Origin of the sequence: Pseudomonas sp. B7(2017) (assembly GCF_002112745.1) — a bacterium.
In the GTDB taxonomy this organism is placed as follows: domain Bacteria; phylum Pseudomonadota; class Gammaproteobacteria; order Pseudomonadales; family Pseudomonadaceae; genus Aquipseudomonas; species Aquipseudomonas ekonensis.
Genome location: NZ_NEIP01000006.1, coordinates 113,795 through 169,878 on the forward strand (window position 1 = coordinate 113,795; position 56,084 = coordinate 169,878).

Annotated in this window: 51 protein-coding genes (2 of these 51 running past the window's edge); 23 read left to right on the top strand and 28 right to left on the bottom strand. The window is 64.8% G+C overall.

Translation table 11 applies throughout. From position 1 onward, the window contains the following. Positions 1 to 1,499 carry the 5' portion of a catalase KatB gene (gene katB / locus CAG29_RS13890; RefSeq protein WP_085694656.1) on the bottom strand. Its footprint begins 43 nt before the window's first position, so 1,499 of the gene's 1,542 nt are visible here — the first part of the coding sequence; its start codon is at positions 1,497 to 1,499; its stop codon lies off the left edge, out of view. Between the two features lie 287 nt (positions 1,500 to 1,786). Between katB and mscL the strand changes: the two genes are divergently transcribed. Next, entirely contained in the window at positions 1,787 to 2,200 is a 414-nt protein-coding gene (gene mscL, locus CAG29_RS13895) for a large-conductance mechanosensitive channel protein MscL (protein WP_085694657.1), read from the top strand. Between the two features lie 48 nt (positions 2,201 to 2,248). Here mscL and CAG29_RS13900 read toward each other — a convergent pair whose 3' ends face one another. Continuing rightward, complete coding sequence (locus CAG29_RS13900; protein WP_085584111.1) at positions 2,249 to 3,025, bottom strand: ferredoxin--NADP reductase; 777 nt, start codon at positions 3,023 to 3,025, stop codon at positions 2,249 to 2,251. A gap of 310 nt (positions 3,026 to 3,335) precedes the next feature. Between CAG29_RS13900 and CAG29_RS13905 the strand changes: the two genes are divergently transcribed. Continuing rightward, positions 3,336 to 4,049 (top strand): autoinducer binding domain-containing protein, encoded by a 714-nt coding sequence (locus CAG29_RS13905; RefSeq protein ID WP_085694658.1) that lies wholly within the window; start codon positions 3,336 to 3,338, stop codon positions 4,047 to 4,049. 176 nt (positions 4,050 to 4,225) lie between these two features. Further along, positions 4,226 to 5,350 (top strand): class I SAM-dependent methyltransferase, encoded by a 1,125-nt coding sequence (locus CAG29_RS13910; protein WP_085584107.1) that lies wholly within the window; start codon positions 4,226 to 4,228, stop codon positions 5,348 to 5,350. A gap of 69 nt (positions 5,351 to 5,419) precedes the next feature. On the opposite strand, the gene CAG29_RS13915 is transcribed toward CAG29_RS13910, so the two are convergent. From CAG29_RS13915 to CAG29_RS13925, 3 genes are all read right to left on the bottom strand, one after another. Then, a complete protein-coding gene (locus tag CAG29_RS13915) occupies positions 5,420 to 5,587 on the bottom strand; it encodes a DUF2474 domain-containing protein (RefSeq protein ID WP_085584104.1) in 168 nt (55 codons plus the stop codon). A 72-nt stretch (positions 5,588 to 5,659) separates the two neighbouring features. Then, positions 5,660 to 6,667: a cytochrome d ubiquinol oxidase subunit II gene (gene cydB, locus CAG29_RS13920; protein ID WP_085584102.1), complete on the bottom strand. Its 1,008-nt coding sequence runs from the start codon at positions 6,665 to 6,667 to the stop codon at positions 5,660 to 5,662. 3 nt (positions 6,668 to 6,670) lie between these two features. Then, complete coding sequence (locus tag CAG29_RS13925) at positions 6,671 to 8,107, bottom strand: cytochrome ubiquinol oxidase subunit I (protein ID WP_085584100.1); 1,437 nt, start codon at positions 8,105 to 8,107, stop codon at positions 6,671 to 6,673. Between the two features lie 407 nt (positions 8,108 to 8,514). On the opposite strand from CAG29_RS13925, the gene CAG29_RS13930 reads away from it, so the two are divergent. After that, positions 8,515 to 9,753, top strand: a complete 1,239-nt coding sequence (locus CAG29_RS13930) for an MFS transporter (RefSeq protein ID WP_085694659.1) — start codon at positions 8,515 to 8,517, stop codon at positions 9,751 to 9,753. A gap of 29 nt (positions 9,754 to 9,782) precedes the next feature. Here the strand turns inward: CAG29_RS13930 and CAG29_RS13935 are convergent, their stop codons facing one another. After that, entirely contained in the window at positions 9,783 to 10,232 is a 450-nt protein-coding gene (locus CAG29_RS13935) for a DUF4879 domain-containing protein (RefSeq protein ID WP_085694660.1), read from the bottom strand. Between the two features lie 220 nt (positions 10,233 to 10,452). Here CAG29_RS13935 and CAG29_RS13940 point away from each other — a divergent pair, with 220 nt between their 5' ends. The 5 genes from CAG29_RS13940 to CAG29_RS13960 all read left to right on the top strand — a co-directional run bounded on the left by CAG29_RS13940 (position 10,453) and on the right by CAG29_RS13960 (position 15,357). Then, a complete protein-coding gene (locus CAG29_RS13940) occupies positions 10,453 to 11,748 on the top strand; it encodes an NCS2 family permease (protein WP_085584094.1) in 1,296 nt (431 codons plus the stop codon). Continuing rightward, complete coding sequence (gene trmA, locus CAG29_RS13945; RefSeq protein ID WP_085584092.1) at positions 11,745 to 12,824, top strand: tRNA (uridine(54)-C5)-methyltransferase TrmA; 1,080 nt, start codon at positions 11,745 to 11,747, stop codon at positions 12,822 to 12,824. The genes CAG29_RS13940 and trmA overlap by 4 nt, the downstream gene beginning before the upstream one ends. Before the next feature lie 182 nt (positions 12,825 to 13,006). Then, a complete protein-coding gene (locus CAG29_RS13950; protein ID WP_085584090.1) occupies positions 13,007 to 13,918 on the top strand; it encodes a LysR family transcriptional regulator in 912 nt (303 codons plus the stop codon). Between the two features lie 138 nt (positions 13,919 to 14,056). Next, the gene (aroQ, locus tag CAG29_RS13955; protein WP_085584088.1) at positions 14,057 to 14,506 is read left to right on the top strand and encodes a type II 3-dehydroquinate dehydratase; all 450 of its coding nucleotides are present in this window, start codon (positions 14,057 to 14,059) and stop codon (positions 14,504 to 14,506) included. Further along, positions 14,503 to 15,357: a shikimate dehydrogenase gene (locus CAG29_RS13960; RefSeq protein ID WP_085584086.1), complete on the top strand. Its 855-nt coding sequence runs from the start codon at positions 14,503 to 14,505 to the stop codon at positions 15,355 to 15,357. Before aroQ ends, CAG29_RS13960 begins: the two co-directional genes overlap by 4 nt. 30 nt (positions 15,358 to 15,387) lie before the next feature. Here CAG29_RS13960 and CAG29_RS13965 read toward each other — a convergent pair whose 3' ends face one another. Beyond that, positions 15,388 to 16,062, bottom strand: coding sequence for a TetR/AcrR family transcriptional regulator (locus CAG29_RS13965; protein WP_085584085.1), 675 nt, complete (start codon positions 16,060 to 16,062; stop codon positions 15,388 to 15,390). Between the two features lie 102 nt (positions 16,063 to 16,164). Then, the gene (gene quiC, locus CAG29_RS13970; protein ID WP_085694661.1) at positions 16,165 to 18,066 is read right to left on the bottom strand and encodes a 3-dehydroshikimate dehydratase QuiC; all 1,902 of its coding nucleotides are present in this window, start codon (positions 18,064 to 18,066) and stop codon (positions 16,165 to 16,167) included. Between the two features lie 271 nt (positions 18,067 to 18,337). Here quiC and CAG29_RS13975 point away from each other — a divergent pair, with 271 nt between their 5' ends. Then, positions 18,338 to 19,678: an MFS transporter gene (locus CAG29_RS13975; protein ID WP_085694662.1), complete on the top strand. Its 1,341-nt coding sequence runs from the start codon at positions 18,338 to 18,340 to the stop codon at positions 19,676 to 19,678. A gap of 55 nt (positions 19,679 to 19,733) precedes the next feature. On the opposite strand, the gene CAG29_RS13980 is transcribed toward CAG29_RS13975, so the two are convergent. Continuing rightward, positions 19,734 to 20,612, bottom strand: coding sequence for a DMT family transporter (locus CAG29_RS13980; RefSeq protein WP_085584079.1), 879 nt, complete (start codon positions 20,610 to 20,612; stop codon positions 19,734 to 19,736). 187 nt (positions 20,613 to 20,799) lie between these two features. Continuing rightward, entirely contained in the window at positions 20,800 to 21,576 is a 777-nt protein-coding gene (locus CAG29_RS13985; protein WP_085584077.1) for an IclR family transcriptional regulator, read from the bottom strand. 289 nt (positions 21,577 to 21,865) lie between these two features. On the opposite strand from CAG29_RS13985, the gene CAG29_RS13990 reads away from it, so the two are divergent. Beyond that, positions 21,866 to 22,756, top strand: coding sequence for a neutral zinc metallopeptidase (locus CAG29_RS13990; RefSeq protein ID WP_085584075.1), 891 nt, complete (start codon positions 21,866 to 21,868; stop codon positions 22,754 to 22,756). After that, positions 22,757 to 23,710: a hypothetical protein gene (locus CAG29_RS13995; RefSeq protein ID WP_085694663.1), complete on the top strand. Its 954-nt coding sequence runs from the start codon at positions 22,757 to 22,759 to the stop codon at positions 23,708 to 23,710. Between the two features lie 10 nt (positions 23,711 to 23,720). Here the strand turns inward: CAG29_RS13995 and CAG29_RS14000 are convergent, their stop codons facing one another. The 3 genes from CAG29_RS14000 to CAG29_RS14010 all read right to left on the bottom strand — a co-directional run bounded on the left by CAG29_RS14000 (position 23,721) and on the right by CAG29_RS14010 (position 25,859). Next, positions 23,721 to 24,314, bottom strand: a complete 594-nt coding sequence (locus CAG29_RS14000) for an HAD family hydrolase (protein WP_085584071.1) — start codon at positions 24,312 to 24,314, stop codon at positions 23,721 to 23,723. Next, the gene (tesB, locus tag CAG29_RS14005) at positions 24,311 to 25,180 is read right to left on the bottom strand and encodes an acyl-CoA thioesterase II (RefSeq protein ID WP_085584069.1); all 870 of its coding nucleotides are present in this window, start codon (positions 25,178 to 25,180) and stop codon (positions 24,311 to 24,313) included. The genes CAG29_RS14000 and tesB overlap by 4 nt, the downstream gene beginning before the upstream one ends. A gap of 109 nt (positions 25,181 to 25,289) precedes the next feature. Further along, on the bottom strand, positions 25,290 to 25,859 hold the full coding sequence (locus CAG29_RS14010; protein ID WP_085584067.1) for a GNAT family N-acetyltransferase: 570 nt from the start codon (positions 25,857 to 25,859) through the stop codon (positions 25,290 to 25,292). Between the two features lie 82 nt (positions 25,860 to 25,941). Between CAG29_RS14010 and CAG29_RS14015 the strand changes: the two genes are divergently transcribed. Both CAG29_RS14015 and CAG29_RS14020 read left to right on the top strand, forming a co-directional pair. Further along, entirely contained in the window at positions 25,942 to 26,862 is a 921-nt protein-coding gene (locus CAG29_RS14015; RefSeq protein ID WP_085584065.1) for a histone deacetylase, read from the top strand. A gap of 270 nt (positions 26,863 to 27,132) precedes the next feature. Further along, the gene (locus CAG29_RS14020) at positions 27,133 to 28,410 is read left to right on the top strand and encodes a TIGR03862 family flavoprotein (RefSeq protein ID WP_371857680.1); all 1,278 of its coding nucleotides are present in this window, start codon (positions 27,133 to 27,135) and stop codon (positions 28,408 to 28,410) included. A 165-nt stretch (positions 28,411 to 28,575) separates the two neighbouring features. On the opposite strand, the gene CAG29_RS14025 is transcribed toward CAG29_RS14020, so the two are convergent. Together CAG29_RS14025 and yedA are read right to left on the bottom strand one after the other, a co-directional pair. Further along, on the bottom strand, positions 28,576 to 29,907 hold the full coding sequence (locus CAG29_RS14025; protein WP_085584061.1) for a DEAD/DEAH box helicase: 1,332 nt from the start codon (positions 29,905 to 29,907) through the stop codon (positions 28,576 to 28,578). A 63-nt stretch (positions 29,908 to 29,970) separates the two neighbouring features. Further along, entirely contained in the window at positions 29,971 to 30,900 is a 930-nt protein-coding gene (gene yedA / locus CAG29_RS14030; RefSeq protein ID WP_085656249.1) for a drug/metabolite exporter YedA, read from the bottom strand. 164 nt (positions 30,901 to 31,064) lie between these two features. On the opposite strand from yedA, the gene CAG29_RS14035 reads away from it, so the two are divergent. Continuing rightward, positions 31,065 to 31,529: an Lrp/AsnC family transcriptional regulator gene (locus CAG29_RS14035; protein WP_085632334.1), complete on the top strand. Its 465-nt coding sequence runs from the start codon at positions 31,065 to 31,067 to the stop codon at positions 31,527 to 31,529. 121 nt (positions 31,530 to 31,650) lie between these two features. Next, a complete protein-coding gene (locus CAG29_RS14040; RefSeq protein WP_085694664.1) occupies positions 31,651 to 34,581 on the top strand; it encodes a P-loop NTPase fold protein in 2,931 nt (976 codons plus the stop codon). Between the two features lie 21 nt (positions 34,582 to 34,602). Here CAG29_RS14040 and CAG29_RS14045 read toward each other — a convergent pair whose 3' ends face one another. The 3 genes from CAG29_RS14045 to CAG29_RS14055 all read right to left on the bottom strand — a co-directional run bounded on the left by CAG29_RS14045 (position 34,603) and on the right by CAG29_RS14055 (position 36,664). Next, positions 34,603 to 35,214, bottom strand: a complete 612-nt coding sequence (locus CAG29_RS14045) for a PolC-type DNA polymerase III (RefSeq protein ID WP_085694665.1) — start codon at positions 35,212 to 35,214, stop codon at positions 34,603 to 34,605. 21 nt (positions 35,215 to 35,235) lie between these two features. Further along, positions 35,236 to 35,715 carry an NYN domain-containing protein gene (locus CAG29_RS14050; RefSeq protein ID WP_085584050.1) on the bottom strand — a complete coding sequence of 160 codons (480 nt, stop codon included), beginning with the start codon at positions 35,713 to 35,715 and terminating at the stop codon, positions 35,236 to 35,238. A gap of 205 nt (positions 35,716 to 35,920) precedes the next feature. Beyond that, complete coding sequence (locus CAG29_RS14055; protein WP_085584048.1) at positions 35,921 to 36,664, bottom strand: DUF2076 domain-containing protein; 744 nt, start codon at positions 36,662 to 36,664, stop codon at positions 35,921 to 35,923. Between the two features lie 178 nt (positions 36,665 to 36,842). On the opposite strand from CAG29_RS14055, the gene CAG29_RS14060 reads away from it, so the two are divergent. Both CAG29_RS14060 and CAG29_RS14065 read left to right on the top strand, forming a co-directional pair. After that, positions 36,843 to 37,517, top strand: coding sequence for a YciC family protein (locus tag CAG29_RS14060; protein WP_085694666.1), 675 nt, complete (start codon positions 36,843 to 36,845; stop codon positions 37,515 to 37,517). Between the two features lie 75 nt (positions 37,518 to 37,592). Continuing rightward, positions 37,593 to 38,684 carry an endonuclease/exonuclease/phosphatase family protein gene (locus tag CAG29_RS14065; RefSeq protein ID WP_085694667.1) on the top strand — a complete coding sequence of 364 codons (1,092 nt, stop codon included), beginning with the start codon at positions 37,593 to 37,595 and terminating at the stop codon, positions 38,682 to 38,684. Between the two features lie 55 nt (positions 38,685 to 38,739). Here the strand turns inward: CAG29_RS14065 and CAG29_RS14070 are convergent, their stop codons facing one another. The 5 genes from CAG29_RS14070 to CAG29_RS14090 form a co-directional block, all read right to left on the bottom strand. After that, positions 38,740 to 39,576, bottom strand: a complete 837-nt coding sequence (locus tag CAG29_RS14070; protein ID WP_085584042.1) for an ABC transporter ATP-binding protein — start codon at positions 39,574 to 39,576, stop codon at positions 38,740 to 38,742. Then, complete coding sequence (locus tag CAG29_RS14075; RefSeq protein ID WP_085584040.1) at positions 39,564 to 40,367, bottom strand: ABC transporter permease; 804 nt, start codon at positions 40,365 to 40,367, stop codon at positions 39,564 to 39,566. Before CAG29_RS14075 ends, CAG29_RS14070 begins: the two co-directional genes overlap by 13 nt. A 10-nt stretch (positions 40,368 to 40,377) precedes the next feature. Then, positions 40,378 to 41,364 (bottom strand): ABC transporter substrate-binding protein, encoded by a 987-nt coding sequence (locus tag CAG29_RS14080; RefSeq protein WP_085584038.1) that lies wholly within the window; start codon positions 41,362 to 41,364, stop codon positions 40,378 to 40,380. 460 nt (positions 41,365 to 41,824) lie between these two features. Beyond that, on the bottom strand, positions 41,825 to 43,195 hold the full coding sequence (locus tag CAG29_RS14085; protein WP_085584036.1) for an aspartate aminotransferase family protein: 1,371 nt from the start codon (positions 43,193 to 43,195) through the stop codon (positions 41,825 to 41,827). Between the two features lie 31 nt (positions 43,196 to 43,226). Then, entirely contained in the window at positions 43,227 to 44,720 is a 1,494-nt protein-coding gene (locus CAG29_RS14090; RefSeq protein WP_085694668.1) for an aldehyde dehydrogenase, read from the bottom strand. 240 nt (positions 44,721 to 44,960) lie between these two features. Between CAG29_RS14090 and CAG29_RS14095 the strand changes: the two genes are divergently transcribed. After that, complete coding sequence (locus CAG29_RS14095) at positions 44,961 to 45,875, top strand: LysR family transcriptional regulator (protein WP_085584032.1); 915 nt, start codon at positions 44,961 to 44,963, stop codon at positions 45,873 to 45,875. 59 nt (positions 45,876 to 45,934) lie between these two features. Here CAG29_RS14095 and hrpB read toward each other — a convergent pair whose 3' ends face one another. Continuing rightward, a complete protein-coding gene (gene hrpB, locus CAG29_RS14100; RefSeq protein ID WP_085632355.1) occupies positions 45,935 to 48,454 on the bottom strand; it encodes an ATP-dependent helicase HrpB in 2,520 nt (839 codons plus the stop codon). 110 nt (positions 48,455 to 48,564) lie between these two features. On the opposite strand from hrpB, the gene CAG29_RS14105 reads away from it, so the two are divergent. Continuing rightward, positions 48,565 to 48,984 (top strand): polyribonucleotide nucleotidyltransferase, encoded by a 420-nt coding sequence (locus CAG29_RS14105; protein WP_085584028.1) that lies wholly within the window; start codon positions 48,565 to 48,567, stop codon positions 48,982 to 48,984. A 19-nt stretch (positions 48,985 to 49,003) separates the two neighbouring features. Beyond that, positions 49,004 to 49,915, top strand: coding sequence for a cation diffusion facilitator family transporter (locus CAG29_RS14110; RefSeq protein WP_085584026.1), 912 nt, complete (start codon positions 49,004 to 49,006; stop codon positions 49,913 to 49,915). On the opposite strand, the gene CAG29_RS14115 is transcribed toward CAG29_RS14110, so the two are convergent. Beyond that, positions 49,905 to 50,999, bottom strand: a complete 1,095-nt coding sequence (locus CAG29_RS14115) for a DUF6515 family protein (protein ID WP_085584024.1) — start codon at positions 50,997 to 50,999, stop codon at positions 49,905 to 49,907. The genes CAG29_RS14110 and CAG29_RS14115 overlap by 11 nt on opposite strands. Positions 51,000 to 51,451: 452 nt before the next feature. On the opposite strand from CAG29_RS14115, the gene CAG29_RS14120 reads away from it, so the two are divergent. Further along, entirely contained in the window at positions 51,452 to 51,931 is a 480-nt protein-coding gene (locus CAG29_RS14120) for an Lrp/AsnC family transcriptional regulator (protein ID WP_007909658.1), read from the top strand. Between the two features lie 269 nt (positions 51,932 to 52,200). Then, a complete protein-coding gene (locus CAG29_RS14125) occupies positions 52,201 to 52,410 on the top strand; it encodes a DUF2788 domain-containing protein (protein WP_016773053.1) in 210 nt (69 codons plus the stop codon). Here CAG29_RS14125 and CAG29_RS14130 read toward each other — a convergent pair. From CAG29_RS14130 to CAG29_RS14140, 3 genes are all read right to left on the bottom strand, one after another. Next, positions 52,405 to 53,040: a pseudouridine synthase gene (locus CAG29_RS14130; RefSeq protein ID WP_085584021.1), complete on the bottom strand. Its 636-nt coding sequence runs from the start codon at positions 53,038 to 53,040 to the stop codon at positions 52,405 to 52,407. The two genes, CAG29_RS14125 and CAG29_RS14130, sit on opposite strands and share 6 nt — an antisense overlap. A gap of 72 nt (positions 53,041 to 53,112) precedes the next feature. Next, on the bottom strand, positions 53,113 to 54,612 hold the full coding sequence (amn, locus tag CAG29_RS14135; protein ID WP_170930374.1) for an AMP nucleosidase: 1,500 nt from the start codon (positions 54,610 to 54,612) through the stop codon (positions 53,113 to 53,115). A 190-nt stretch (positions 54,613 to 54,802) separates the two neighbouring features. Next, on the bottom strand, positions 54,803 to 56,084 hold the 3' portion of the coding sequence (locus CAG29_RS14140) for an acyl-CoA dehydrogenase family protein (protein WP_085694669.1). 368 nt of this gene lie beyond the right edge of the window; 1,282 of the gene's 1,650 nt are visible here — the last part of the coding sequence; its start codon lies off the right edge, out of view; it ends in the stop codon at positions 54,803 to 54,805.

A 56,084-nucleotide genomic window follows, 5' to 3' on the forward strand; every position in this document is an offset into this window, starting at 1 on the left:
TCGCCCTTGGCCACTTTCGCCACCCCGGCGCCGTACTCAGGGTCGGCCTTGTACAGGAAAGACAGGATGATGTGCTTGCTCTCATCATCCGCCCCCGCCAGCGAAGCGCCGAAGCTGGCGATCAGATCCTTGCGCTCCTGGCGGCTGTACGAGCGGTACAGATCCCCAGCCTGCCGGAAGTTCTGCTCACGCTGGATCTTCGCCTGCTGGGTGCGGCCTTCCAGGGCCGTCTGGCTGTAGCGCGCCTGCGGCGTCTCTTCCCGCGGCTGCAGACGGCTCGGCTGAAAGTTCACACCGGAACGGCTGGCGCCGGCATTCATCGCGCCGTCCTGATTGCCGTTGTTCACGGCGACCTTAGGTGCGTTGATCGGCAACTGCATGGCGTTGGTGCCGATACGGTGAAGTTGCGTATCCGCATAAGCGAATACCCGGCCCTGCAACAAACGGTCTTCGGAAGGTTCGATGCCGGGAACCAGATTACTCGGCGCCATGGCAACTTGTTCGGTTTCCTGGAAGACGTTCGACGGATTGCGGTTCAACACCATTTGTCCAACTTTTCGCTCAGGAACACCGGGCCAGATCTTGGTTGCGTCCAATGGATCGAAATCAAACTTGGACAGATCTTCTGGTTTTAGCACTTGGATGTACAAGTCCCACTTTGGAAAGTTGCCCTTCCCGATATTGGCCACCAAGTCATGGGTCATATGACTGTAGTCCTGCCCTTGAACTTTCACGACTTGTTCTGGCGTCAAATTCTTGATGCCCTGCAAACTTTTCCAGTGAAACTTCACATAGTGAATTTCGCCCTTCGCGTTGACCAACTTATAGGCATGCACACTGTTACCGTCCATCTCCCGGTAACTGGCCGGCGTGCCAGAGTTGGAATACAGCTCCGTCAGGGTGCGTGTGGCTTCCGGAACATGGGAGAAGAAGTCGAAGCGCCGCGAGTCGTCGTCCAGGTTGGTGCGCGGATCCGGCTTGAACGCGTGCACCATGTCCGGGAACTTGATCGCATCGCGGATGAAGAAGGTCGGGAAATTGTTGCCGACCAGGTCCCAGTTGCCGTCGGCCGTGTAGAACTTGGTGGCGAAGCCGCGCGGATCGCGCAGGGTCTCCGGGGAGTGGTTGCCGTGCACCACCGATGAGAAGCGCACGAAGACCGGCGTGACCTGACCTGCGGCGAAGACTTTGGCCTTGCTCAGGTCGCTGAGGTCGGCGCTGGCGGTGAAGGTACCGTGGGCACCGGTGCCGCGGGCATGCACCACACGTTCCGGGATGCGTTCGCGGTCGAAGCGCTGGAGCTTCTGGATCAGTTGCACGTCCTGCAGCAGCACCGGGCCATTGGCGCCGGCGGTCTGCGAGTTCTGGTTGTCGCCGACCGCCGCGCCGTTGTCGCGGGTCAACGGGGCGGCGCTGACGGAAAGGGTCAGCAGGCTGGCGGTGAGTGCAGCGAAAGTGCGGCGGCAGGGCAATGCCCCAAGGCCAAGTGCGGAAGTCATGTGCGGTTCCTCTGTCTTTTCGAAGGCGCATCCAGGTGCGCCAGTCAGAGGCTAGAGAACCGTTCCCGCAAACATAAATAGAAAATTCGTAACGCCATGATTGACAGATTTTTCTTCCGGATCAGCGGCTTACGGTCTATTTCCCGCGCGATTAGTGGCACTTTGCAAACTAATCGTCGAAAGATGTGTCGATAAAAGCGAGCATTGTAAGGAGGTGTTTCGCGCAGGCCGCGTTTCGCTGATTTACACTGCCAACACCAACCTCATCTGTAACAAGGAAATAACCTATGGGCGTGCTAAGTGAGTTCAAGGCCTTTGCGGTCAAAGGCAATGTGGTCGACATGGCCGTCGGTATCATCATCGGTGCCGCCTTCGGCAAAATTGTGTCGTCCTTTGTCGGCGACGTGATCATGCCCCCGATCGGCCTGCTGATCGGCGGCGTGGATTTCAGTGACCTGGCCATCACGCTCAAGGCCGCCGAGGGCACTGCGCCCGCCGTGGTGATGGCCTATGGCAAGTTCATCCAAAGCATCCTGGACTTCATCATCGTCGCCTTCGCCATTTTCATGGGCGTCAAGGCCATCAACCGCCTGAAGCGCGAAGAGGCCGTGGCCCCGAGCCTACCACCCGTGCCGACGAAGGAAGAGGAGCTGCTGGGCGAGATCCGCGACCTGCTCAAGGCCCAGAACAACCGGCCCTGACGCGTTGCGGCATGAACGGAAGAACGGCGCCCTCGGGCGCCGTTCTTTTTACCAGTAGTTCTCCACCGCCACCTGCCCCGGACGCCGGGTAAGGCTCAGGCTCATGTGCCGCCGCTTGAGCAGGGCCCGGGTGTCGTCGATCATCTGCGGGTTGCCGCACAGCATGACCCGCGAATGCTCGGCCGACAGTTCCAGCCCTGCCGCGCGCTCCAGTTCGCCGCTCTCGATCAGGGCAGTGATGCGGCCGTTGAGGGCCCCGGCGTACGGCTCGCGCGTCACCACCGGGATGAACCGGAACTTGTGCGCATACGGCGCCAGGTAGTCACGCTGCATCAGATCGCCGATCAACGCTTGATAGGCCAGCTCCCGGGCCTCCCGCACGCTGTAGACCAGGACGATGCGTTCGAACCGCTCCCAGACCTCGAAGTCCTGCAGGATCGACAGGAACGGCGCCACCCCCGTGCCGGTGGACAGCAGCCACAGATCCCGGCCGTCGACGAAACGGTCCAGGGTCAGGTAACCGAAGGCCTGGCGCTCCACCAGCAGCGAATCGCCTTCGCGCAGGCGGCTCAGTTCGCTGGTGAACTCCCCGCCCGGCACCACGATCGAGAAAAACTCCAGAAACTCGTCAAACGGCGACGACACCATGGAGTAGGCCCGCCACACCGTGCTGCCGTCGGCCTTGGTCACCCCCAGGCGGGCGAATTGCCCGGCCCGGAAGCGAAAGCCCGGATCACGGGTGGTGCGCAACGTGAACAGGCTGGGGGTCAAGGGCTGCACGTCAAGCAAGGTCTGGCGGGTGAACTTGTCTGCGCTGGCGGTCATGGGCCACTCCAATCGACGATGCGGCCCAGTGTCGCGCAAACTCGCACACTAATACACCGACAATTAATAGTGTTATTTGCACAAATAGCAATTCCCCTCATTTGAGAACAAACGGTTCATCATCCGTTAGTTTTTACATGACGAGTTAAATGCTTGACCGTAGAGCGACCTAATAACACTTTATGCCGATATCAAATGCTTAAAGAGCAAAAAAATCCGCACTCGATGTAGGAATCGTCCTACACTCCGGTGCGTGCCTCTTGTTGGATCCAAGTTGCACCCCCGCGAAACACCTTACGGAGAGCCTGTAATGGAAATGTGGAAGGAGTCGCAGTTAAAGCAGCTGACTTTCGCCAAGGAAATAGATACCGCGTACCCGATCCTGTTGAGATTCGCCGAAAACATTGGCTTCAACTTTTGTGCTGTCTCAGTGACATCATTGCGCCGGGAAACGCCGTTCACCACCTTGAAAATCAATAACTACTCAAACGCCTGGAACAACCACTATGAACAAGAAAACTATGTAGAGTCGGATCCAGTAGTAGCACACTGCAATCGTTCCATGCTGCCCATTGTCTGGAGCGAAGAACTGTTCTCAAAGACTCCGAAGTTATGGAGCGCCATGCTGGAACATGAACTGCAGCACGGCTGGTCACAATCGTTCCATCACGAGGAATCCGGACTCTGCAGCATCCTGAGCCTGGGCCGAAAGCACTGCCCGATCAGCCCGCTGGAGCTGTACGAACACTTCGGCTACATGTTCTACGTCACCAGCCATCTGAGCGAAATGCTCGCCCGGACCCTGCCCAGGAAACCGCCCGGCGCCCGCCAACCGCACTTGTCGGCGCGCGAACTGGAGGTCCTGAGACTCTCGGCCGCCGGCAAGACCGCGTATGAGATCGCCCGCATCCTCAGTCTGAGCGAACGCACCGTGAACTACCACGTGCAGAACGTCATCGAGAAGCTCAACGTGTGCAACAAGATCTCCGCCGTCATCGCCGCCGCGCGGGCCGGGATCATCTGAACGGTCGCCTGTCGCCGTCCCCCGAAAACTTGCAGGTAATCACCCCGAAAAAAACGTACCATTCGCAACCTTCCCGAGTGATGACGTGAATGCCACGCCGCAGTCCGCTCGGAGGGTTCCGCCGCACCACACTGCGGGCCGCGGGACACCCGATGAACCGCCAGAGTCCCCGCCCCATGCCTTTGCTCGACACGCCCTTCGCCAGTCTCGACCTGATCCGCCAGCCCGAACAGCAGAATGAACCGCTGCAGGCATTCGATGCGGCCGACGAGTACCTGCTCAACCACCTGGCCGAACAGCAGCCGGCGGCCGACACGCGGGTACTGGTGCTCAACGACAGTTTCGGCGCTCTGGCCATCAGCCTGGCCGGCAAGGTGAACGTCAGCAGCAGCGGCGACTCGTTTCTGGCCTTTCAGGGCCTGGAGAAGAACCTGACCCGCAACGGCCTGCCGTTCGACGCCGTGCGGGGCATTGCGGCGAGCGAACCGCTGACCGGGCCGTTCGACCGGGTGCTGATCCGCGTGCCGAAGACCCTGGCGCTGCTGGAGGAACAGCTGATCCGCCTGCAAGGCCAGCTCGCCCCAGGCGCGCAAGTGGTGGCGGCGGCGATGATCAAGCACTTGCCCCGGGCCGCCGGCGATCTGCTGGAGCGCTACATCGGCCCGGTGCAGGCTTCGCTGGCGGTGAAAAAGGCACGCCTGCTGATCGCCACGCCCGAAGCCCGGACAGCGGCGACGTCCCCTTACCCGACCCGCTACCGTCTCGAAGAGCCGGCCATCGAGCTCCTCAACCACGCCAATGTGTTCTGCCGCGACGGGCTGGACATCGGCACCCGCGCCTTCCTGCCGCACCTGCCGAAAAACCTCGGCGGCGCACGGGTGGCGGACCTGGGTTGCGGCAACGGCGTACTGGCCATCGCCAGCGCCCTGCAGAACCCCGATGCCCATTACACGCTGGTGGACGAATCGTTCATGGCGGTGCAGTCGGCCCGCGAAAACTGGCGTGCGGCCTTGGGCGAACGTGACGTGACCGTGCGCGCCGCCGACGGTCTGGCCGGGCAGCCGGCGCAATCGCTGGACGTGGTGCTGTGCAATCCGCCGTTCCATCAGCAGCAGGTGGTCGGCGACTTCCTCGCCTGGCGCATGTTCCAGCAGGCCCGCGAAGCGCTGGTGACAGGCGGTGCGCTGTACATCGTCGGCAACCGCCACCTGGGCTATCACGCCAAGCTGGCGCGTCTGTTCCGGGGCGTCGAGCAAGTGGCGGCCACGCCCAAGTTCGTGATCCTCAAGGCGCGCAAGTAAGCCAAGCAAAAAAAGCCCTCCAAGAGGAGGGCTGCAAAACCGTGCCTCGCGGCAACGGGACGGGATGATTCAGTGGGTGGTCAGGCCGGCCGCATTCATGAACAGGCGCATCAGGCTGGCGGCGATGAACAACGCGCCGACGCTGCCGACCCAGATCAGGGCCAACCAGCCGAGCCGCTGCCACAGCGGCTTTTTTTCGGCTTCTTGAATGTCGTGCAGTGAAGGTTTGCCGGACATTGCAGGGTTCCTCAGTCGGTTCGGTGGCGCCTGCCCTCAGGCCATCACGGGCAGGCTCTTCTTTATCGGGAACTAGTGATAGCCGTCCTCATGGGTGACCTTGCCGCGGAACACGTAGTAGCTCCAGAACGTGTAACCCAGGATGAACGGGATGATGAACAGCGTGCCGACCAGCATGAAGCCCTGGCTCTGCGGTGGTGCGGCGGCGTCCCAGATCGAGATCGACGGCGGCACGATGTTCGGCCACAGGCTGATGCCCAGGCCGCTGTAGCCGAGGAAGATCAGCACCAGGGTCAGCAGGAACGGCATGTAGTTGGCGTTGCGCGCCACGGCCTTGAGCAGGCCGTACATCGTCACCAGCACGAGGATCGGCACCGGCATGAACCAGAACAGGTTCGGCACGCTGAACCAGCGGGTCGCGATCTCCGGGTGGGCCAAAGGCGTCCAGAGGCTGACGATGCCGATCACCGCCAGCAGCACGAACGCCAGCGGCCGCGCCAGGTCATGCATCTGCTGCTGGAGCTTGCCTTCGGTCTTCATGATCAGCCAGGTGCAGCCGAGCAAGGCGTAGGCCACCACCAGCGCGGCGCCGCAGAACATCGTGAACGGCGTCAGCCAGTCCAGCGGTCCGCCGGCGTATTGCCGGTCGACCACCGGCAAGCCGTCGATGAAGGCGCCCAGCGCCACGCCCTGGAAGAAGGTCGCGGCGATCGAACCGCCGATGAAGGCCTTGTCCCACAGGTGCCGCTTGTCGTCCTTGGCCTTGAAGCGGAACTCGAAGGCCACACCGCGGAAGATCAGCCCGATCAGCATGAAGATCAGCGGCAGGTACAGCGCCGACAGCACCACCGAATAGGCCAGCGGGAAGGCGCCGAACAATGCGGCGCCCCCCAGCACCAACCAGGTTTCGTTGCCGTCCCAGACCGGGGCGACGGTGTTCATCATCACGTCGCGGTCGGTCTTGCCGGGAGTGAACGGGAAAAGGATCCCGATCCCCAGGTCGAAGCCGTCCATGACCACGTACATCATGATGCCGAAGATGATGATCACGGCCCAGATCAGCGGAAGATCGATACCCATGACTCAAATCTCCTTGGTCAGGCTGCGGTCGGCGTCGGCGCCATCGTCGTCCGCGGCGGACAGCGGACGGGCCGGCGTGCGTTTGCGGCCGGGGCCGCCGTCGTTGGTTTCCTTGCCCTCGTCGGTCTTCGGCCCCTTGCGCACCAGGCGCATCATGTAGCCCAGGCCGGCGCCGAACAGCGCGAAGTACACCACCACGAACATGATCAAGGTGATGCTCATCTGCATGAAGCTGTGGTTGGAGGACGCGTCCGCCGTGCGCATCAAGCCGTAGACTACCCACGGCTGACGGCCGATCTCGGTGGTGAACCAGCCAGCGAGGATCGCGATCAGGCCCGACGGCCCCATCCACAGGGCCAGGTACAGGAACGGCCGCGAGGTGTAGAGCGAGTCACGCTTGCGCAGCCACAGGCTCCAGAGGCCAGTGAAGATCATCAGGAAGCCGAGGCCCACCATGATCCGGAACGACCAGAACACGATGGTCGAGTTGGGCCGGTCCTCCGGCGGGAACTCCTTGAGCGCCGGCACCTGCTTGTCCAGCGAGTGGGTCAGGATCAGGCTGCCGAGGTACGGGATCTCCACGGCGAATTTGGTCTTCTCTTCCTTCATGTCCGGCCAGCCGAACAGGATCAGCGGCGTCGCCTCGTTACCGACGTTTTCCCAGTGGCCTTCGATGGCGGCGATCTTCGCCGGCTGGTGCTTGAGGGTGTTGAGGCCGTGGAAGTCGCCGATCACGGCCTGGATCGGCGCGACGATCAGGGCCATCCACATGGCCATCGACAGCATCTTGCGGATCGCCGGGTTGTCTTTGCCGCGCAGCAGGTGCCAGGCCGCCGAGGCGCCGACGAAGAACGCCGTGGCGACGAACGCGGCAGTGGCCATGTGCATCAGCCGGTACGGGAACGAAGGGTTGAAGATGATCGCCAGCCAATCGGTGGGGATCACCTGGCCGTTGACGATCTCGAAGCCTTGCGGGGTTTGCATCCAGCTGTTGGACGCGAGGATCCAGAAAGTCGAGATCAAGGTGCCGATGGCCACCATGACCGTGGAGAAGAAGTGCAGGCCGCGTCCGACCTTGTTCCAGCCGAACAGCATCACGCCGAGGAAACCGGCTTCGAGGAAGAACGCCGTGAGCACCTCATAGGTGAGCAACGGGCCGGTGACGGAACCGGCGAAGTCGGAGAACCGGCTCCAGTTGGTGCCGAACTGGTACGCCATGACCAGCCCCGAGACCACCCCCATGCCGAAGTTGACGGCGAAGATCTTCGACCAGAAATGGTAGAGGTCACGGTAGGTGTCGTTGCCGGTCTTCAGCCACAGGCCTTCGAGCACCGCCAGGTAGCTCGCCAGTCCGATGGTGATGGCGGGAAACAGAATGTGGAACGAGATGGTGAACGCGAACTGAATTCGGGCGAGATCGAGTGCCTCTAAACCGAACATAAGTCTTCCTCTGTCAGGTGGTACAGGCTGCCGGGCTTGTGGCCCGGTACCCACTGCCCCCACGGATATGGAGTGCGGCGAATTCGGATTCGTTCTTCTTTTTACGCGCACCCAACGCGGGGAGCCTGGCCGGACGGCCGCCAGACCACTTCCCGCAAGGGTCTTGATCTGGATCAATCAACGTTGAAAGAGTAGTCCGATTTCCGACGGCGAACTGCGTGGTCTTTTGCCGCGTGACAAGTTGCCTCATAGCTTCGGCAACGCGCTGAAATACATTGGCGAGCGCCTTGGAGCACAGCCCCCCGAAAAATCGGTGTCTAGCTAACTAAATTTTTCTACATGGCAACTTTTGGTTACAGACTGGTGATAACCTCGCGACTCCCCTCTCGCACACGTCCGGCCCTCCGATGCCCAGCCAAGCGCCTTTGCTGCTCCGCCACCACCGTCCTTTCATTGCGTTCTGGCTGGCCCGGATCTTCACCGCCAGCGGCTTTCAGATGCTCACCGTGGCCATCGGCTGGAACCTCTACCAACTGACCGGCAATGTGCTCGACCTGGGCCTGGTGGGCCTGGTGGAGTTCGCGCCCCGGGTGCTGTTCATGCTGCACACCGGGCATGTCGCCGACCGCTACGACCGGCGCAAGGTCGCGGCGATCTGCCAGTCGCTGCAGGCGCTGATCGCCCTGACGCTGGCCATCGGCAGCGCCACCGACCACGTCACCCGCGAACTGATCTTCATCCTCGCCTTCCTGCTGGGCGCCGCGCGCTCCTTCGAGATGCCCACCACCCAGGCCCTGCTGCCGAGCATCGTGCCCACCGTCCTGTTCCCCCGGGCGGTCGCCGCCGCACAATCGGCCCAGCAGTCGGCGACGATCGTCGCCCCGGCGCTGGGCGGCTTGCTCTATGCGTTCGGCAGCGTGTGGGTCTACGGCCCGACCGTGCTGCTGTACGTGATCGCCTGCACCCTGATGCTCAACCTGCCCGCGCGCCAGACTCCGCTGAACAAAGGCAAGGCCACGCTGGATTCGTTGCTGGCGGGGATCCGCTTCATCCGCAGCCGCCCGGACATCCTCGGGGCGATCTCGCTGGATCTGTTCGCGGTGCTGCTCGGCGGCGCCACGGCGCTGCTGCCGGTGTTCGCCAAGGACATCCTGCTGACCGGCGCCTGGGGTCTGGGCCTGCTCCGCTCGGCTCCGGCGGTGGGCGCATTGCTGATGTCGCTGTTCCTGGCGCGGTTCGCCGTGGAACGTCATGTCGGCCGGGTGATGTTCACGGCGGTCGGCGTGTTCGGCGTGGCGACCATCGCCTTCGGCCTGTCGACCTCGTTCTGGTTCTCGCTGGCGGTGCTGGTGGTGCTGGGCGCGGCGGACATGATCAGCATGGTGATCCGCGCCTCGTTCGTGCAGCTGGAAACCCCTGACGAGATGCGCGGCCGGGTCAGCGCGGTGAACGGCCTGTTCATCGGCGCCTCGAACCAGCTCGGCGAATTCGAGTCCGGTCTCACCGCCCACTGGTTCGGCACGGTGCCGGCGGTGGTCATGGGCGGCATCGGCACGCTGGTGGTGACCGGCACCTGGATCAAGCTGTTCCCGACCCTGGCCAGCCGCGACCGGATGCATGTGCCGGTGGAGGAAGCCAAGGCCTGAGGCGACTCAGGCCTGCCCCGGCCCCTCTGTCACTTGATGTAGAGCTGGGTCGACAACGTGTTGCGCGGCGCGTTGATCGAGGTGTTGGTGAAGGTGAAGGTGCCTTCCTGCTTGGCGCCCAGGTCGAACTCATAGAGAGAGCCGACGGTTTTGCTGCCGGGGGTGCATTCGGTCAGGTTGCCGGTCTGGAAGGCGCAGACCGGGCTGCGGACGCCGTCCACCTCGAAGCCGTCCAGGGAGGCCTGGGGCTGGCTCTGGCCGTAGCCGATCTCCAGCACATAGACCTTGATGCCCGATCCGCCGTGGTCGCATTGCGTGCGGGACTGGCCGTCTTCGATGTCTTCCAGCCCGCAGGCCGCCGACTGCACCTTGATCACTTTCACTTCGCTCAACGGCGGCGCCGACGCCGCCAACGCCGCCGGCACCGCGGCCAGCAGTGCGGCCGTCAACCCGGCGGTTTTCATCCAGCGCTTGCTCATGCGTTCCATCCCCCAAAAAACAGCGCGCAGTATGGCGTACTTGGCGCAGACACAAAACTTCGCCGACGATCGACACCGACATCCGCCATATTCCCCGCGCTGCTGGTATGATGCGCGGCTTTTTCCGGCCCACAGCAAAATCCCAGGCGCATCCGGCGACCTGTGCTTTGCTGTTGAGGTCGATACATTCACGGCGCCACGCGCGCCACGGGGAGCAGACATGCTGGAAAGGCTGTTTCAACTCAAGGCACACAACACCAACGTGCGGACCGAGATCCTGGCGGGCGTCACGACGTTCCTGGCCATGGCCTACATCCTGTTCGTCAACCCGAGCATCCTCGGCGAGACCGGCATGGACAAAGGCGCGGTGTTCGTCGCCACCTGCCTTGCCGCCGCCATCGGTTCCACGGTGATGGGCCTGATCGCCAACTACCCGATCGCCCTCGCGCCGGGCATGGGCCTGAACGCCTTCTTTACCTACACCGTCGTGCTGCACATGGGCCACACCTGGCAAGTGGCGCTGGGTGCGGTGTTCATTTCGGCCGTGTGCTTCTTCCTGCTGTCGATCTTCCGCATCCGTGAATGGATCATCAACAGCATCCCCCTGCCGCTGCGCTCGGCGATCGCCGCCGGCATCGGCCTGTTCCTGGCCCTGATCGCCCTGCACAACGCCGGCATCGTGGTCGGCAACCCGGCGACCATGGTCGGCCTCGGCGACCTCAAGCAACCGGCCCCGATCCTCGCGACCCTGGGCTTCGCCCTGATCGTCGCCCTCGAAGCGCTGAAAGTGCGCGGCGCCGTGCTGATCGGCATCCTGGCGGTGACCATCGTGTCGATCGTCATGGGCTTCACCCCGTTCGGCGGCGTGACCTCGATGCCACCGTCGCTGGCCCCGACCTTCCTGCAGCTGGACATCAAGGGCGCGCTGGACATCGGTCTGGTCAGCGTGATCTTCGCCTTCCTGTTCGTCGACCTGTTCGACAACTCCGGCACCCTGATCGGCGTCGCCAAGCGCGCCGGCCTGATGGGCAAGGACGGCCACATGCCGAAGATGGGCCGCGCCCTGATCGCCGACAGCACCGCCGCGATGGCCGGTTCCCTGCTGGGCACCTCCACCACCACCAGCTACATCGAGTCCGCCGCCGGCGTCAGCGCCGGGGGCCGCACCGGCCTGACCGCCATCGTCGTCGCGATCCTGTTCCTGCTGGCGCTGTTCTTCTCGCCGCTGGCGGCCAGCGTGCCGGCCTTCGCCACCGCCCCGGCGCTGCTGTTCGTCGCCGTGCTGATGACTTCGGGCCTGGCGGAAATAGACTGGGAAGACATCACCGTCGCCGCGCCGGTCGTGGTCACCGCCCTGGCGATGCCGTTCACCTACTCCATCGCCAACGGCATCGCGTTCGGCTTCATCGCCTGGACCGCCATCAAGATCCTGTCGGGCCGCGCCCGTGAGCTGAACCCGGCGCTGGTGATCCTGTCGATCCTGTTCGTGATCAAGTTGGGTTGGTTCAACGCATGACTTTCGATTCCCAGGCCTACGCCGCACAGCTTGCCGACAAGGTCACGCGCCTGCGTGACCTGCTGGCCCCGTTCGATGCACCGGAGCCTTCGGTGTTCGACTCGCCGTTGCAGCACTTTCGTCTGCGCGCCGAATTCCGCCTGTGGCGCGAGGCCGGCGAGCGCCATTACGCGATGTTCTCCCAGGAGGACAAGCGCACGCCGATCCTGATCGAGCAATTCCCGATCGCCAGCCTGCGCATCAACCAGCTGATGCCGCAGCTCAAGGCGGCCTGGCAGGCCAGCTCGGCGCTCAGCCACAAGCTGTTCCAGGTGGAGTTCCTGACCACCCTGGCCGGCGATGCGATGATCACCCTGTGCTATCACCGTCCGCTGGACGAGCACTGGCACGTGGCGGCATCGAAGCTGGCGGCGGACCTGAACGTCAGCGTCATCGGCCGCTCCAAGGGCAAGCGCGAAGTCATCGGCCGCGACTATGTGGTGGAGAAGCTCGACGTCGGCGGCCGCACCTTCAGCTACCGCCAACCGGAAGGCGCGTTCACCCAGCCCAACGGCACCGTGAACCAGAAGATGCTCGACTGGGCCTTCGAGGCGCTGGGCGACCGTGAGGACGACCTGCTGGAGCTGTACTGCGGCAACGGCAACTTCACCCTGCCGCTGGCCACCCGCGTGCGCAAGGTGCTGGCCACCGAGATCAGCAAGACGTCGGTCAACGCCGCGCTGAGCAACCTCAGCGAAAACGCTGTGGATAACGTCACCCTGGTGCGCCTGTCCGCCGAAGAGCTGACCGAAGCCCTGAACGAGGTGCGCCCGTTCCGCCGCCTGCAAGGCATCGACCTGAAGAGCTACGAATTCGGCAGCGTCTTCGTCGACCCGCCCCGCGCCGGCATGGATCCGGACACCTGCGAGCTGACCCGGCGTTTCGACAACATCCTGTACATCTCCTGCAACCCCGAAACCCTCGCGGCGAACATCGCCCAGCTGCACGACACCCACCGCATCACCCGTTGCGCGCTGTTCGACCAGTTCCCGTGGACGCACCACATGGAGTCCGGGGTCTTGCTGACCCGACGCTGAGCGTCAGGAACGCATACCAAAAAGCCGTCGTGACCGACGGCTTTTTTGTGCCTGCCCTGCTCCCCTCCGAAGGCGCCCTCCCGGCGCCGTCGCCGAAAGCCCTTGGCAAAATGGCTCGCATGCCTTTCACGGTGCCTCGGCATTTGCTAAATACAGGGGCTCATTCCCCGGTGCGAGCCATCATGCAGCGACACTTCGACGATCTTCAGTTGGGCAGCATCGAACTGTTCTGCCTGGCCGCCGAGGCCGGCAGCTTCACCGGCGCGGCACTGGCGGCGGCGGTAACGCCGGCTGCGGTGAGCCGGTCGGTGTCGCGCATGGAGGAACGGCTGGGCGTGCGCCTGTTCGCCCGCACCACCCGCAGCGTCAAGCTGACCGACAGTGGCCGGCGCTACTACGAAGAATGCCGGCAGGCGCTGGCGCAACTGGTCGAGGCCCAGCGGGAAGTCATGGGCCAGCAGCAGGAGCCGTCCGGCACCCTGCGCATCAGCATCCCCACGACCTACGCCCATCACCGGATCCTGCCGCTGCTGCCGGCCTTCCGGGCACGGTTCCCGCAGGTGAAAGTCGACATCCACATCAGCAACCGCAACATCGATTTCGTCGGCGAGGGCTACGACATGGCGATCCGCGTTCGGGCGATCCCCGATTCGGGCCTGATCGCCCGCCACCTGGAAGACGCGGCGCTGGTGATGGTCGCCAGCCCCGACTACCTCAAGCGCGCCGGAACCCCGCAGACCCTCGACGACCTCGCCGGCCACGAATGCATCCAGTACGAACTGCCCAGCAACGGCCGACGGATCACCTGGCTGTTCTACGACGGGGACACCCCACGGGAGGTTCTGGCGGACGGCAATTTCTGCTGCTCCGACGATGTGCTCGGCGGCGTCACCCTCGCCCGGCACGGCGCCGGCCTGTTCCAGACCTACCGCTTCATCGTCGAAAAGGACTTGGCCGACGGCACCCTGGTGGAAGTGCTCAAGCCCTACGCCGGGCGCTCGCGGCCGTTCACCCTGCTGTATCCGCAGAACCGCCACATGCCGCTGCGGGTGCGGGCGTTCATCGATTTTCTGGTGGGGCAACTGCCGCAGTGAACCGGCAGCGTGCGATCACCGCACACAATACGCCGGGAAAACCGGGGACCGATTGACCAAAGTAACCAGGCAGTACAATTTATCTCCACCGATCGAACCCTTCGACCGAAGCCAACAAGAATAAGTGGAGTTGTCCCCATGCCCCCGATCGTTCTGGTGCTCAACGGCCCGAACCTGAACCTGCTCGGCACCCGCGAGCCGGCGACCTACGGCCACGAAACCCTGGCCGATATTTCCACCCTGTGCGCACGTGCCGCCGACGAGCTCGGCCTGGCCGTGGAGTTCCGCCAGACCAACCACGAAGGCGAATTGCTCGACTGGATCCACGGCGCCCGCAACCGTTGCGCCGGCATCGTCATCAATCCCGCGGCGTGGACACACACCTCGGTGGCGATCCGCGACGCGCTGGTGGCCAGCGAACTGCCGGTGATCGAGGTGCACTTGTCCAACGTCCATGCCCGCGAGCCGTTCCGCCACCACTCCTTCGTCTCCGCCATCGCCACTGCCGTAATGTGCGGCTTCGGCAGCCACGGCTATCGTCTGGCCCTGGAGCATTTCGGCCACCGGTTCAAAGGAGCGCGCGCATGACTCGGCAGAATGCGGTTCTGGCCGGTCTGATCGGCGCAGGCATCCAGGCGTCCCGCACGCCGGCGATGCACGAACAGGAAGGCGATGCCCAAGGCCTGCGCTACCTGTACCGGCTGATCGACCTCGATCAACTGCAACTGGACAGCGACGCCCTGCCCGACCTGCTGTTGGCCGCCGAGCGAATGAACTTCACCGGCCTGAACATCACCTTCCCGTGCAAGCAGGCGATCATCCCGCTGCTCGACGAACTGTCGCCGGAAGCCCGGGGCATCGGTGCGGTGAACACGGTCGTGCTCAAGGACGGCAAGCGCGTGGGGCACAACACCGATTGCCTGGGCTTCGCCGAGGGTTTTCGCCGAGGCCTGCCGGACGTCGACCGTGAACGTGTCGTCCAGATGGGCGCCGGCGGCGCCGGTGCGGCGGTGGCCCACGCACTGCTGAGCGAAGGCGTTCGGCACCTGAGCATTTTTGACGTGGACGCCGGGCGTGCCGAAAGCCTGGCCCTCAACCTCAATCAGCATTTCGGCGAGCGCCGCGCCGTGCTCGGGCAGGACTTGCCGACGGCGCTTAAACAGGCCGACGGCCTGGTCAACACCACGCCGATGGGCATGGCCAAGCTGCCGGGCATGCCGGTGCCGGCGGAACTGCTGCGGGCGCAACTGTGGGTGGCGGAGATCGTGTACTTCCCGCTGGAGACCGAACTGCTGCGCAACGCCCGCGCCCTCGGTTGCCGCACGCTGGACGGCGGCAACATGGCGGTGTTTCAGGCGGTGAAGGCGTTCGAGCTGTTCAGCGGCGTGGCGGCGGACGCGCAACGGATGCTGGCGCATTTCCAGCGCATGAACGGATGAGCGGTGCGAGGGGCCGCCCCTCGCTGACCGTCAGGCTTGCAGGTAGCGCAGCACCGATTCGCAGATCATCTGGCGGTGGCGCTGCTTGATGCTTTCGTCCGGCAGGTCGATCTGGAAGATCTCGCCGAAGGTGTGGCGGTTCGAGACGCGGTAGAAGCAGAACGAACTGATCAGCAGGTGCACGTCCAGCGCATCGAGCCCGGCGCGAAACACCCCTTTCTGCACCCCGCGCTGCAGGATCTCGCTCAGCGAATCGAGGATGGTGTTGTTCATCGCCTTGATCGCGTCGGAGCGCTTCACGTACTCGGCGTTGTGGATGTTCTCGACGCTGACGATCCGCACGAAATCGACGTTGCGGTCATGGTGGTCGAAGGTGAACTCCACCAGCCGACGGATCGCTTCCACCGGCGGCAATTCGGCCAGGTGCAGGCGGCTTTCGGTGTTGCGGATGTCGCCGTAGAGTTTCTCCAGCACCTCGACGTACAGCTGCTCCTTGCTGCCGAAGTAGTAGTAGATCATGCGCTTGGAGGTGTGGATGCGCTCGGCGATCGCATCGACGCGGGCGCCGGACAGGCCCTGCTGGACGAACTCGACGATCGCCTCCTGCAGGATGTTCTCACGGGTCTTTTCCGGGTTGTTCTTGCGACTCTTGCGCGGCTCGGCGACAGGCGAAACGGCGACGGTAAGTTCTGAAGTCATTGTCATTGCGGGCTCACGGCCATCACTGCACAAGCTGGCGATTATGGGCCGCGCGGCACAGTGAAGGAAGCCGAGCAGCCCGTGTTTAATCCCGCGTTTACGAAATACCTACAACTTCGCCTGGCGGGCACCGCCGCTGCGTGCTTTGGCCATCGCCGCCAGCCGCACCGCGACGTTGGCCGCGCCGTAACCGGCGTAACCGTTGCGGCGTTGGATGACCTCGAAGAAGAAGCGTCCTTCGAACGGTTCGGTGTAGACGTGGAACAGCTCGCCGCCCTGAGCGTCGCGGTCATACAGCACGTTGTAGTAGGCCAGCTCGCTGAGGAACTCGTCGTCGAAGTCGAAGCGCGCAGCGAGGTCGTCGTAGTAGTTGAGCGGGATGTCCAGCAACGGCACCCCGGCCTCCTTGGCGCGCCGCACTTGCGCGAAGATGTCCTCGCAGTCGAACGCGATGTGATGCACGCCCGAACCCCTGTAGCTCGACAACGCATGGGAGATCGCGGTGTTGCGGTTCTCGGAAATGTTCAGCGGCAGGCGCACCGAACTGTCGCGGCTGCGCAGCGCCCGGCTCTTCACCAAGCCGTAAGGGTCCGGCAGCACCACCTCGTCGTCGGCCTCGAAATCCAGCAGGCTCTTGTAGAACAGCACCCAGGTGTCGAGGCTGTCCGCCGGCAGCGCCATGGCCATGTGGTCGATGCGCTTGAGGCCGCCGCGGGCCTGGGCGCCCGGCACCAGATTGAAGTCGGTGCCGTACACGTCCGCGTCTTCATCCACCAGATAGATCAGGCTGCCGTCCGGCGCGCGGATCGCCGCCAGCTCCAGTTCGTTGGGCCCGACCAGCCCCCGGTACGGCTGGCCCTTGTAGGCCACCGCCCGCGCCAAGGCGCTGGCGCTGTCCTTGACCCGCAGCGCCGTGGCGCACAGCGACGGGCCGTGGGCCTCGAAATAACTGTGGCCGAACGAATAAGGCTCGGCGTTGAGGATCAGGTTGATGTCGCCCTGACGCAGCAGGCTCACGCTCTTGGAGCGGTGCTGCCCGGCCTTGACGAACCCCAGCCGCTCCAGCCAGTTCGACAGCTTGGCGCCCAGGGCTTCGTCCACGGCGAACTCCAGGAACTCGACGCCGTCGTACCCGCTGGCCTTGGGCGTCTCGAACAGGATCTCGCGGCTGGCCAGCGGCAGCGGCTGCTGCGCCAGGCGCTGACGGGTCTTCTCCTCCAGGTACAGCAGCGAACGCAATCCATCCGCCGCGTTGGCGCGGGTCGGTGCGGCGCGGAACCCGTCGTTGAAGATCTCCAGCGACAGGGGACCGGTGTAGCCGCTCTGGATGATCGGGGCGAGAAACCCCGGCAGGTCGAACTCGCCCTGCCCCGGGAAACAACGGAAATGCCGGCTCCACTCCAGCACGTCCATGGCCAGGATCGGCGCGTCGGCCATCTGCACGAAGAAGATCTTGTCGCCGGGGATGTCGGCGATGGCGCTCGGGTCGCCCTTGAGCGACAGGGTGTGGAAGCTGTCGAGCAGCACGCCCAGGCTCGGGTGGTCGGCCTGGCGCACGATGTCCCAGACCTGTTGATACGTGTTCACATGACGCCCCCAGGCCAGGGCCTCGTAGCCGATGCGCAAGCCACGGGCGCCGGCGCGTTCGGCCAACAGGCGCAGGTCGTCGACCAGGATCTGCCGGTCGCCGAGACTGTCGGCCGAGGCGTTGCTGCACACCAGCACCAGGTCGGTGCCCAGCTCCTGCATCAGGTCGAACTTGCGCTCGGCACGCTCCAGGTTGCGCGCGAGCCGGTCGCGGCGGCAGCCCTCGAAATCGCGGAACGGCTGGAACAGGGTGATGGCGATGCCGAGGTCGGCGCACATCTGCCGGATCTCCCGGGGGCTGCCGTCGTAGTACAGCAGATCGTTCTCGAAGATCTCGACCCCGTCGAACCCGGCGGCGGCAATGGCTTCGAGCTTTTCCGGCAGGGTGCCGCTCAAGGAAACGGTGGCAATGGATCGCTGCATCTCTCAACTCCCGGTGGAGGCGTCGGCGGCGGGGATGGCGCCGCTTTTGCGGGTGAGCGGATTATTGGTTCCGATCGGTCGCCAGGCAATTTAAAGTGTACTACCCGGTTAGTTTTGCGTGCGATTATCGAACACAATGCCGGTTTGGCGAATTGACGATCTTTCGGCCGCTGCCCAACATCGACGCCACACCGAGCCCGGATGCGAACCGTCGGTCTCGCTGCGAAACGACCCAGAACACCATAAAAATTTCAAGAAACGGGTGGCTTACATGACTCCTTCCCAAAGCTCACACATGGCGCGTGCAGCCATGACCTCTGCCTCCAGCGGCATCGGCGACAAGATCCGCGGCGCCCTGGCCGTCGGCAAGACCCGTTGGGGCATGCTGGCGCTGGTGTTTTTCGCCACCACCCTGAACTACATCGACCGCGCCGCCCTGGGCGTGATGCAGCCGATCCTGGCCAAGGAGATGAGCTGGACGGCAATGGACTACGCCAACATCAACTTCTGGTTCCAGGTCGGCTACGCCATCGGCTTCGTGCTGCAGGGCCGGCTGATCGACCGGGTCGGGGTCAAGCGCGTGTTCTTCTGCGCCGTGCTGCTGTGGAGCCTGGCCACCGGCGCCCATGGCCTGGCGACCTCGGCGGCGGGCTTCATGGTCTGCCGCTTCATCCTCGGCCTGACCGAAGCGGCCAACTACCCGGCCTGCGTGAAGACCACCCGCCTGTGGTTCCCTGCCGGCGAGCGTGCGGTGGCCACCGGCATCTTCAACGCCGGCACCAACGTCGGCGCGATGTTCACCCCGATGCTCCTGCCGCTGATCCTGCATGCCTGGGGCTGGCAGGCGGCGTTCCTGTGCATGTCGGCGCTGGGCGGTGTCTGGCTGCTGTGCTGGGCCCTCAAATACTTCAACCCGGAAGACCATCCGAGCGTGAAGGCCTCGGAGCTGGAATACATCCAGCAGCAGCCCGAGCCGGAACAGGCCCGCGTGCCGTTCTCGCGGATCCTGCGCATGCGCGGAACCTGGGCCTTCGCCCTCGCCTACTCGCTGACCGCGCCGGTATTCTGGTTCTACCTGTACTGGCTGCCGCCATTCCTCAACCAGCAATACAACCTGGGCATCAACGTGACCCAGATGGGCATCCCGCTGATCATCATCTACCTCACCGCCGACTTCGGCAGCGTGGGCGGCGGCATCCTCTCGTCGTTCCTGATCGGGCGCGGCGCCGACCCGATCAAGGCGCGGCTGCTGTCGATGTTCCTGTTCGCCTGCTGCATCATCGGCGTGGTGGTGGCCGCGGGCTCCAGCAACCTGTGGGTCGCGGTGGCCGCCATCTCCCTGGCCATCGGTGCGCACCAGGCCTGGACCGCCAACATCTGGAGCCTGGTGATGGACTACACGCCCAAGCACATGATGAGCACCGTGTTCGGCTTCGGCGGCATGTGCGCGGCCATCGGCGGGATGTTCATGACCCAGATCGTCGGCCACATCCTGACCGTCACGAACAACAACTACACCGTGCTGTTCACCCTGATCCCAGCGATGTATTTCATCGCGCTGACCTGGATGTACTTCATGGCCCCGCGCAAGATCCCCACCGTCACCGAGTGACCTTGAGCGCGGTTCCTTGCGGGAACTGGCCTGCCGGCTCCCGCAAGGAAAACGTTCAGGCGCGGCGCTGCTGCCAGGCCGCCGCCAGTCCGCTGCAGCAGATCACCGCAATGCCCGCGACCGTGGTCAGGGTCGGCGTGTGGTTGAACAGCAGCCAGCCCAACAGCCCCGCAAACACGATCTGGCAATAACCGAACGGCGCCAGCAGCGCCGGCGCGGCATGCCGGAAGGCCTGGGTCAGGAACAGGTGCGCGGTCATCCCGCAACTGCCCAGCGCCAGCATCAGCAGGCCATGCCCCAGGCTCGGCACCTGCCAGAAGAACGGCACCAGCGCACTCATCACCAGCGTGTTGCACAGCCCCGCAAAGAAGTTGCTGGTGGTCGGGCTGTCGACTTCGCTGAGCTTGCGCGTGAGCAACTGGTAAAAGCAGAAAAACAGCGCCGAGCAGAACGGCAGCAACACCGCCGGGGTGAACAGCTCGCCGCCGGGATGGACGATCACCAGCACCCCGGAAAAACCGCAGATCACCGCGATCCATTGCCCCCGCGTCACCCGCTCCTTGAGCAGCGGCACCGACAGCGCCGTCACCAGCACCGGGGCCAGGAAGTTCACCGCCGTGGCCTCCGCCAGCGGGATGTACAGCAGCGCCGTGGTGAAGAACAGGCTCGTGCCCAGCAGGCACAACGCCCGCACGGACTGGAGCAGCGGCCGCTTGGTGCGCAGCACCCGCAGCCCCGACTGCGGCAGGAAAATCCCGGCCATCAGCAAGGTGTGCACCAGATACCGCGCCCACACCACCATCACGATCGGATAGAAGCCTGAGAGGTATTTCGACAGGGCGTCATGGCTGGAGAACAGGAACGTGGCCACGACGATCAGCAAGATCCCCTTGAAGGGTTGATTGACGCCGGAAAGCGGGGTGCTGACGGTCATTGGATATCTCTGAATGAACACTGAACCTGATGAAGCGGGGCACCTGCGCCCGCCCTTGGAACTGACCGGAAAGCACTGACAATCAACAATCTAGAACTCGGTTCCATATTTTCACAGACCGGAAACACAAAACCGTGCGAACAGCGCACATTTTCGCTTCGCTGCTGCTCGCCCCCCTCAGGATCCGTCAAACGAACAGCTCAGACGCCTGGCTCGCCTCGGACAGTTCCTGGGCGAACGTCAGCAGCAGCGGCGCCAGTTCATGCAGCCGCGCCCCCGGCAGCCGCGCGCTGGGGCCGGCGATACTCAGCACGCCGATCGCCCGGCCATCGCCGGGATGGCGCACCACTGCCGCAATCGCCGAGGTACCCACCGCCGAACTTTCCTCGACGCAGGCGTAGCCCTGTTCCCGGGCGATACGCAGGCGTTCGAGCAGATCGCCGGGGGAACGCGGCGCATTCGGCCCGGCCCCGGCAGGCAGTTCGATGCCCTGGCGTTCGACCCGCGACAGCGCCTCGGCATCGCTCATGCACGCCAGCCATGCATGGCCCGAAGCGGTGTAGAACAGCGGTGCCTCGCGGCCCATGTCAGGGTCGTAGCGCAGGCCGGTGCGGGCGCCCTGGGCCTTGGCGATCCAGGTCTGGCGCTCGCCGTCGATGACGCCCAGGCGCACCAGTTCGCCGGTCTCCTGGGCCAGGCGGTCGAGCACCGGCTGCACAATGTCGGCCCCGCTGCCCGACAGGTAACGAAACCCCATCGCCACCAGCCGGGTGGACATGTGATAGCGCAGCGTATCCGGATTCTGCCGCACATAACCCAGCCGGACCAGTTCGGCGAGCAAGCGGTGGGTCGCGCTTTTCGGGATGCCCAACTGCTCGGCCAGGGTTTGCATCGGCAGCCCGCCCGCCTCGCTGGCGAGGCTTTCCAGCACGCTGAAGACCCGTTCGATTTGACTGCCGGCCATGGTGAGATCCCAGTGAAATTTGGCCGATTCTAGAAGACACGGCGAGGATTGCGAAATCCTCCCCTCGCCGGCGCAGGCAGCAACCGAACGCCGTTGACGGCCCGCGACAAAAAATTTCCTGCGCAACGGAATTCGCCGGCAGCGTCAGGTTCCTACCCATCGGCAATAGGCCCGACGTGGATCACTGAGATCGGGACTGCTTTCGTCTGCGAATGGACGGACGGCCGGACTGGCGCCAAACTCACACACCAACAACACTGTTCATCACGCAAAAGCAGAGGATTCCCACATGCTATGGAGAAAAGGACGACGCAGCGACAACGTCGTCGATGCCCGTGGCGATGACATGGGCGGTGGCGGCGGGATGCGCTTCGGCGGCGGCAAGGGCCTTAGCCTCACCGCGATCCTGCTGATCGTCGGCATCGGCTGGATCACGGGGCAGGATCCGCTGCAGATCCTCGGCCAGCTCACCGGCCAGATGACCGAACAATCGGCGCCGGTCGGCACGCAAACCCGCAAGGCACCGCCGGCCAACGATGAACAGGCCGAGTTCGTGCGTTCGATCCTCGGCGACACCGAAGACACTTGGGGTGCGATCTTCCAGCAGGCCGGCCGCCAGTACCGCGATCCGACCCTGGTGCTGTTCAGCAACCGGGTCAATTCCGCCTGCGGCCTGGCCACCTCGGCCACCGGCCCGTTCTATTGCCCGGCGGACCAGAAGGTGTACCTGGACATGGCGTTCTTCCAGGAAATGGCCCAGCGCTTCAAGGCGGCGGGCGACTTCGCCCAGGCCTACGTGATCGCCCACGAAGTCGGCCACCATGTGCAGACCTTGCTCGGCGTCTCGGCGAAGATCCAGGCCGCCCGCCAGCAAGGCCGGCAGATGGAAGGCGACGGCGGTCTGCTGGTGCGCCAGGAACTGCAGGCCGACTGCCTGGCCGGCGTCTGGGCGTACAACGCGCAGAAACGCCTGAACTGGCTGGAGCCGGGCGACATCGAAGAAGCCCTGAACGCAGCGAACGCCATCGGCGACGACCGCCTGCAACAGCAGGGTCAGGGCCGCGTGGTGCCGGACTCGTTCACCCATGGCACGTCGGCGCAAAGGGTGCGCTGGTTCAAAACCGGATTCGCCCAGGGCCAGGTCGGCCAGTGCGATACCTTTGCGGCGAAAAACCTGTAAATGCATAGATGGCTGTTGGCTTTATTGTTTATCGCAGGCGGGGCCCAGGCCGCCGGCGTCGATGCGATCAGCACCGGGCGCCTGCAACTCAAGGCCGGGGAAATGGCAGTGGGGATCGGCCCGGCGCCGGCCAGGATCGAGCGGGTGCTGATCGTCGTGCATGGGCGCCTGCGCAACGCCGAGACCTACCGCAAGAGCGCCGAAAGCGCGGCGGAGCTGGCCGGCCAGAGCGCCAGCACTCTGGTGATCGCCCCGCAGTTCCTCAACGAAAGCGACGTGGCGCTGTACTCGCTGCCGCCGAGCGTGCTGCGCTGGCAAGGCAACGACTGGATGGGCGGCGGGTTATCCACAGGGCCGAACCCGTTGAGTTCCTACGCCGCGCTGGACGAGATCGTCGCGCGGGTCAGCGACCGCAAGCAGTTTCCCGACGTGAAGCAGATCGTGATCTTCGGCCACTCCGGCGGCGGCCAGGTCGTCCAGCGCTATGCGCTGCTCGCCAAGGAACCGCCGACGCTGAAGGCCGAAGGCATCCGCTTGCGTTACGTGGTGGCCAACCCTTCGTCGTACGCCTATTTCAACGAGCAGCGGCCGGTGGCGTTCGATCACGCGCAATGCGCCGGCTTCAACCGTTGGAAGTACGGTCTGGCGGATCCGCCGATCTATGCCGGCGGGCAAACGCCCGCGCAGCTTGAAGGCAGTTACGTCAAACGCGAGGTGATCTATCTGCTCGGCCAGCAAGACACCGACCCGCAGCACCCGGCGCTGGACAAGAGCTGCGCGGCCAAGGCCCAGGGCGCCAACCGGCTGGAGCGCGGGAAACTGTTTTTCGGCTACCTGCTGCGCCGTCACCCGGAAGGGGTGAACCAGCGGCTGATGGAGGTGCCCGGCGTGGGGCACAACGGCGACGGCATGCTGACGTCGCCGGAGGGGCAGAAGGCCTTGTTCGGCCAGTGATGGCGTCCGCTCAGGCGAACACCATCCGCCGCAGCTCGACGCAATCCTTCGCGTGCCAGTCCGTGAGTTCCGGCCATGGGTTGTCCGGCAGGTTCACCAGCACCGTCCGCGCCCCCGCCGCCCGGCCGCAATCGAGGTCGAAGCGGTAGTCGCCGACCATCACCATCTCGCTGGCCGGCACCGCCCAGGCGTGCGCCAGTTTCAGCAGCCCGCCGGGATGCGGCTTGGGCGGCGCTTCGTCGCGGCCCAGCACATCCTCCACGGCAAAGCAGTCGGCCAGGCCGATGGCTTCGAGCGTGACATGGGCCAGCTCGCGGGCATTGCGGGTCAGGATGCCGAGCCGGTAGCCCCGGGCGTGCAGGTCGCGCACCAGCTCCACCGCGCCGGAAGCCGGGGTCGAGCCCAGCGCCAGATCCCGTTCATGCTCCAGCAGCCAGGCGTGCTTGGCGGCCGCTTCGTCCGCCGGCAAGGCCGCAAGGTGGGTGAGGATGTCGTCCTCGGGCGGAATCGACAACGCCACCCGGATCGCCGCGAAGTCATGCACCGCGACGGTCAGGGTGCCGTCCATGTCGAACACCCAGTGCCGCACGTCCGCCAGACTCATGCCCAGTCCTTGCGGTGGCGGATCAGGCCTTCCTGGGTCACCGACGCCACCAGTTGCCCGGCGCGGTTGAACACGCTGCCCCGGGAGAACCCGCGGGAGTTGCCGGCCCACGGGCTGTCCATCGCGTAGAGCAGCCAGTCGTCGGCGCGCAGGTCATTGTGGAACCACAGCGCGTGGTCGAGGCTGGCGACCTGCATGTCCTTCTGCCAGACCGACTTGCCGTGGGGCAGCATCGACGTGGTCAGCAGGCCGAAGTCCGAGGCGTAGGCCAACAAGTACTTGTGCAGGGCCGGGATGTCGGCCAGGGCGCCGTCGGCGCGGAACCACACGTACTTGACCGGGTCGGCCGGCTGCGGGTTGTACGGATCCTTTTCGGTGACCGGGCGCACCTCGATCGGTTTCGGGCACAGCAGCTTCTCGCGCATGTGCTCGGGGATCAGATGGGCGCGCTGCTGGGTGATCTCCAGTTCCGACGGCAGGTTCTCCGGGCCGACGACCTCAGGCATCCGGCTCTGGTGCTCGAAGCCTTCCTCGTCGTACTGGAACGAAGCGCTGCACGTGAAGATCGGATGGCCCTTCTGGATCGCCGTGACGCGCCGGGTGCTGAAGCTGCCGCCGTCGCGCACGCGGTCCACCGAGTACACCACCGGCAGCTTGGCGTCCCCCGGACGCAGGAAATAACCGTGCATCGAGTGCACATGCCGCGCCTCTTCGACGGTCTGACTGGCCGCCGACAACGACTGGCCGAGCACCTGGCCGCCGAACAGCTGGCGGAACCCCAGGTCCTGGCTGCGGCCGCGGAACAGGTTTTCCTCGATCGGTTCGAGGGTCAGCAGATCCACCAGATCTTCCAACACTTGGCTCATTCAGACTCTCCTCACACAAAGCAAAACCGCGCAGTCTCGGCTGCGGCGGGGGATTCAGGTTCTGGCCGGGCCCTTCGGGGCGGCGGCCATTTTAAACGTCCGTGTTTGCTTATCCATGCAAGGTTTGCAGCCACTGCTCGCGGCTGATGCGGTACAGCACATGCCGGCGCAGCGGATGGCCGTCGGCCAGGCGCGGGTGATCGAAATCATCCGCCTCGGCGTGGTGCATGCCGATGGCCTGCATCACTTTCTGCGACGGCAGGTTGGACTCACTGGTGAACGACACCACCTCGTTCAGCGCCACCCGGTCGAAGCCGCAACGCAGCGCCGTCCACGCCGCTTCGCTGGCATACCCCAGGCCCCAGTGCTCCTTGGCCAGGCGCCAGCCGATTTCCACCGCCGGGGTGAACGGCGCGTCGAAGCCCACCACGCCCAAGCCCGTGAAGCCGATGAACTGGCCGGAGTCCTTGCGCTCCAGCGCCCACAGGCCATAACCGTGTTCGGCGAAATGCCCGCGCACGCGACCGATCATCGAGGCGCTTTCCAGTCGGGTCAACGGTGCAGGGAAATAGCGCATCACCTGCGGATCGGCGCACATCGCGGCAAATGCCGGCAAATCCTCGTCCTGCCACTGGCGCATCCGCAGCCTTGCGCTTTCAAGCTCAAGTATCGGCTCCATGGTGCCCCTCCGTTTCCGTGCCGCCAGTCTACATCGCTGGTAGGATCCGTGATTCTTTCCTGCGTGCCTACATGATTTCTCCATGCCATTACCGTTGATCTACCACGACGACTACAGCCCTGAGTTCCCGGCGGATCACCGGTTCCCGATGGACAAGTTCCGCCTGCTGCGCGACCACTTGGTGGACAGCGGACTGACCCGTGACGAAGACCTGCTGCGACCGCAGTTGTGCCCGCCGGATATCCTCGCCCTGGCCCATGACCGCGACTACATCGAGCGCTACATGAGCGGCGAGCTGTCGCGCGAAGACCAGCGCCGCCTCGGCCTGCCGTGGAACGAGGCGCTGGCCCGGCGCACGGTGCGGGCGGTCGGCGGTTCGATCCTGGCGGCGGAAAAGGCCCTGGAGCACGGCCTGGCCTGCCACCTGGCCGGCGGCACCCACCACGCCCACTACGACTACCCTGCCGGGTTCTGCATCTTCAACGACCTGGCGATCATCAGCCACTACCTGCTGCAGAGCGGCCGGGTGAACCGCGTGCTGATCTTCGACTGCGACGTGCACCAAGGCGACGGCACCGCCCGGATCCTGCACGACACCCCGGAGGCGATCACCGTTTCCCTGCATTGCGAAAAGAACTTTCCCGCACGCAAGGCCGAAAGCGACTGGGACATCCCACTGCCCAAGGGCATGGGCGACGCCGATTACCTGCGCGTCGTCGACGATGCCCTCAACTACCTGCTGCCGCTGTACCAGCCGGACCTGGTGCTGTACGACGCCGGCGTCGACGTGCACAAGGACGACGCCCTCGGTTATCTGCAATTGACCGACGCCGGCGTGGCCGCCCGGGACGAAAGCGTCATGCGCCATTGCCTGGGCCGCGACATCCCGGTGGTCGGCGTCATCGGCGGCGGCTACAGCAAGGACCGCCAGGCCCTCGCCCGCCGCCACGGCATCCTGCACCACAGCGCGCAGCGGGTCTGGCAGTCATCCGGTTGTCATTGAGTTGTGCTGCGTTACCCACAATCGCTGTGGAACGGCCTGTGGATAACCTGCGCGAAAGGGACTACAGCCCACGCTGACCCTGGCCTGCAGCGCGATGGTCGTTTTTTGACCAGTGCCTGACTCCGCCCGGCGGAGCCCATGTTGAATCGCAAAAAGCAAACACGGAGGGCGCCAGCCTGCTGGCGATAACGGTCTGTCCGACCCATCGATGCCGGATGTGCCGTCGCCATCGCGAGCAAGCTCGCTCCCACAGGGTTCGCGGCTGGTAGAATGCGCGCCTCTTCCCGCCAGACCGCAGCGCACGCCATGACCCAGCCCGCCTCCACCGCCCCCCACCACGTCGCCATCATCGGCGGAGGCCCCGCCGGCCTGATGGCCGCCGAGGTGCTGAGCCAGGCCGGCGTGCGCGTCGACCTGTACGACGGCATGCCCTCGGTGGGCCGCAAGTTCCTGCTGGCCGGGGTCGGCGGCATGAACATCACCCATTCCGAAGCGTACCCGGCGTTCCTCTCCCGCTACGCCGAGCGCGCACCGCAGATCGCCCCGCTGCTGCGGGACTTCGACGCCGACGCGCTGTGCCGCTGGATCCACGGATTGGGCATCGACACCTTCATCGGCAGTTCCGGCCGGGTGTTCCCCACCGACATGAAAGCCGCACCGCTGCTGCGCGCCTGGCTCAAGCGCCTGCGCGACGGCGGCGTCGTTATCCACACCCGCCACCGCTGGATCGGCTGGGACGCCAACGGCGCTTTGCGCGTCGACAGCCCCGACGGCGAAAAGACCCTCACCCCCGACGCCACCCTGCTCGCCCTCGGCGGCGGCAGCTGGTCGCGCCTGGGTTCGGACGGTGCCTGGATGCTGGCGTTGGAGCAACGCGGCGTAGGACTGGCGCCGTTGCAGCCGAGCAATTGCGGCTTCGAGGTGTCAGCGTGGAGCGATCTGATGGTCAGCAAATTCGCCGGCGCACCGCTGAAGAACATCGGCATCGGCCTGAACGACGACAAGCCGCGCCTGGGCGAATGCGTCATCACCGCCACCGGCATCGAAGGCAGCCTGGTCTACGCGCTGTCGGCGCCGATCCGCGAGGCGATCAACCGCAACGGTTCGGCCGTTGTGCACATCGACCTGCTGCCCGGCCGGCCTGTGGATAAGATCCAGGCCGCCTTGAGCAAACCCCGCGGCTCGCGCACGATGGCCAAGCACCTGCACGGCCAGCTCGGGATCGACGGGGTGAAGGCGGCGCTGCTGCGGGAACTGACCGACGCCCAGACCTTCGCCGACCCGGCGCGACTGGCCGGGGCGATCAAGGCCTTGCCCCTGACGCTGGTGAAGGCGCGCCCGCTGGACGAAGCAATCAGCAGCGCCGGCGGCGTGACGTTCGAGGCCATGGATGAACGGCTGATGCTCAAGGCGTTGTCGGGGGTGTTCTGCGCCGGCGAGATGCTCGACTGGGAAGCCCCGACCGGGGGCTATCTGCTGACGGCGTGTTTCGCCAGCGGGCGGACGGCGGGTTTGGGGATGATCGAGTGGCTGCAGCGCAAAGGCTGAAATCCAATCGCCAGCAGGCTGGCTCCCACACTGAGCCCCTGCACACCAAAAATCCTGTGGGAGCTGGCTTGCCAGCGATGAGGCCGGCACAGCCGACAACAGTGCTGGCTGACCCACCGCAATCGCCAGCAGGCTGGCGATTACAGTCTGATCAGCGCGATGGGATCAAGGCTTGCGCTTACGCGGCCCGGTGTTGAATGCCGGCACTTTTCGCACAGGCTTGATCGCAGGTTCCGACACCGCCGTGTCGCCGCTGTCCACCCACTTGCCCAGGTTGCGCTTGCCGCCGGTCACTTTCGGCTTTTTCGGTTTCTTCGGCTTCTTGATCACCTGGCCGCTGGCGTCGGTGTCCGGCACCCGGTGGTCGGGCTCGAAGTCCGGCTCGTTCTCGCGCTTGAGCGTCTGGCGCGTCAGCATCTCGATGGCTGACAGCAGGTTCACCTCATCGGCGCACACCAACGAAATCGCCTGGCCGGTGGAGCCCGCCCGGCCGGTGCGGCCGATGCGGTGGATGTAGTCTTCGGCCACGATCGGCAGATCGAAGTTGACCACCAGCGGCAGGTCTTCGATGTCCAGGCCCCGGGCCGCCACGTCGGTGGCCACCAGGATCTGCACCTCGCCGAGCTTGAAGCGGTCCAGCGCACGCTGCCGGGTCGCCTGGGGCTTGTCGCCATGGATGCCGTCGGCGTTCACGCCCAGGCCCTGGAGTTTCTCCACCAGCGCATCCACGCCGTTGCGGGTCTTGGCGAACACCAGCACCTGCTTCCACTTGTTCTTGCGCATCAGGTGCACGAACAGTTCGGACTTGCGCTTCTTGTCCACCGTCACCACCCATTGCTTGACGGTGTTGGCGGCGACGTTGCGCGGGCTGACCTCGATGCTCAGCGGATCGTTGAGCATCTGCCCGGCCAGCAGGCGGATGTCGTCGGAGAAGGTCGCGGAGAACAGCAGCGTCTGACGTTTCTTCGGCAGGGCGCGGTAAATGTTCGCCAGCTCTTCGGAAAAGCCCAGGTCGAGCATGCGGTCGGCTTCGTCCAGCACCAGGGTCTGCAACTGGTTGAACTTCAGCGCGTTCTGGCGGAACAGGTCGAGCAGACGGCCCGGGGTCGCCACCAGCAGGTCGACGCCGCCGCGCAGCTTCATCATCTGCGGGTTGATGCTGACGCCGCCGTACACCGCGTAGGTGCGCAGCGGCAGGTGCTCGGCGTACTGGCGCACGGCCTCGTGGACCTGCTCGGCCAGCTCGCGGGTCGGCACCAGGATCAGCGCGCGCACCGAGTTGGCGGCGACCTTCGGCCCTTCCATCGTCAACAGTTGCAGCAGCGGCAAGGCGAAACCGGCGGTCTTGCCGGTGCCGGTCTGGGCCGCCGCCATCAGGTCGCGGCCGGCCAGCACTGCCGGAACGGCCTGGGCCTGCACCGGCGTCGGGGTCTGGTAGCCGAGCGCTTCAAGGGCGCGCAGCAGAGGTTCGATCAGGCCAAGGGTGGCGAAAGTCATGGGAGTACCGTAGGAAAATTCAGCGCAAAGGTGCAACGAGTGTGCAATGGCGCGCAGTTTACCCTAATTCGCCCGGGTTTCTGTCGGCGCCGCCACGACCGCCGGACGCCCCGCCCCCCGCCGCCATTGCGGCAGGCCGATCAGCACCACCGCGCTGATGATCACCAGCATCGCCAACGCTTCCTCAAGGCCGATGGTCTCGCCCACGAACACGATCCCCAGCAGCACCGCCACCGCCGGGTTGACGTAGGCATAACTGGTGGCCGCCGCCGGGCGCACGTGCTTGAGCAGGTACATGTAGGCGTTGAACGCGATGATCGAGCCGAAGAAGATCAGGTATGCCAGCGCCAGCCAGCCGTCCAGCGGCGGCATGGCCTCCAGGCGCTCGCCGCTGACCGCGCTGCCGATCAGCAGCACCACACCGCCGACGAGCATTTCCGCCGCGCTGGCCATGGCGCCCTGGGGCAGCGGCAAGTGCTTGCTCCACACCGAACCGAAGGCCCAGGCCGCCGCCGCGAAGATCAGCAGCGCCGCCCCCAGCGGACTGGATTGCAGGTTGGAGCCCATGTTGAGCATCGCGATGCCGAGGATCCCCATCGCCACCCCGGCCCATTCCAGACGGGTGTTGCGCGCGCCCCAGAAGTAGCCGAAGAGCAAGGTGAACAGCGGCACCGTCGCCACGGCCAGCGCCGCCACGCCGGAGGCCACGCCCGTGTGTTCGGCCACCGTCACCGCGCCGTTGCCGAAGCTCAGCAGCAGAATCCCGATCAGCCCCGCCGCCTTCCACTGCGCCCAGGTCGGCGCCGGCACCCCGCGCCAGCGCAGGAACCCGTACATCAGGCTGCCGGCGATCACGAAGCGCACGCCGCCGAGCATCAGCGGCGGCCAGTGTTCGACGCCGAGGCGGATCACCAGGTAGGTCGATCCCCAAATCACGTACAGCGCAAAGAACGCGGCAATCAACGGCAGGGAAAAACGGCGCACGGCAGACATGGGAGCAGCTCGACATCAAGGCAGGGAGACCGACTATTCTAGAAAGGCCAACCGCTAAAAATAAGTTACAAAACCTGTTTATCGCACCGGTACACTTTTGAAATCACGGAGATCGCGTCGATCAGCCATCCTTTCGAAAGTCTGACCTTTTCAGGAGTCCGCCCATGGACAAGTACGACCGCATGCTGCTCGGCGCCCTGCTGGAAAACGGTCGCGCGTCCTACGCCGACCTCGCCCGCAAAGTGAACCTCTCCGCCCCCGCTGTGGCTGAGCGCGTGGCCAAGCTGGAGGCCAGCGGCGTGATCACCGGCTACCAGGCGAAAGTCGACATGGCCAAGCTCGGCCTGCCGATCCGCTGCGTCATCGAACTGCGCCTGAACCAGCACGGCAACCAGAAGGCCTACGACGACCTGATCAAAATTCCGCAGCTCACCGAATGCCACCGCGTCACCGGCGACCCGTGCGTGATCATGCAGGCGGCCGTGGGCTCGATGCCGGAGCTGGAGCAACTGATCGACCGGGTGGCGAAATTCGGGTTCAGCAAGACGTCCATCGTGCTGTCGAGCGCGATAGAGAAGCGGGTGCCGCTGGGGCATATCGAGGGTGCGCCGAAAAACCCGGTCGACTGAGCGAGCGTTTGAGGCTCCGTGGCTTGGGTAAACGCTCGGGCGCAGATAACATTCTGATATCACGCTGGAGGGCCACCGTCGTCGGTCCCACGCAGCCATCGGGAATCCACAAGGAAAGAGAATGCGCTTCTCGGAATACAGCAAAGGACTGCGCGGCAGCGAAATCACCCCCCTCCTGCAGTTTTTCCTCTCCGGCATCCTCGCCGGCGAGGCCTGGGCCATCGGCCGGATCATCGGGGTTCTGTTAAACAAACATCTCGTCTCGTTGCAACTAGATGTCTGGATCCTCGCGCTTGCGGCATTCGGCGTCGCTTCCTGCCTGATCTTTGCGGTCAGCCGAGGCGCCCTCCAGGCATCAAGCAAGCTGATCAAAAGCTGCCGGTTCGACTTGCTGCTCGTCACCCTGCTCGGCTTTTACCTTTCGTTCAGCAGCGACGGGTTCGGCAACGAGTTCTATGCAAAATACCTGGAGAAGCTGAACTTCTCGCAACTCGCCTGCCTGTCCGCTTCACCGGTGATCATCGCGTGGGTCGCGATGATCAGAGCCTTTCTGCAAACGTTCCGAAAAGGCGAAGCTCACCCCTACTTCATCAGCGACCGCGAGATCGAGAAGTCAGAGGAAGATCTACTGGACATCAAAGATCGGGCCGACATTTTCGCAGAACGCGTCCTAAACGGTGGTTCATCCGAAAGCCTGGTATTCGGCATCGATGCGCCTTGGGGGGCGGGAAAATCGAGCTTCGTGAAGCTTTGCTGCAATTACTGGAAAAATAAAGGCGGACGCATCATCGTCCATCACTTCGAGCCTTTGCGCTACGAAGATGGTACAGACCTTACAGAGAAATTCATCGACGATCTCATTAGCACGATTCAACAGCATGTTTTCGCCCCGTCGTTGCGCCCGCTATTCAAGCGTTATGAAAATCTGGTCAAGGACAAGAAAAAGACTTCTTTGCTCGACATAAAAACGACGCTTTCGCTCAACAGCGACTCGATAGACTCGACTCTTGAGGAAATGAAGTTTGTCCTAAAAAACATCAATGCAAGAATTATTGTCGTTGTTGACGACCTTGATCGCATGCATTGGTCATCGGCCAAAAGCATTCTGTTTTCAATAAAACGCAGCTTTCAGCTCCCTGGCATTAACTATGTTATTTGCTATGACACTTCGAAGATAAACGTCACACCGGAAAACGCGGACTCTGAAAAAACCCAAGAATTCCTCGAGAAATTCGTCAACATCAAAACAAGCATATTCCTCAGCGCTCAAGACCTCGCAGACTTTGTATTACGCTACTTTGATAGCGCCTTGAGCAAACCCCTAAACCTCTCCATCGACGCAGCCGACAAACTTAAACTACTGTCCCGCGAACTGACTCACCTATTCAACGACAAAGATTTTCACCAGTACACTCCGTTCATCGGCGACATTCGCAAGATCAAGCGACTGATTAACACACTGGTGCTTTTAGACATCGACAAAATCGACTTCAACGAGAACGACTTCAACAAACTCGACATTCTTCACCTGACACTGATCTTCATCTACTCGCCTGCAACTTTTCGAAAAATTTACGAGAGCGAAACCAGTGGAAAATCCGGAACATTTAGCTGGACAGCAGAAGGCAACAAGCTAAAGAACTCTGACTTCTATGAAACTTTCAAGACACAACTGGTCGTTACCCCAACTATACATTTCCTACTATCCAGGATATTTGACGCACCTAAAATGGACGCCGACCACTTTTCGGAGTCCGAGACGCGATCTAGGGCAGTTTTCCAAGGGAAGAGCCGCCCTCTGGAGAGACACCTCCATCTGATCGCCAAACTTTCCAAACCCATTTCATGGGAATCCCATCGCTTTCTTTTGAACAAAAAAGACAAGCTTTTCAAGACCACGACCATCAAACCCTATCTGGATCAGATTTCCGTACTTCCGCCGTTGGACAAGGAGTCGGGACAACATGAATTCTGGCGGATCGTGGCAAACCACAGCGGCACGCTTGAGACAGAGAAGGCCGTCACGATCATTGACTATCTGATCGACACGCTACCCAACCACTCATTGTTGGGTGGCGATGAACTCAATGACTTTCGCAGCACCGCTGTCCGGTACATCGCGAAGCTCCTTGACGAGAACATCACCAGCCAGGAAAAGAACTCCGCTTCGCATCTTTCACCGGCGGAATCCGCCATCGTCAAACTCGTCTACGGGGACGCAAAAGGAAACGCCGGGATCATCGAGAGACTGGCCTCGCCAGAGCGAGGAGTCTTGGGACTGCATGACCTGATGACTTTCAGGCACTACTGCACGATCAAGACCAAGCGCAACCGCCTTTGGCAGGCACTCATGCTGCACGGCAATGAAAAGCCGCTACACTCGGGCCATGTCGAAGAGACGAAAGACCAAGCCCGAGAAATCAGTCAGTTCATATTCAACCTATTCAAGCAGCAATACATCGAAAGCGGCAAAAACATACTTGAAGAAATCAATACGACAGACCCACTCAAACTATTCGGCCGCTACGAAGAGATCTTCACACTTTCAAAGAACACTAAAACCTGGGAAGAAAAGATAAAACACAAAAAACAGGATATAAAAGACACCCTCCTGTCCAGGCTTGGAAACGTAATCATCGACGACTGCGGGGTCTTCGACGAAAGCGGCCAAATGGACAAACACGGAATCTCCAAGGCCTTTTCGGAATACCTGTTTTCTGTTTGCTTCGACCCGAAAAGCTCCGATGGCCTACTTCACTTCTCCGAATACCTATTAAACTTCGCAAACAACACTCTCAAAGACGTCAACAATCCAAAGGATGAGTCCAGTCTCTCAGCCCTTTTGAACAACCTCGACAGGGTACAACTTGGACAGTATTGGAAGAGTAACCATGAGGCTATAAAAGCAAGAGCGGTCATGGAAGAAGGCAGAGTCATCTACAAAACCTATTCGAAACCCTCCTTCCGCACCGACCTGCCCCTTGCCTTCCGCGCACTGGACAGCCTGTTCTTTCCAGAGAAAACCACCCTCACCGAACCAGAAACCCCGTGACCTGACAGAACGCCCGCAGCGCTACCCCACCCGGCAGCGCTGCAGATGATCCCCCACCTTCGCCGCCGGCACCTTCTGCAACCGGCACAGCCAATCATGGGAGATCTCCCGCACCCCGTGCCGGTTGCGCAGGTCGTCCGCCATGTGGGCCAGCAGGTTGGCCGCCATTTCGGCGTCGGCCATCGCCCGGTGGGCCTGGCCGGTGTGCGGCAGGTTGGCGAAAGCGGTGAGCGTGCCGAGTTTGTGGTTCGGCGCCGCCGGCATCAGGCGTCGGGCCAGCAGCAGCGAGCAGGCGAAGTTCTGCAGGCGGGTGCGTTTGATCCGGCCCAGTTCGAAGTCCCAGAACTTCTGGTCGAACGCGGCGTTGTGCGCCAGCAGCGGCGTGGTGCCGACGAATTCGTTGACTTCGTTCATCACCTGCTCGGCCGACGGCGCGGTGCGCAGCATGGCGTTGCTGATGCCGGTCAGTTGTTCGATGAAAGCCGGGACGCGCACGCCGGCGTTCATCAGGCTTTGGTAACGCTCGACGATGCGACCGTTCTCCAGCATGACCACGGCGATTTCCGTGGCGCGGCAACTGCTGCTGGGCGAGATGCCGGTGGTTTCGAAGTCGATGACTGCAATGCGTTCCAAACCGGGTGGGCTCCGTTCAAATCAATGCTTGAGCAACAGCGCGCCGTCGATCGGCACGTAGCGGCCGGCGGCGCGTATCAGTGAGTTGGCGGTCAGGCCCGGCACGCCGTAGGCCACCGTCTGCACGCCGTGCTTGTGGGCGACGCGCTCCAGCAGCATGTCGAAATCGCCGTCGCCGGAGGCCAGGACGATTTCGTCGACGTGGTCGGCGGCGTCCATGATGTCGAGGGTGATGCCCACGTCCCAGTCGCCCTTGGCCGAACCGTCGCTGCGCTGGATGTAAGGCTTGAGCTTCACGGTGAAGCCCAGGTTGCGCAGGATCTGCTGGAACTGCTGCTGCTTGCTGTCGCCGCGGTCGATGGCGTAGGCGTAGGCCTCGACGATCTGGCCTTGGCGGCTGACGTCCGCCCACAGCGCCGCGTAGTTGAAGTGGCAACCGTAGGCCTGACGCACGGTGTAGTAGAGGTTCTGCACGTCGGCGAACACTGCGATTTTTTTCACCGGAATACCTGTGGGCGCCAACGCGCATGAGCCGGATCAGGCGCCAGGCCCGAAAAAGGCGCTCAGTATGCCAGTAAACGGCAATGTGGCGAGGGCGCGGGCTCTCGCCGGGCTTCGAAGCAGCCGCGTCTTCCAAGAGACAGGCCTGCTGCGCAGTCCGGCGGGAGCCCGCGCCCTCGCCACAAGGTGCTGGGTTTACCGTTGGTCAGACGTAGGAATCGTCGTCATCGAAGAACGACGAGTTGTCGTCGCTGTAGTCGGTGTCGGTGAAGCCGCCCTGGTCATTGCCCGCATAGCGCTGCTCGTCGCCCCAGCCGTTGTTGCCCTGGTCGCTGGCCGGCTCCGGCACTTCCTTGATCACTTCGACGATTTCCTGCGGCTGCTGGTTGTGGCTGAACAGGCTGCTGATGCCTTGCGCCAGCATTACCCCGCCCGCCACGCCGGCGGCGGTCTTCAGGGCGCCGCCGAGGAAGCTGCTGCCCGCCGAAGGGGCGGCCTGCTGCGGGGCGTAGCTGGATGGCGGGGCGCCGAAGTTCTGCTGCGGCGGCGGTGCGCCGTAGTTCGACGGGGCCGGTTCGCGCCAGCCGCCGGTGGCCGGCGCGGCGCTCTGGGCCGGTGCGGCCGCCGGGCGCGGGCTGCCGCCGAAAATGCTGGACAGGAACCCGCCGCCACTCGGGGCCGGCGCCGCGGTCTGGGCCTTGGCCGATTGCAGTTCGGCCTGCAGGCGCTGAACCTGCTGGGTCAGTTGCTTGTTCTGTTCGTCGAGGCTCTTGAGGGCGGCCTCCTGCACCAGAATCGCCTGGGTCATGAAATAACCTGCGGCCGGCTGGCGCGTCAGGTGTTCCTTGATCCGCGCCTCGGCCTGGGCGTCGCGCGGGGCTGCCTCCGTCTCGGCCTGCTGCAGGCGGGAAAACAGTCCATCGATCAGGGTTTGTTCTTCGGTGTTCATGGCGACCTCACAGATTGCCGGGGATAACGTCGCCCCCGTCCACATCGGTCGGGGCGCCCCTCCGTAATGGAGGCAGCGGCAGAATGTTTCAATGGTCTTTACCGAACGTTTACGTTTGCGCAGCCGAAGGCGTCATCGGTTAAAGTGAGCCACTGTTTTTGACCTGCGATACCGACTGATGAATGCCTTCGATGTGCTGCGCGACTCCCTGTACTTCTTCAAACGCCATCTGGGGCGGATCGTCCAGCTGTGCCTGCCGCTGGTGATCTTCGAGGCGTTCCTGCAGCAGATGGTCGACCGCGCCGGCGACCCGGACAATGTCTCGGCCATCAGCGTGATCGTCGGCCTGTTGGTGTACCCGCTGTACACCGCCGCCCTGATCCTGTTCCTCGACGCCCGCACCCGCGGCGAGTCCCCGCTGATCCGCGACCTGTTGGCCATGTCCGCGCGCCTGTGGCCGCGCTTCGCGGTGCTGACCGCCCTCAACACCCTGCTGATCCTGCTCGGCCTGTCGCTGTATTTCCTGCCGGGGCTGTGGCTGATGGTCACCCTCGCGTTCGGCGAATACCTGCTGGTGCTGCGCGGCTTCGGCCCGCTGCAGGCGATGAAGGAAAGCCTGCGCCTGACCCGGGGGCACTTCCTGCGGATCCTGGGCTGCATCCTGTGCGTGATGGGGCCGCTGTGGCTGCTCAAGGGCATGACCCTGCAGGTCTACCCCGAGCCGCAGAACCCGCTGGTCGCGGTGCTGATCGACAGCGCCCAGAGCTTCCTGCAACTGTTCACCAGCGTGGTGCTGTTCCGCCTGTTCATGCTCATCAGCGAACTGCCCGACAAGCGAAACGGAACGGTCTGACCGCTCTGGCCTTGGGCTCGGCGACGGGTCTCGGGTATGCTCGGGGCCACTTTGCAGAACGCGATGCGTTGAGCCATGACCCGACTGCTGCGCTACATCCTGTTGCCCGTGCTGTTCGTCGTCGCCCTCGCCGGCACGGCGCTCTACAGCCTGACCTGGCGCCCCGACGCCCGGGAAACCCTGCCGGTCAACTGCACCGGGCAACCGCCGGTGCTGGTGCCCGGCCAGGCGCTCAAGGCGATGACCTGGAACGTCCAGTACCTGGCCGGCAAGCGTTACGTGTTCTGGAACGACCTGGCCCACGGCGAGGATGAAGCCCCGACCGCCGACGACATGGCCTTCAGCCTCGACGAGGTGGCGCGGGTGATCCGCGACGAACAGCCCGACATCGTGCTGTTGCAGGAACTGGACGACGGCGCCAAGGCCAGCGGCTACCAGAACCAGCTGAAGCTGTTGCAGGAACGCCTCACCGACCTCTACCCGTGCAGCGCCCATGCCTTCGACTGGAAGGCCGATTTCGTTCCCGACCCGCACATTTTCGGCAGCGTCGGCCGGCAGCTCGCCACCCTCTCCCGCTACCGCATCGAACACGCCGAACGCCTGCAACTGCCGGTGGCGCCGGCCAACGTCATCAGCCGCCAGTTCCAGCCGAAAAACGCCTTGCTCAGCACGGCGCTGCCCCTGAGCGACGGCGGCCAACTGGTGGTGCTCAACACCCTGCTGGAACGCGCCCGGCCCTCCACAGAGGCTTCCGCCGACACCGCCCGGGCGCAGGTGGCGGCGGTGGCCAAGGTGCTCGACAAGCACGAAAGCCACGGCATCGCGTGGCTGATCGGCGGCGACTTCAACCTGTTGCCCCTGGGCCAGTACCGGCGCCTGCCGGCGGAGCAGCGCACGCCCTACGCCGCCGACAGTGCGCTGCACCTGCTGTGGGACAAATATCCGATGATCCCGACCAACAACGAGGCCGGCGGCATCGACCGCGCCCGATGGCTGACCCACTACCCCAACGACCCGGCCCTGAACGGCCCGGACCGCACGGTGGATTTCCTGTTCCACAGCCCGAAGGTCAAGCGGGTCGAGGCCCGTGTGCGCCAGGACGACACCTTGCGCATCTCCGACCATTTGCCGGTGGTCGCGCGGTTCCTGTTGCCTCCTACTCCCTGACCGCCGTCATCGCGAGCAGGTTCGCTCCCACAGAGTTTTATGGTGTGCGGGCCTGTCAGTGGGCCTCGTCCAGATCGTCGTGCAGCAGCCCGAAGATCTGCCGCTTCATGTCGATGAACGAGCGCTCCATGACCATGTCCAGCGAACGCGGGCGTTCGATGGGCACGTCGAGGATCTGCTTGATCCGCCCGGGCCGCGCGCCCATCACATAGACCCGGTCGCCGAGCAGGATGGCCTCGTCGATGTCGTGGGTCACGAACAGCACGGTCTTCTTGCTGTTGCCCCACACCCGCAGCAGCAGTTGCTGCATCTGCAGGCGGGTCTGGCTGTCGAGGGCACCGAAGGGCTCGTCCATCAGCAGGATCTGCGGATCGTTGGCCAGCGCCCGGGCAATCGCCACCCGCTGCATCATGCCGCCGGACAGCTGCTTGGCGTAGTTGTCGGCGAACCCGGACAGGCCCACCTCATGCACGTAGTGGTCGACGATCTCCTTGCGCCGCGCCGCCGGCAGGCCCCGACGCTTGAGGCCGAACTCGACGTTCTGGCGCACCGTCAGCCACGGGAACAGCGTGTAGCTCTGGAACACCATGCCGCGGTCCGCGCCGGGGCCCTGCACCTGCTGGCCGCCGACGTAGATCTGGCCGCCGGTGGGCTCGGCCAGCCCGGCGGTGAGGTACAAAAGGCTCGACTTGCCGCAGCCCGACGGCCCCACCAGCACCGCGAACTGCTGGTCCGGCACCTCGAACGACACCTCTTCCAGCGCGGTGAACGTGCCGCCGCCGGGCTTGCTGTAGCGCAGGCTGACCTTGTCCACCTGCAGCCGCGGGGCGGCGTGGGCCGGCGCGGCGACCGGTTCGACGAAACGATGGTTGGCGGCGGTTACTGAGCCCATGCGGCAATCCTCAAACGCAGAAAGCGGAATAGTTGATCGGTGACCAGGCCCAAGAGGCCGATGATCGCGATGGCGAGAAAGATCACATCCACCTGGAAACCGCGCATGGCCTTGAGGCTCAGGTAGCCCAGGCCGCTGGAGGCAGCGACCAGCTCGGCCACCACCAGGTAGGTCCAGGCCCAGCCCATAGTCACCCGCAAGGTGTCGAGCACGCCGGGCAGCGAAGCCGGGGCGATTACGTGGAGCACCGCGTCGCGGCGGTTGGAGCCCAGGGTATAGGAGGCGTTGATCAGGTCCTTGGAGATGCCCTTGGACACGTCCGCCACCATCACCAGTTGCTGGAAGAACACGCCGAAGATGATCACCGACACCCGCTGCTCCAGGCCGATGCCGATCCACAGGATGAACAGCGGCACGAACGAGGTCACCGGCAGGTAGCGGATGAAGTTGACCATCGGTTCGAGGAACGCCTGGACGATGCGGAAACTGCCCATCAGCAGCCCCAGCGGCACCGCCACCAGCGACGACACGATGAACCCCACCATCACCACTTCGACACTGGCCCAGACGTGCTGGCCGAGGGTGCCGTCGCGGCTCAGGCGCAGGGCCGCCTCAACCACCGCCCCGGGAGTCGGCAGGAACATGCCCGGCACGACGCCGCCGTACGACAGCCCGGCCCACAGGCCCACCAACAACACCCAGGCCAGGCCGCTGGCGCTCCACACCACCGGCACCGGCAAACCGGTCTTGGGCGTGATGCAGCGGCTCAGCCACGAATTGCGCTTGAACATGACCGGCCTCCTAGAGCGGGCTGACGAAACGGTTGTCCACCAGATCGTCGTTGCTGACGTTGAACGGTTTGCCCTGCAGTTCGCTGGCGGTCTCGTTGGCCAGCTTGATCAGCGGCTCGCTGTCGCCCGGTGCGCCCGGCTTGCCCAGCAGCTTCTCGCTCATGGCTTGGTCGTAGAAGCGCACGCCCTGGGCGGCGGCGGCCAGTTCCTTGGGATCGGACAGGTAACCGCCCACGCCCTTGGCCATGATTTCGTAGGCTTTCTGCGGATGGTCCTTGGTGTACTGCACGGCCTTGTACAGGCCGGCGACCAGCGCCTTCACATCCTCCGGCTGCTTCTCGATCACCGAGCAGTTGAGCGCCACCACATCGACGATCACGCCCGGCGTGCTGCTGCTGTCGATCAGCACCTTGCCCTGCTGCTTGTCGCGCACCATCGACAGGTGCGGCTCCCAGGTCACGGCGGCCGGCACGCGCCCGGCGATGAACGCGGTGGCGGCATCGTCGGCGGTCATGTTCTGCACGGTGATGTCGCTCATGCTCATGCCGTTTTTCTTCAGCAGGTACGACAGCCAGAACTGCGAGGTCGACCCTTCGTTGACGGCCACGGCCTGGCCCTTGAGCTCTTGCAGGCTCTTGACGTGCTTGCCCACCAGCACACCGTCGCCGCCATGGCTGTCGTCCAGCGCGGCCACGGCCTTGAAGCAGAACTGCGGGCGGTACTTGAGCACTTCGTCGATGGTCGAGGCCGAACCGGACAGTTGGCCGGACGCCTGGGCGGCCATGTACATCGAGGCCTCCTCGACCACCGGCAGTTCGACGGTCAGGCCGTTTTCCTTGAAGTAGCCCAGGTCCTGGGCCAGGTACAGGGTGCCGTAGCCGACCCACGTGGTGTGGCCGATCGACAAGGTGCCGGCCTGGGCGCCGGTGGCGACCGAGGCGGCGATGGCGGTGACCGCCAGGGGACAAGCAAGACGGGTGAACAAGGACTGGATCATGGAGCACTCCCAACGCTGTTGATTTAGTTGTCATGGGCAGTACGGCCGGCGGCGGTCGGGCGGTTGTCCGCTGCGGTCTCTGCGGACTCTGGCGGGCAACGCGTTGCGCTGGCCAGATCGATGTTGACCCAGGCCCGGCGTCAGGAAAACGAGGAAATAGTTAGACGCGAACGATGAAAAAACTGGGTAGGCGGCACCGCGAAAGGGCACAGCGGGCGGGGGTGCCCGGGAGGGGTGCAGAACGTTGGGAATGCGTTGAATGGGCGGCCGCCATCGCGAGCAGGCTCGCTCCCACATTGGATCTGTGACCGACCGGGAACAACTGTCTTTCCCCTACCCTGGGGTGTCTGAACTGACGCCATCGCGGGCAAGCCCGCTCCCACAGGGGATTCGTGCCGGGCACAGATCCAGTGTGGGAGCGGGCTTGCCCGCGATGAGGCCCTTGAGCCGAACGATTGCCTCAGAGCCGGCCATACTCCTGCGCCGTACGGTCCAGCGCCTTGAGGGTCTTGCCCACCAGCTCATCGATCTCCCCGCGGCTGGCGATCAGCGCCGGCGCCATGATCATCCGGCCCAGGGTCGAGCGGATGATCACGCCTTCCTCGAAGCCGATCGTGCGGCAGCGCCAGGCGATGTCGTTCTCGTTGGCGAAGCGTTTGCGAGTGGCCTTGTCCTCGGCCAATTGCAGCGCCGCCACCATGCCCGCGCCCTGGATGTCGCCCACCAGCGGATGGTTGCCGAACACCTCGCGCAGGCACTGCTGCAGGTACGGCCCGATGTCGTCCTTGACCCGCGTCACCACGCCCTCGTCGCGCAACGCCTTGAGGTTGGCGATGGCCACCGCCGCCGCCACCGGGTGCCCGGAATAGGTCAGGCCGTGAGCAAACACCCCGCCCTGCTCCACCAGCACTTCGGCCATCTTCTTCGACAGGATCAGGCCGCCCATGGGGATGTAGCCGGAGGTCAGGCCCTTGGCGATGGACAGGGTGTCCGGCTCGAAGCCGAAATGCTCGTGGGCGAACCATTCGCCGGTGCGGCCGAAGCCGCCGATCACTTCATCGGCGCACAGCAGCACGTCGTACTGACGGCAGATGCGCTGGATCTCCGGCCAGTAGCTTTCCGGCGGGAAGATCATGCCGCCCGCGCCCTGGAACGGTTCGGCGATGAAGCCCGCCACCTTGTCCGCGCCCAGTTCGAGGATCTTCGCTTCCAGTTGCCGCGCCGCCCGCACGCCGAATTCCGCCGGGGTCAGGTCGCCGCCGTGGGCGAAGAAGTACGGCTCGTCGATGTGCTCGATGTCGGGCAGCATGCCGCCCATCTCGTGCATGAACTTCATCCCGCCCAGCGCCGTCGCCGCCAGGGTCGAACCGTGATAGCCGTTCCAGCGGCCGATCATGATCTTCTTCTCGGGCTTGCCCAGCACCTGCCAGTAGCGGCGCACCGTGCGGATCAGCACCTCGTTGGCCTCGGAGCCGGAGTTGGTGTAGATCGCGTGGCTGTAGTGCCCCGGCAGCAGGCTGAACAGCAGCTCGGACAGCTCGATCACCTGCGGGTGGGTGGTGTGGAAAAACATGTTGTAGTACGGCAACTGCTCCAGCTGTCGGCTGGCGGCGGCGTTCAGGTCCTGGCGCCCGTAGCCCAGGTTGGTGCACCACAGGCCGGACATGCCGTCCAGGTAGCGCCGCCCGTCGTTGTCCCACAGGTGCAGGCGCTCGCCGCGCACCATCACCCGCGGGCCTTCGTCGTTGAGGGCCTTCTGGTCGACGAACGCATGAATGTGGTGCGCTGCATCGGCGGCCTGGTAGTCGCGGGTTTCACGTGAGGTGGTCATCGCCGGATCTCCTTCTTGTTGTGAGCGGCTGTCATGAGCGCAGCTGAAACCAGGTGGTTTTCAGCTGGGTGTATTTGTCGAACGAATGCAGCGACAGGTCGCGGCCGAAGCCGGACTGCTTGCCGCCGCCGAACGGTACGGTGACGTCCAGCGCATCGACGCTGTTGACCGACACCGTCCCCGCCCGCAATTGCCGGGCCACCCGGTGGGCGCGGTGCAGGTCATCGGTCCACAGCGATGCCGCCAGACCGTAGACGCTGTCGTTGGCCAACCGCAAGGCGTGGGCCTCGTCGTCGAACGGGATCACCGCCAGCACCGGGCCGAACACCTCCTTGCGAAACAGTGCCATGGACGGCTGCACGCCGGTGAGGATCGTCGGCTGGATGAAGTTCTCCGAGCCGTTGAAGCTCAGCTGCCGGCCCCCGCAGACCAGCGTCGCGCCTTCGCGCTCGGCCTCGCGGATGAAGCGCAGCACCGTCGCGGTCTGACGGCCGTCGACCATGGCCCCGGCGGCGCTCGCCGGATCCAGCGGATCCCCCGGCTGCCAGCGCTCGGCCCGCGCCTTGAGGCGCTCGACGAACTCGTCGTGGATCGAACGCTCCACCAGCAGCCGCGAGTTGGCCGAACAGACTTCGCCCTGGTTGAAGAAGATGCCGAACGCGGCTTTCTGCGCCGCCAGCTCCAGGTCCCGGCAATCGGCGAACACCAGGTTGGCGCTCTTGCCGCCGCACTCCAGCCACACCTGCTTGAGGTTCGACTGCGCCGAGTACTGCATGAAGTATTTGCCCACTTGCGTCGAGCCGGTGAACACCAGGCAATCGACGTCGGGGTGCAGTCCCAACGCTTTGCCGGCCTGTTCGCCGAGCCCCGGCAGCACGTTCAGCACGCCCGCCGGCAACCCGGCCTCCTGCGCCAGTTCGGCCAGGCGCAACGCGGAGAACGGCGACTGCTCGGCGGGCTTGAGGATCACCGAGTTGCCGGCCGCCAGCGCTGGGGCGAGCTTCCACGCGGCCATGTCCAGCGGGAAGTTCCACGGCACCACGGCGGCGACCACGCCCAGCGCTTCGCGGGTGATGGTGGCGAGGACGTTCGCGGCGCTCGGCGCCACTTGGTCGTAGAGCTTGTCGAGGCTTTCGGCGTACCAACGGAACACCCCGGCGGCGCCCGGCACGTCGATGTTGAAGGCGTCCATCACCGGTTTGCCCATGTTCAGCGAGTCGAGCAGCGCCAGCTCTTCGCGGTGGGCCAGGATCAGCTCGGCCAGCCGCAGCAGCACTTGCTTGCGCTCCACGGGCGAGCGCCCCGACCAGACGCCGCTGTCGAACGCCTGACGCGCATCGCGCACCGCCGCCTCGACGTCGGCCTCGCCGCACGCGGCGACATCCGCCAGGTGCGCGCCGGTCGCCGGGTTGACCGCCGCAAAGGTCTGCCCCGACTGCGCGGCGCACCGTTTTCCGCCGATCACGGCCAGGTCGGGAAAGCTCAACGCAGCGGCCTTGCGCTGCCAGTCTGCACGTTCGAACACGGTCGGATGCTCCCTGGTGAGGTGTGATGCCTATTCTTGTGCGGTCGATAGTCGCTCACCCCCGCGAGCGGCAAAACCAGTAAAAATGTCTTCGCAGGCAATGAAAAAGCTAACCAGCGGACAACCCCCTCGCGCGCGTATGAGGCTATTGTTCAGGGACAAAAAACACCGTCGCCGGAACGGAGGATGGCGGCACATGAATTGCGTGGATGTCGAGATCCGTTCGACCTGAGGTTTGCCGTGGCCGCTTACAACCTGCGTCAGTTGAAGTACTTCATCACCACCGTCGAGTGCGGCAGCGTCGCCGAAGCGTCGCGCAAGCTGTACATCGCCCAGCCGGCGATCTCCACGGCGATCAAGGGGCTGGAGGACAGCTTCGGCGTGCAGCTGCTGATCCGCCATCACGCCCAGGGCGTGTCCCTGACCCCCAGCGGCGCGCGGTTCTTCCGCAAGGCCCAGGAACTGCTGCGCATGGCCAAGGAGTTCGAGCAGAACGCCCTGGCCGACAACGACGTGGTGGCCGGGCAGATCGACATCGGCTGTTTCGAGACCGTCGCGCCGCTGTACCTGCCGCAACTGATGGCCGGGTTCTCGGCGCTCTATCCGGGGGTGAAGATCCGCATCCGCGACGGCGAACAGCAAGAGCTGGTGCAGGGCCTGACCTCCGGCACCTTCGACCTGGCGATCCTGTACAAGCACGACCTGGACGCCACCATCGAGACCGAACCCCTGATGCCGGCCCAGCGGCCGTATGCGCTGCTGCCGGCGGACCACCGCTTCGCCCAGCTCAAGCAGGTGTCGCTGCGCGACCTGTGCCTGGAACCGATGATCCTGCTGGACGTGCAGCCGAGCCGCACCTACTTCGTCAGCCTGTTCGAGGAACTGGGCCTGAGCCCGCGGATCGAGTTCAGCTCGCCGTCCATCGAAATGGTGCGCGGCATGGTCGGCCAGGGTTTCGGCTTCTCGATCCTGGTCACCCGCCCGCACTCGGAATGCACCTACGACGGCAAGAAAGTGGTGTGCGTGGACATCGTCGAAGACGTCACCGGCTCAGGCCTGGTGGCGGCCTGGCTCAAGCGCGGGCAACTGACCAAGCCGGCGCAGCTGTTCGCCGATTACTGCCGCGAACAGCTGACCGCCAAAGCGGGTGCCTGAAAGCTGTAGCGAGGGAGCTTGCTCCCGCTCGGGTGCACAGCGCCCGCCCTCACCGATGCTCAAGTCCCCCGCGGCTTGGCCCGCGCCGTCGCCTCCGCCACCAACGGATCGTCCGGCCAGTAATGCTTGGGGTAGCGCCCCTTCAGATCCTTCTTCACCTCGGCATAAGTGCTGCGCCAGAAGTTGGCCAGATCCTGCGTGACCTGCACCGGCCGCCGTGCGGGCGACAGCAGGTGCAGTTTCACCACCTGTCGGCCGCCGGCGATCCGCGGTGTGTCGGCGAGGCCGAACAGCTCCTGCAAACGCACCGCGAGGATCGGCGGATGTTCGCTGTAGTCGAGGCGGATCGACGAGCCCGACGGCACGCTCAGGTGATGCGGCGCCAGTTCGTCGAGCCGCTGCGGCAACGGCCACGGCAGCAGATTGCGCACGATGCTCGACAGGTCGAGGTTGGCGAAGTGGCTGAGTCGCGAGACTTTGCCCAGGTACGGCATCAGCCAGTCTTCGAGGGTTTTCAGCAACGTGGCGTCGCTGACGTCCGGCCATTGGCTGTCGCTCTGGGTGTCCAGGTCGAGCTGGCGCAGCAGCCCGACCCGCGCCTGCCACTGGCGCAGTTCCGGTGTCCACGGCAGCAATTCCAGCCCCTTGCGCCGCACCAGATTGACCAGCGCCTGACTGCGGGCGTTTTCATCGAGACCGGTCAGCGGCTCGCGGCTCAAGATCAGCTCGCCGACCTTGCGCTGGCGCTCGGCGCGCAGCACGCCTTCGCGTTCGTCCCAGTCCAGTTGATCGACGCTGTGCACCTGTTCGGCCAGCACCGAGTCGAACAGCGCCGGATCGAAATCCGCCGCCAGGTAGATCCGCTCCTCGCGCTGGCCCTGACGGCTGCCGAGGTCGGCGATCACGATCCACGGCTCCTTCATCAGGCTGTCGGCTTCGGCGAACAGCGCCGCGCGCCCGTTGGCCAACCGGTATTCGGCACCGCCGGCCTTGCGCTGCTGGGCGACGCGGTCCGGGTAGGCCAGCGCCAGCAAGGCGCCGAGCCAGCGCGGATGATCGGGGTCGGCCACCGGCTCGCTCGCCTTGCCGCGCAGATAGCCGCGGTATTGCTTGGCCAGTTGCCGGGCCCGCTGCACGCCGCCCTGGGCACCGCGGGCCGCCCGCGCTTCGCCGGACAGCAACACCAGGCGACTGTGCAGATCGGCGCCGGCGCCGCGCAGGATGTCACGCTCGCCCAACAACGCAGCGACATCGCACGCCATCGCCGCCAGCCCCAGCGCCTGCCCGCGCAACAGCAGATGGGCGATGCGCGGATGGGCCGGCAGTTCGGCCATGGCCTGGCCGTGGCGGGTCAGGGTGTCGCCGTCCAGCGCGCCGAGACGCTGCAGCAGGTCCTGCGCCTGCGCATACGCGGCGGCGGGCGGCACGTCCAACCACACCAGATCCTTGGGCGCCACGCCCCAGCGGCCAAGCTGCAGCGCCAGCCCGGCCAGATCCGCCGAAAGGATTTCCGCGCTGCCGTAGGCCGCCAGTTGTTCATGTTGATCCTGCGACCACAGGCGGTAGCACACGCCCGGCTCCAGACGCCCCGCCCGGCCCGCGCGCTGGGTGGCGCTGGCCCGGGAGATGCGCTGGGTGTCGAGGCGGGTCATGCCGCTGCCGGGGTCGAAGCGCGGCACCCGCGCCAGCCCGGCGTCGATCACCACGCGCACGCCGTTGATGGTCAGGCTGGTCTCGGCGATGTTGGTGGCCAGCACCACTTTGCGCTGGCCCGCCGGGGCCGGGTCGATGGCCGCGCGTTGGGCGGCCAGGTCCAGTTCACCGTGCAGCGGGCACAACAACACGTCGTTGCGCTCGCCGAGGGCGTCGGCCAATTGCTGGTGGACTCGGCGGATCTCCGCCTGCCCCGGCAGGAACACCAGCAGGCTGCCGGTCTCGTCATGCAGGGCTTCGAGCACGGTCTGGGTGACGCGCTGATCGATGTATTCGCCGGGCTGGTACGGCCGGCCCCAGCGTGTGGTCACCGGGAACATCCGCCCTTCGCTGCGCAGGATCGGCGCATCGTCCAGCAGCCCGGCCAGGCGTTCGCCCTCCAGGGTCGCGGACATCAGCAAAATCTTCAGCGGCTGTTCAGCCCGGAACAGCTCGCGACCGTTCAGACTGAGCGCCAGCGCCAGGTCGGCGTCGAGGCTGCGTTCGTGGAATTCGTCGAAGATCAAAAGGCCCACGCCTTCCAGGGCCGGGTCGTCCTGCAGGCGCCGGGTGAGGATGCCTTCGGTGACCACCTCGATGCGGGTGCCGGGGCCGACCTTGCTGTCGAGGCGGATGCGGTAGCCGACGGTCTCGCCGACCTTCTCGCCCAGCTCGCTGGCCAGCCGCTCGGCCGCCGCGCGCGCCGCCAGCCGGCGCGGTTCGAGCATGAGGATGGTCTGCCCGGCCAGCCACGCCTCATCGAGCAAGGCCAGCGGCACGCGGGTGGTCTTGCCGGCGCCGGGCGGGGCTTCGAGCACGGCTTCGTGGCGTGTCGCCAGCGCGTCACGCAGGGCGGGTAGAACATCGTCGATCGGCAAAGAAATCATGCTGGCTCCCAAACAGAGTCGCGAGTATAACGGCGAACTGCCAGGTGTTCGTCAGGGTCTTAACTTCACACGACGACGCTTCGTCATCAGAGGATTCAGGAGATTTTTCCATGCGTTTACCTTTTCGCCTGATCGGCGGTGCACTGGTTGCCACCCTGCTCACCCAAGTGACCGCGTGCGGGTCGATTTTCTACCCGGACCGGCGCGGCCAGATCGACGGCAAGATCGACCCGGCCATCGCGGTGCTCGACGCCGTGGGCCTGCTGTTCTACATCATCCCCGGCCTGATCGCGTTCGCCGTGGACTTCACCACCGGCGCGATCTACTTCGAGCCGGGCAAGACCGCCCAGGTCGATCCGGCCAAGCTCAAGCAAGCGGTGGGCCCGGACGGCCAGGTCGATAACCTCAAATTGCAGGCTATCCTCGAAAGCGAACTGGGCCGCCACCTGCCGCTGGACGACCCGCGCCTGATCCGGCACAAGGGCAGCGCCCAGCAACTGGCGATGTTCGGCCTGCAACCGGCCGCTTGAACAAGGAACCGCTCCCGACATGACCTCCAGCCCCGAACACGCCCGCCTGCTGCGGCTGGCGACCCGCGCCTCGGTGGCGGTTGCCTGCACGCTGGTCATCGCCAAAGCGATCGCCTGGTGGCTGAGCGGTTCGGTGAGCATGCTCGCCGGCCTCACCGACTCGGCCCTCGACGGCGTCACCTCGCTGCTTAATCTGCTGGCGGTGCACTACGCGCTGCGGCCGGCGGACGACGATCACCGCTACGGGCACGGCAAGGCCGAGTCCCTGGCCGGCATGGCCCAGGCGCTGTTCATCGGCGGCAGTGCGGTGCTGATCGCCTTTCAGGCGTTCGAACGGCTCAAGCACCCCGAGCCCCTCGGCGCACCGTGGCTGAGCATCGGCGTGATCGTGTTTTCCCTGGTGCTGACGGCGGCGCTGCTGATGCTGCAGCACCGGGTGATCAAGCAGACTGGCTCCAACGCGGTGCGCGCCGACTCGCTGCACTACCGTTCGGACATGCTGCTCAACGGCAGCATCCTCATTGCGCTGGTGCTGGCGGGGCTGGGTTTCAATCAATTGGATGCCTGGTTCGGCCTGGGGATCGCCGCCTACATTCTGTGGAGCGCGATCCAGATCGCCCGGGAAAGCTTCGCGGTGCTGATGGACGAGGAACTGCCGGCGGACGTCAGCCAGCACATGCTCGAACTGGCCTGCGCCGTGCCCGGCGTGCTGGGCGCCCATGACCTGCGCACGCGGGTGTCGGGCAACCACTGGTTCGTGCAACTGCACCTGGAACTGCCGGGCGACCTGACCCTGACCGTGGCCCACGGCATCAGCGACCGGGCGGCGGATGCCATCCACGCCGCCTACCCGCGGGCCGAAGTGCTGGTGCACGCCGACCCGCAGGAAGTGGTGAACGCCGCGCGTGCCGGCACCGGGATCAGTAGTTGACCTGATACCCGCGGCTGCTCAGGCAATTGCCCTGGGCCTGGCGGTAGGCCTGCACCACTTCGGGCGCCGGCTGGTAGGTCGCGGTGCGCGGGTCGAAACCGCTTTGCTGCACCGCGTACTGATAGCACTCGTAACCGTCGCGCTGGACCTGCTCCGGCGACTGCCCGTTGGCCGGATAGGCCTCCACGTCATAGCCGTTTCCGGACGGCTGCGACGGCTGCACCGGCGGCTCCACCACCATGTAGTCCTGCGTCGCCTCCTGGTAGGCGTAATAGGAACCGGCGGCGAGGAACAACAGTGCGCCGCCGATCCACACTTCGCGGGCGTAGTCGGGCAGGTACTGGATGCGGATCCCGCGGGGCGGCTGAACCACGATGTAGCGTGGGCCCTGCGGGCGATACCAGTAGCCGCCGGAATAGAAATAGTCCTGGCCGCGGTAGGGCACGCGGAAGTCCCGGTCCGGGAAGCGGTCGATCACATGGCCCGGCCGGTACTGCGGGCCGGGGCCCCAGCCGTTGCCGCGACCGTCCGGGCGGCCGGGCCAGCGGTGGTCGTCGGGCCGGTTGCCGGTCTGCCAGGTCTGGTGGTAGCCGCCGTTCTGCGGACGCTCGTCGCGGTAGTAGCCGGGGCGCGGCTCCTGAGTCTGGCGCACGGTGTCGGGCCGCGGCTGGATCGGCAGGCTGTTGGCCGGCAGTTGCGGCGGTGGCGGCGGCTGGCGCACCGGGTTGGGGTTGTAGGCCGGGCGCTCGCGGTTCTGGTCGTGGCCCTGCCACTGGCCGTTGCCGTGCTGCTGGCCGTTGTTCTGCCACTGGCCATTGCCAGGCTGCTGGCCGTTGTGCTCGAACTGGCGGCTGTTGTCGCCGCGGATGATCTCGTTGTTCTGCGGGCGCGGCTGATTCTGCTGCGGGCCGTTCTGCCCATGGGACTGATGCTCGCCGTCCCGCCCCTGATTGTTGCCCTGATGCCCCGGCCCGCGTCCGCCGCCGTCCGGGCCGCGATTCTGCGGCTCATCGGCCAGCGCCTGCGCACCGACACTCACACACAGCAAACCAACACCGGCCAGACGCCAGATGCGCGACTTCATGAAATTCCTCACTGCGGGGGGTTAGGGCTTGTAGCTAAGACCGGGAATCGACACACCGGGTTCTGCTACAGGTTATCAGTCACGGCATTTATTTATTGAGCCGCGCACACGCGAAGGCAGGCAAATCGCAGGCAAGAAAAAGGGGAGACCCGTCGGCCTCCCCTTCAGAGAACTTCGTCCTGGCTCGACGCTTGTGGCGCCGGCTCACCTCACCCCGTCTTCTGGACAGTGTGCAGCTCGGGGGCCGGCGCGTCCCCGGTGGGGGCGGCGGCCGCGGCAGGCCTGATTGGGCGGCCGCAGTGGACTGTGTTACCGAGCAGTGATTCTGGTGATAAGGATAGGCCGGACGCCGCGACAGATGATTGCGAAGATTGCTCAAATAAACACCGCTTGCGCAATTTTTAACCCTGGATAGATAATCCGCCGCAATAGACAGCACAAAGGACAGATTGATGAGCAAACTCGACCGTTACGACCTGAGCATTTTGGCGGAGCTGCAGCGCGACGCCCGCATCTCCAACCAGGAGCTGGCCGAACGCATCGGTCTGTCGCCCTCGCCATGCTCGCGCCGGGTCAAGCAACTGGAGGACGACGGCTACATCTCGCGCCAGGTCGCCCTGCTCGACCGCAAGATGCTCGGCCTGAGCCTGACCGCCTATGTGCTGATCGGCATGGACCGGCACACGCCGGAGCGTTTCGAAAACTTCGAGGCGGCGATCCGCACCCTGCCGCAGGTGCTCGAATGCAGCCTGGTGACCGGGGTGGATGCCGACTATCAGTTGAAGGTGGTGGTGCCGGACATGGACCATTACCAGAAACTGCTGCTGGGCCACCTGACCCGGATCGAAGGGGTGACCAGCGTGCGCTCCAGCTTCGTGCTCAATCAGGTCCTGAACAGCACCGAACTTCCGTTGACCCACCTGCGCAGCTGAAGGCCCCTTCACAGGCCGGTCACCAGGATGTCGGCAATGCCGGCCTCATCGCTTGCAGGCAAGCTCCTGCAGGGTTTGGGGTGACAGCAGCTTTGCGGACATACGCGATCCCCTGTGGGAGCCAGCCGGCTGGCGATGGCGGTGCACCGGACACCGCCGATGCCGGCGACGGATGACTGCGGCACACCGCCGCAGGCCGATCCCCGCGCCGCCGCCCTTGGCGTATACTCCCCGCCGCCCTTTCAAGCCGCACGCGCCGGAGATGTCCGATGGATCCAGCACTGTTCGAAGAGTGGATGATGACTGGCCTGGTCAGCATCCTGATCATTTTCATGGGCTTCATCGTCTGGGACCTGGCGAAGAAATCCAAGGCCGGGCGCTTCGGCTCGTTCATCCTGTTCTTCGTGCTGGGTCTGGGCGTGGCCGCCTTCATCATCAAAAGCGTGGTGATCGGCCTGATCGAGTCCGGCGCCCTATAAGCGCGCCGGCACTTCCTTCCACTGGCCCTGATCGAGGCCGTCGAGCGTCCACCCGCCGATCCTGACCCGCACCAGCCGCAAGGTCGGCAGCCCCACCGCCGCCGTCATCCGCCGCACCTGACGGTTGCGGCCCTCCCGGATCACCAGTTCCAGCCAGCTCGTGGGCACGCTCTTGCGAAAGCGCACCGGCGGGTTGCGCGGCCACAGCTCAGGCTCGTCCAACTGCCGCGCTTCGGCGGGCAAAGTCATGCCGTCGTTGAGCTCGACGCCGTCACGCAGGCGTTGCAACTGCTCCGCGCTCGGCTCGCCCTCCACCTGTACCCAGTAGGTCTTGGCCAACTTGTGCTTGGGGTCGGCGATGCGCGCCTGCAACTGGCCGTCGTTGGTCAGCAGCAACAGGCCTTCGCTGTCGCGGTCCAGGCGGCCGGCCGGGTAGATGCCGGGCACGTCGATGTAGTCCTTGAGCGTCGCCCGCCCTTCGCCGTCGCTGAACTGCGTCAGCACATCGAACGGTTTGTTGAACAGGATCAGCTTCGGCTCGGCCGGCGGCGCCTTGGCGACACGGCGAGGGGCTGTCGGGGATGGCTTCGCGCCGGGGCGGCGGGAAGGCGGGCGTTGGGCACGGGACATGGGCAAAACAACATCTGACGGTCAGGGCCGACCATGCTAGTGCCCCGACCGCCAAATGGCCACGGCAAACCGTCAGCGGAACGGCGGTTCGTCGAAGCTGCGCAGCTTGCGCGAGTGCAGCGAGTTGAGTTCGGTGCGCAGCAGGTCCACCGCCTCGATGCCGATCTTCAGGTGCTGGCTGACCGCACGCTCATAGAAGGCGTTGGCCGAACCGGGCAGCTTGATCTCGCTGTGCAGCGGTTTGTCGGAGACGCACAGCAGCGTGCCGTACGGCACCCGCAGGCGATAGCCTTGCGCGGCGATGGTGCCGCTTTCCATGTCCACCGCCACGGCGCGGGACAGGTTGATCAGCGGACGCTCCTGGGCCCAGCGCAGTTCCCAGTTGCGGTCGTCGTAGGTCAGCACGGTGCCGGTGCGCAGGCGCTTCTTCAGGTCGTCGCCCTTGTCGCCGGTGACGTTGGCCGCCGCTTGCTGCAACGCCAGTTGCACCTCGGCCAGGGCCGGAATCGGAATGTTCGGCGGCACCACCCGGTCGAGGATCCCGTCGCGACGCATGTAGGCGTGGGCCAGCACGTAGTCGCCGATGGTCTGCGACTGACGCAGGCCGCCGCAGTGGCCGATCATCAGCCAGCAGTGCGGACGCAGCACCGCCAGGTGGTCGGTGATGTTCTTGGCGTTGGACGGGCCGACGCCGATGTTCACCAGGGTCACGCCGTGGCCGTCGCTGGCGATCAGGTGGTAGGCCGGCATCTGGTAACGGTGCCACACCACGCCGGCGGCGATGGCCGAGGCCTCGCCGTGATCCATGCCCTTCTCGATGATCACGTTGCCCGGCAGCACCATGCGCACGAAACGCGGGTCGCGGCGCAGTTGCTCAAGGCCGTGGACGATGAACTGGTCGACATAGCGGTGGTAGTTGGTCAGCAGGATCCACGGCTGCACGTGGCGCCAGTCGCTGCCGGTGTAGTGCACCAGCCGGCGCAGGGAGAAGTCCACCCGCGCGGCGTCGAACAGCGCCAGCGGCAGAGGGTCGGTGTTTTCCCAGTCGTAGAGGCCGTCGGCGATGCCGTCGGTGGCGGCGGACAGGTCGGTGCTCGGGAACACCCGCGCCAACACCGCGGCGGTGACGCCTGAACCGGCCAGCTCATCGCCCTGCTCGACCACGTACGGGTACGGGATGTTCTGCTCGCTGACGCCCACTTCAACGGTGACGGTGAAGTCGTGCATCAGCGGCGTCAGCTGCTCCAGCAGGTATTTGCGAAACGCCTTGGGATGGGTGACGGTGACGCTGTAGGTGCCCGGCAGCTGCACCTTGGCGTAGGCGCGGGTGGTCTGCGGGACTTCGCCCTGGCAGTGGTAGGTCAGGCGCAGTTCGGGGTAATGGAACAGGGCGCGCTGTGCGGCGTCCGGTTCGGCGCGGTCCTTGAGGTAACGCTTGAGCGCCGTGCTCAGCGCCGTGGTGGCCCGCTCGTGCAGCTCGGCCAAGAGGTCCACGGCCTGTTCGGCGGTTTGAACGACAATAAACGCTTCGGTCACGGTCAGCTTCCTGTGTTCTGTCTTGCAGGCCTTCATCTTGCCTGCAACGCGGCGTCACGGGAACAGTGGCGATTGGCTTTGCCGCAATCCTTGAGGCAAAGCGCAAACCTGTGGGAGCAACCGTCTCGGCTTTGCCCTGCGGCGCCTGAGCTGACGCCATCGCCAGCAGGCTGGCTCCCACAGTGTTTTGTGCCTGGCGCCCCCCCCTTGTGGGATCGGGGCGGGATCAGAAACCCTGCGGCGTCGAGCGGGCGACGATGGCCGCCACGTCCACGCCACGGGGCAATGCGCCATAGACCCGGCCCGCGCCGTCGAGGCGGCTGGCGATGAAGGCGTCGCTGACCGCCGCATTCCCGGCCTCCAGCAACAGCTTCGCCTGCAGGCCGAGGGCGATGTCTTCGGTCAGTTGCCGCGCGCGGTACTGGATGTCGCCGGTGTCCTTGAACGCAGCCTGCAACCGCTGGATGTGCGCGGCCAGGCGCGGGTCGCCGTGGCCGCCGCCCAGTTCATGGAACAGCCCGTCGAGCACGCCCGGCTCTTTCGACAGGGCGCGCAGCACATCCAGGCACTGCACGTTGCCGGAACCTTCCCAGGTCGAGTTGACCGGCGCCTCGCGGTACAGCCGCGGCAGGATGCTGTCTTCGACGTAGCCGGCACCGCCCATGCACTCGGCGGCTTCGTTGATCATGCCCGGGGCGCGCTTGCAGATCCAATACTTGCCCACCGCCGTCACCAACCGCGCGAACTGCGCTTCGTGGCGGTCGTCCAGACGGTCCAGCGCCCGGCCCATGCGCAGGCTCAGGGCCAGCGCCGCTTCGCTTTCCAGCGCCAGGTCGGCCAGCACGTTCTGCATCAGCGGCTGCTCGCTGAGCAGCTTGCCGCCCACCTTGCGGTGCGCACAGTGGTGGCTGGCCTGGGTCAGCGCCTGGCGCATCAGCGAACTGGAGCCGACCATGCAGTCGAACCGGGTCATGGCGACCATCTCGATGATCGTCGGCACCCCGCGCCCCTCCTCGCCGACCATCCACGCCAGCGCCCCGCGGAACTCCACTTCGCTGGAGGCGTTGGAGCAGTTGCCGAGCTTGTTCTTCAGGCGCTGGATATAGAACTGGTTGCGCGTGTCGTCCGGGCGGTGGCGCGGCAGCAGGAAACAGCTCAGGCCCTTGTCGGTCTGCGCCAGGGTCAGGAACGCATCGCACATCGGCGCCGAACAGAACCACTTGTGCCCCACCAGCTCATAGGCCTGGCCCGGGCCGCCGGCGCCCACGGGGAACGCCTTGGTGGTGTTGGCGCGCACGTCGGTGCCGCCCTGCTTCTCGGTCATGGCCATGCCGATGGTCACGCCCGCCTTGTGGACCATGCCGACGTTGCGCGGGTCGTATTCGGTGGCGAGGATCTTCGGCAGCCAGCGCTCGGCCAGGTCCGGCTGCAGGCGCATCGCCGGCACGCTGGCGAAAGTCATGGTCAGCGGGCAGCCGCTGCCGGCCTCGGCCTGGCTATGCAGGTAG

Coding starts and splice junctions, on each gene's coding strand:
- CAG29_RS14010 (WP_085584067.1), bottom strand. CDS start 25,859: ATGGAGCCGATACTTGAGCTTGAAAGCGCAAGGCTGCGGATGCGCCAG.
- CAG29_RS14110 (WP_085584026.1), top strand. CDS start 49,004: ATGACCTCCAGCCCCGAACACGCCCGCCTGCTGCGGCTGGCGACCCGC.
- CAG29_RS14015 (WP_085584065.1), top strand. CDS start 25,942: ATGCCATTACCGTTGATCTACCACGACGACTACAGCCCTGAGTTCCCG.
- quiC (WP_085694661.1), bottom strand. CDS start 18,066: ATGCAGCGATCCATTGCCACCGTTTCCTTGAGCGGCACCCTGCCGGAA.
- CAG29_RS13980 (WP_085584079.1), bottom strand. CDS start 20,612: ATGACCGTCAGCACCCCGCTTTCCGGCGTCAATCAACCCTTCAAGGGG.
- CAG29_RS13900 (WP_085584111.1), bottom strand. CDS start 3,025: ATGACCGCCAGCGCAGACAAGTTCACCCGCCAGACCTTGCTTGACGTG.
- CAG29_RS14130 (WP_085584021.1), bottom strand. CDS start 53,040: ATGTCCCGTGCCCAACGCCCGCCTTCCCGCCGCCCCGGCGCGAAGCCA.
- CAG29_RS13915 (WP_085584104.1), bottom strand. CDS start 5,587: ATGTCCGGCAAACCTTCACTGCACGACATTCAAGAAGCCGAAAAAAAG.
- CAG29_RS14070 (WP_085584042.1), bottom strand. CDS start 39,576: ATGGGCTCAGTAACCGCCGCCAACCATCGTTTCGTCGAACCGGTCGCC.
- CAG29_RS13905 (WP_085694658.1), top strand. CDS start 3,336: ATGGAAATGTGGAAGGAGTCGCAGTTAAAGCAGCTGACTTTCGCCAAG.
- tesB (WP_085584069.1), bottom strand. CDS start 25,180: ATGAGCCAAGTGTTGGAAGATCTGGTGGATCTGCTGACCCTCGAACCG.
- CAG29_RS13985 (WP_085584077.1), bottom strand. CDS start 21,576: ATGGCCGGCAGTCAAATCGAACGGGTCTTCAGCGTGCTGGAAAGCCTC.
- yedA (WP_085656249.1), bottom strand. CDS start 30,900: ATGTCTGCCGTGCGCCGTTTTTCCCTGCCGTTGATTGCCGCGTTCTTT.
- CAG29_RS14080 (WP_085584038.1), bottom strand. CDS start 41,364: ATGATCCAGTCCTTGTTCACCCGTCTTGCTTGTCCCCTGGCGGTCACC.
- CAG29_RS14125 (WP_016773053.1), top strand. CDS start 52,201: ATGGATCCAGCACTGTTCGAAGAGTGGATGATGACTGGCCTGGTCAGC.
- CAG29_RS13990 (WP_085584075.1), top strand. CDS start 21,866: ATGCTATGGAGAAAAGGACGACGCAGCGACAACGTCGTCGATGCCCGT.
- CAG29_RS13950 (WP_085584090.1), top strand. CDS start 13,007: ATGCAGCGACACTTCGACGATCTTCAGTTGGGCAGCATCGAACTGTTC.
- CAG29_RS13960 (WP_085584086.1), top strand. CDS start 14,503: ATGACTCGGCAGAATGCGGTTCTGGCCGGTCTGATCGGCGCAGGCATC.
- CAG29_RS14025 (WP_085584061.1), bottom strand. CDS start 29,907: ATGACTTTCGCCACCCTTGGCCTGATCGAACCTCTGCTGCGCGCCCTT.
- CAG29_RS14105 (WP_085584028.1), top strand. CDS start 48,565: ATGCGTTTACCTTTTCGCCTGATCGGCGGTGCACTGGTTGCCACCCTG.
- aroQ (WP_085584088.1), top strand. CDS start 14,057: ATGCCCCCGATCGTTCTGGTGCTCAACGGCCCGAACCTGAACCTGCTC.
- CAG29_RS14065 (WP_085694667.1), top strand. CDS start 37,593: ATGACCCGACTGCTGCGCTACATCCTGTTGCCCGTGCTGTTCGTCGTC.
- mscL (WP_085694657.1), top strand. CDS start 1,787: ATGGGCGTGCTAAGTGAGTTCAAGGCCTTTGCGGTCAAAGGCAATGTG.
- CAG29_RS13995 (WP_085694663.1), top strand. CDS start 22,757: ATGCATAGATGGCTGTTGGCTTTATTGTTTATCGCAGGCGGGGCCCAG.
- CAG29_RS14040 (WP_085694664.1), top strand. CDS start 31,651: ATGCGCTTCTCGGAATACAGCAAAGGACTGCGCGGCAGCGAAATCACC.
- CAG29_RS13965 (WP_085584085.1), bottom strand. CDS start 16,062: ATGACAATGACTTCAGAACTTACCGTCGCCGTTTCGCCTGTCGCCGAG.
- CAG29_RS14035 (WP_085632334.1), top strand. CDS start 31,065: ATGGACAAGTACGACCGCATGCTGCTCGGCGCCCTGCTGGAAAACGGT.
- CAG29_RS13935 (WP_085694660.1), bottom strand. CDS start 10,232: ATGAGCAAGCGCTGGATGAAAACCGCCGGGTTGACGGCCGCACTGCTG.
- CAG29_RS14060 (WP_085694666.1), top strand. CDS start 36,843: ATGAATGCCTTCGATGTGCTGCGCGACTCCCTGTACTTCTTCAAACGC.
- CAG29_RS14020 (WP_371857680.1), top strand. CDS start 27,133: ATGCGCGCCTCTTCCCGCCAGACCGCAGCGCACGCCATGACCCAGCCC.
- CAG29_RS14085 (WP_085584036.1), bottom strand. CDS start 43,195: ATGACCACCTCACGTGAAACCCGCGACTACCAGGCCGCCGATGCAGCG.
- CAG29_RS14055 (WP_085584048.1), bottom strand. CDS start 36,664: ATGAACACCGAAGAACAAACCCTGATCGATGGACTGTTTTCCCGCCTG.
- CAG29_RS14075 (WP_085584040.1), bottom strand. CDS start 40,367: ATGTTCAAGCGCAATTCGTGGCTGAGCCGCTGCATCACGCCCAAGACC.
- CAG29_RS14120 (WP_007909658.1), top strand. CDS start 51,452: ATGAGCAAACTCGACCGTTACGACCTGAGCATTTTGGCGGAGCTGCAG.
- CAG29_RS13925 (WP_085584100.1), bottom strand. CDS start 8,107: ATGTTCGGTTTAGAGGCACTCGATCTCGCCCGAATTCAGTTCGCGTTC.
- CAG29_RS13940 (WP_085584094.1), top strand. CDS start 10,453: ATGCTGGAAAGGCTGTTTCAACTCAAGGCACACAACACCAACGTGCGG.
- CAG29_RS13910 (WP_085584107.1), top strand. CDS start 4,226: ATGCCTTTGCTCGACACGCCCTTCGCCAGTCTCGACCTGATCCGCCAG.
- hrpB (WP_085632355.1), bottom strand. CDS start 48,454: ATGATTTCTTTGCCGATCGACGATGTTCTACCCGCCCTGCGTGACGCG.
- trmA (WP_085584092.1), top strand. CDS start 11,745: ATGACTTTCGATTCCCAGGCCTACGCCGCACAGCTTGCCGACAAGGTC.
- CAG29_RS14115 (WP_085584024.1), bottom strand. CDS start 50,999: ATGAAGTCGCGCATCTGGCGTCTGGCCGGTGTTGGTTTGCTGTGTGTG.
- CAG29_RS13975 (WP_085694662.1), top strand. CDS start 18,338: ATGACTCCTTCCCAAAGCTCACACATGGCGCGTGCAGCCATGACCTCT.
- amn (WP_170930374.1), bottom strand. CDS start 54,612: ATGAAGGCCTGCAAGACAGAACACAGGAAGCTGACCGTGACCGAAGCG.
- cydB (WP_085584102.1), bottom strand. CDS start 6,667: ATGGGTATCGATCTTCCGCTGATCTGGGCCGTGATCATCATCTTCGGC.
- CAG29_RS13930 (WP_085694659.1), top strand. CDS start 8,515: ATGCCCAGCCAAGCGCCTTTGCTGCTCCGCCACCACCGTCCTTTCATT.
- CAG29_RS14000 (WP_085584071.1), bottom strand. CDS start 24,314: ATGAGTCTGGCGGACGTGCGGCACTGGGTGTTCGACATGGACGGCACC.